Annotated in this window: 53 protein-coding genes, 1 tRNA gene and 1 pseudogene (2 of these 55 cut by a window edge); 41 read left to right on the top strand and 14 right to left on the bottom strand. The window is 69.4% G+C overall.

The window, feature by feature from the left end:
- The 9 genes and pseudogenes from trpC to BKA24_RS09970 form a co-directional block, all read left to right on the top strand.
- Nucleotides 1-6: the final stretch of an indole-3-glycerol phosphate synthase TrpC gene (gene trpC, locus BKA24_RS10010; protein WP_184217636.1), read on the top strand. The gene continues 771 nt to the left of window position 1, outside the view; 6 of the gene's 777 nt are visible here — the last part of the coding sequence; the start codon falls outside the window, past its left edge; it ends in the stop codon at nt 4-6.
- Nucleotides 3-1,262 (top strand): tryptophan synthase subunit beta, encoded by a 1,260-nt coding sequence (trpB, locus tag BKA24_RS10005; protein ID WP_184217634.1) that lies wholly within the window; start codon nt 3-5, stop codon nt 1,260-1,262. Before trpC ends, trpB begins: the two co-directional genes overlap by 4 nt.
- Nucleotides 1,259-2,053, top strand: a complete 795-nt coding sequence (trpA, locus tag BKA24_RS10000) for a tryptophan synthase subunit alpha (protein WP_184217632.1) — start codon at nt 1,259-1,261, stop codon at nt 2,051-2,053. Before trpB ends, trpA begins: the two co-directional genes overlap by 4 nt.
- 10 nt (nt 2,054-2,063) lie before the next feature.
- On the top strand, nt 2,064-3,035 hold the full coding sequence (gene lgt, locus BKA24_RS09995) for a prolipoprotein diacylglyceryl transferase (RefSeq protein WP_184217630.1): 972 nt from the start codon (nt 2,064-2,066) through the stop codon (nt 3,033-3,035).
- 53 nt (nt 3,036-3,088) lie between these two features.
- The gene (gene gltB, locus BKA24_RS09990; RefSeq protein ID WP_184217628.1) at nt 3,089-7,690 is read left to right on the top strand and encodes a glutamate synthase large subunit; all 4,602 of its coding nucleotides are present in this window, start codon (nt 3,089-3,091) and stop codon (nt 7,688-7,690) included.
- The gene (locus tag BKA24_RS09985) at nt 7,683-9,149 is read left to right on the top strand and encodes a glutamate synthase small subunit (RefSeq protein ID WP_184217626.1); all 1,467 of its coding nucleotides are present in this window, start codon (nt 7,683-7,685) and stop codon (nt 9,147-9,149) included. Before gltB ends, BKA24_RS09985 begins: the two co-directional genes overlap by 8 nt.
- 50 nt (nt 9,150-9,199) lie before the next feature.
- Complete coding sequence (pyk, locus tag BKA24_RS09980; RefSeq protein ID WP_184217624.1) at nt 9,200-10,648, top strand: pyruvate kinase; 1,449 nt, start codon at nt 9,200-9,202, stop codon at nt 10,646-10,648.
- A 68-nt stretch (nt 10,649-10,716) separates the two neighbouring features.
- On the top strand, nt 10,717-10,956 hold the full coding sequence (locus BKA24_RS09975; protein ID WP_184220682.1) for a GlsB/YeaQ/YmgE family stress response membrane protein: 240 nt from the start codon (nt 10,717-10,719) through the stop codon (nt 10,954-10,956).
- Nucleotides 10,957-11,056: 100 nt separating this feature from the next.
- Nucleotides 11,057-11,611: pseudogene (locus BKA24_RS09970) on the top strand (SDR family NAD(P)-dependent oxidoreductase); the annotation flags it as partial.
- Between the two features lie 338 nt (nt 11,612-11,949).
- Here BKA24_RS09970 and BKA24_RS09965 read toward each other — a convergent pair.
- A tRNA-Leu gene (locus tag BKA24_RS09965) sits at nt 11,950-12,032 on the bottom strand.
- Nucleotides 12,033-12,081: 49 nt separating this feature from the next.
- Here BKA24_RS09965 and BKA24_RS09960 point away from each other — a divergent pair.
- Entirely contained in the window at nt 12,082-12,714 is a 633-nt protein-coding gene (locus BKA24_RS09960; RefSeq protein WP_184217623.1) for an ANTAR domain-containing response regulator, read from the top strand.
- Nucleotides 12,715-12,783: 69 nt separating this feature from the next.
- On the opposite strand, the gene BKA24_RS09955 is transcribed toward BKA24_RS09960, so the two are convergent.
- Entirely contained in the window at nt 12,784-13,215 is a 432-nt protein-coding gene (locus tag BKA24_RS09955; RefSeq protein WP_184217621.1) for a PaaI family thioesterase, read from the bottom strand.
- A 72-nt stretch (nt 13,216-13,287) separates the two neighbouring features.
- Between BKA24_RS09955 and polA the strand changes: the two genes are divergently transcribed.
- The 6 genes from polA (at nt 13,288) to BKA24_RS09925 (ending at nt 21,288) form a co-directional block, all read left to right on the top strand.
- Complete coding sequence (gene polA, locus BKA24_RS09950) at nt 13,288-15,915, top strand: DNA polymerase I (protein ID WP_184217619.1); 2,628 nt, start codon at nt 13,288-13,290, stop codon at nt 15,913-15,915.
- Between the two features lie 25 nt (nt 15,916-15,940).
- Entirely contained in the window at nt 15,941-17,617 is a 1,677-nt protein-coding gene (locus BKA24_RS09945) for a DUF885 domain-containing protein (RefSeq protein WP_184217617.1), read from the top strand.
- A 79-nt stretch (nt 17,618-17,696) separates the two neighbouring features.
- Entirely contained in the window at nt 17,697-18,728 is a 1,032-nt protein-coding gene (locus BKA24_RS09940) for an LLM class flavin-dependent oxidoreductase (protein WP_184217615.1), read from the top strand.
- Between the two features lie 44 nt (nt 18,729-18,772).
- Nucleotides 18,773-20,128, top strand: coding sequence for an MFS transporter (locus BKA24_RS09935; RefSeq protein ID WP_184217613.1), 1,356 nt, complete (start codon nt 18,773-18,775; stop codon nt 20,126-20,128).
- Between the two features lie 32 nt (nt 20,129-20,160).
- Nucleotides 20,161-20,916 (top strand): SGNH/GDSL hydrolase family protein, encoded by a 756-nt coding sequence (locus BKA24_RS09930; protein ID WP_184217611.1) that lies wholly within the window; start codon nt 20,161-20,163, stop codon nt 20,914-20,916.
- Between the two features lie 114 nt (nt 20,917-21,030).
- Complete coding sequence (locus tag BKA24_RS09925; protein WP_184217609.1) at nt 21,031-21,288, top strand: DUF6458 family protein; 258 nt, start codon at nt 21,031-21,033, stop codon at nt 21,286-21,288.
- A gap of 49 nt (nt 21,289-21,337) precedes the next feature.
- Here BKA24_RS09925 and BKA24_RS09920 read toward each other — a convergent pair whose 3' ends face one another.
- Genes BKA24_RS09920 through BKA24_RS09910 form a run of 3 tightly spaced genes read right to left on the bottom strand, consistent with a single transcriptional unit; the run spans nt 21,338 to nt 23,773 of the window.
- Nucleotides 21,338-22,672: an MFS transporter gene (locus BKA24_RS09920; protein WP_343066064.1), complete on the bottom strand. Its 1,335-nt coding sequence runs from the start codon at nt 22,670-22,672 to the stop codon at nt 21,338-21,340.
- Between the two features lie 50 nt (nt 22,673-22,722).
- On the bottom strand, nt 22,723-23,349 hold the full coding sequence (locus BKA24_RS09915; RefSeq protein ID WP_184217607.1) for a TetR/AcrR family transcriptional regulator: 627 nt from the start codon (nt 23,347-23,349) through the stop codon (nt 22,723-22,725).
- 28 nt (nt 23,350-23,377) lie between these two features.
- Nucleotides 23,378-23,773 (bottom strand): PaaI family thioesterase, encoded by a 396-nt coding sequence (locus BKA24_RS09910; RefSeq protein WP_184217605.1) that lies wholly within the window; start codon nt 23,771-23,773, stop codon nt 23,378-23,380.
- 112 nt (nt 23,774-23,885) lie between these two features.
- Between BKA24_RS09910 and BKA24_RS09905 the strand changes: the two genes are divergently transcribed.
- From BKA24_RS09905 to BKA24_RS09845, 13 genes are all read left to right on the top strand, one after another.
- Nucleotides 23,886-25,076 carry a thiolase family protein gene (locus BKA24_RS09905; RefSeq protein WP_184217604.1) on the top strand — a complete coding sequence of 397 codons (1,191 nt, stop codon included), beginning with the start codon at nt 23,886-23,888 and terminating at the stop codon, nt 25,074-25,076.
- Entirely contained in the window at nt 25,069-25,809 is a 741-nt protein-coding gene (locus tag BKA24_RS09900) for an enoyl-CoA hydratase/isomerase family protein (protein ID WP_184217601.1), read from the top strand. Before BKA24_RS09905 ends, BKA24_RS09900 begins: the two co-directional genes overlap by 8 nt.
- Nucleotides 25,806-26,669 (top strand): 3-hydroxyacyl-CoA dehydrogenase family protein, encoded by an 864-nt coding sequence (locus tag BKA24_RS09895; protein ID WP_184217599.1) that lies wholly within the window; start codon nt 25,806-25,808, stop codon nt 26,667-26,669. Before BKA24_RS09900 ends, BKA24_RS09895 begins: the two co-directional genes overlap by 4 nt.
- A complete protein-coding gene (gene paaZ, locus BKA24_RS09890) occupies nt 26,666-28,762 on the top strand; it encodes a phenylacetic acid degradation bifunctional protein PaaZ (protein WP_184217597.1) in 2,097 nt (698 codons plus the stop codon). Before BKA24_RS09895 ends, paaZ begins: the two co-directional genes overlap by 4 nt.
- Nucleotides 28,759-29,160, top strand: coding sequence for a hydroxyphenylacetyl-CoA thioesterase PaaI (gene paaI, locus BKA24_RS09885; RefSeq protein WP_343066063.1), 402 nt, complete (start codon nt 28,759-28,761; stop codon nt 29,158-29,160). The genes paaZ and paaI overlap by 4 nt, the downstream gene beginning before the upstream one ends.
- Nucleotides 29,161-29,177: 17 nt before the next feature.
- Entirely contained in the window at nt 29,178-30,497 is a 1,320-nt protein-coding gene (paaK, locus tag BKA24_RS09880; RefSeq protein ID WP_184217595.1) for a phenylacetate--CoA ligase PaaK, read from the top strand.
- A gap of 64 nt (nt 30,498-30,561) precedes the next feature.
- On the top strand, nt 30,562-31,536 hold the full coding sequence (paaA, locus tag BKA24_RS09875) for a 1,2-phenylacetyl-CoA epoxidase subunit PaaA (RefSeq protein ID WP_184217593.1): 975 nt from the start codon (nt 30,562-30,564) through the stop codon (nt 31,534-31,536).
- On the top strand, nt 31,536-31,841 hold the full coding sequence (gene paaB / locus BKA24_RS09870; RefSeq protein WP_184217591.1) for a 1,2-phenylacetyl-CoA epoxidase subunit PaaB: 306 nt from the start codon (nt 31,536-31,538) through the stop codon (nt 31,839-31,841). The genes paaA and paaB overlap by 1 nt, the downstream gene beginning before the upstream one ends.
- Nucleotides 31,841-32,665, top strand: coding sequence for a 1,2-phenylacetyl-CoA epoxidase subunit PaaC (paaC, locus tag BKA24_RS09865; protein ID WP_184217590.1), 825 nt, complete (start codon nt 31,841-31,843; stop codon nt 32,663-32,665). Before paaB ends, paaC begins: the two co-directional genes overlap by 1 nt.
- The gene (gene paaD / locus BKA24_RS09860) at nt 32,659-33,147 is read left to right on the top strand and encodes a 1,2-phenylacetyl-CoA epoxidase subunit PaaD (RefSeq protein ID WP_184217588.1); all 489 of its coding nucleotides are present in this window, start codon (nt 32,659-32,661) and stop codon (nt 33,145-33,147) included. Before paaC ends, paaD begins: the two co-directional genes overlap by 7 nt.
- A gap of 37 nt (nt 33,148-33,184) precedes the next feature.
- Nucleotides 33,185-34,312, top strand: a complete 1,128-nt coding sequence (gene paaE, locus BKA24_RS09855) for a 1,2-phenylacetyl-CoA epoxidase subunit PaaE (RefSeq protein ID WP_425488718.1) — start codon at nt 33,185-33,187, stop codon at nt 34,310-34,312.
- A 7-nt stretch (nt 34,313-34,319) separates the two neighbouring features.
- Nucleotides 34,320-35,090 (top strand): enoyl-CoA hydratase/isomerase family protein, encoded by a 771-nt coding sequence (locus BKA24_RS09850; protein ID WP_184217584.1) that lies wholly within the window; start codon nt 34,320-34,322, stop codon nt 35,088-35,090.
- A gap of 63 nt (nt 35,091-35,153) precedes the next feature.
- On the top strand, nt 35,154-36,476 hold the full coding sequence (locus BKA24_RS09845; protein WP_184217582.1) for an MFS transporter: 1,323 nt from the start codon (nt 35,154-35,156) through the stop codon (nt 36,474-36,476).
- A gap of 138 nt (nt 36,477-36,614) precedes the next feature.
- On the opposite strand, the gene BKA24_RS09840 is transcribed toward BKA24_RS09845, so the two are convergent.
- Nucleotides 36,615-37,283, bottom strand: a complete 669-nt coding sequence (locus BKA24_RS09840) for a hypothetical protein (RefSeq protein ID WP_184217580.1) — start codon at nt 37,281-37,283, stop codon at nt 36,615-36,617.
- Nucleotides 37,284-37,384: 101 nt separating this feature from the next.
- Here BKA24_RS09840 and BKA24_RS09835 point away from each other — a divergent pair, with 101 nt between their 5' ends.
- Nucleotides 37,385-38,317, top strand: a complete 933-nt coding sequence (locus BKA24_RS09835; protein WP_184217578.1) for an AEC family transporter — start codon at nt 37,385-37,387, stop codon at nt 38,315-38,317.
- 3 nt (nt 38,318-38,320) lie between these two features.
- Here BKA24_RS09835 and BKA24_RS09830 read toward each other — a convergent pair whose 3' ends face one another.
- Nucleotides 38,321-40,303, bottom strand: coding sequence for a prolyl oligopeptidase family serine peptidase (locus BKA24_RS09830; protein WP_184217576.1), 1,983 nt, complete (start codon nt 40,301-40,303; stop codon nt 38,321-38,323).
- 2 nt (nt 40,304-40,305) lie between these two features.
- Entirely contained in the window at nt 40,306-41,067 is a 762-nt protein-coding gene (locus BKA24_RS09825) for an SDR family oxidoreductase (protein WP_184217574.1), read from the bottom strand.
- Between the two features lie 136 nt (nt 41,068-41,203).
- Between BKA24_RS09825 and BKA24_RS09820 the strand changes: the two genes are divergently transcribed.
- The 4 genes from BKA24_RS09820 (at nt 41,204) to BKA24_RS09805 (ending at nt 43,859) form a co-directional block, all read left to right on the top strand.
- Nucleotides 41,204-41,674 (top strand): NfeD family protein, encoded by a 471-nt coding sequence (locus tag BKA24_RS09820; RefSeq protein ID WP_184217572.1) that lies wholly within the window; start codon nt 41,204-41,206, stop codon nt 41,672-41,674.
- Nucleotides 41,671-42,606, top strand: a complete 936-nt coding sequence (locus tag BKA24_RS09815; protein ID WP_184217570.1) for an SPFH domain-containing protein — start codon at nt 41,671-41,673, stop codon at nt 42,604-42,606. Before BKA24_RS09820 ends, BKA24_RS09815 begins: the two co-directional genes overlap by 4 nt.
- Nucleotides 42,603-43,415, top strand: coding sequence for a glycerophosphodiester phosphodiesterase family protein (locus tag BKA24_RS09810; RefSeq protein WP_184217568.1), 813 nt, complete (start codon nt 42,603-42,605; stop codon nt 43,413-43,415). The genes BKA24_RS09815 and BKA24_RS09810 overlap by 4 nt, the downstream gene beginning before the upstream one ends.
- Before the next feature lie 81 nt (nt 43,416-43,496).
- Nucleotides 43,497-43,859, top strand: coding sequence for an RNA polymerase-binding protein RbpA (locus tag BKA24_RS09805; protein WP_184217566.1), 363 nt, complete (start codon nt 43,497-43,499; stop codon nt 43,857-43,859).
- A 4-nt stretch (nt 43,860-43,863) separates the two neighbouring features.
- Here the strand turns inward: BKA24_RS09805 and lnt are convergent, their stop codons facing one another.
- The 6 genes from lnt to BKA24_RS09775 are packed head-to-tail and all read right to left on the bottom strand — an operon-like array spanning nt 43,864 to nt 49,769.
- Nucleotides 43,864-45,429: an apolipoprotein N-acyltransferase gene (lnt, locus tag BKA24_RS09800; protein ID WP_184217564.1), complete on the bottom strand. Its 1,566-nt coding sequence runs from the start codon at nt 45,427-45,429 to the stop codon at nt 43,864-43,866.
- Between the two features lie 23 nt (nt 45,430-45,452).
- Nucleotides 45,453-46,004, bottom strand: coding sequence for a gamma carbonic anhydrase family protein (locus BKA24_RS09795; protein ID WP_184217562.1), 552 nt, complete (start codon nt 46,002-46,004; stop codon nt 45,453-45,455).
- Nucleotides 46,005-46,038: 34 nt separating this feature from the next.
- The gene (locus BKA24_RS09790; protein WP_184217560.1) at nt 46,039-47,541 is read right to left on the bottom strand and encodes an amidohydrolase; all 1,503 of its coding nucleotides are present in this window, start codon (nt 47,539-47,541) and stop codon (nt 46,039-46,041) included.
- Nucleotides 47,538-48,191: an FMN-binding negative transcriptional regulator gene (locus tag BKA24_RS09785; RefSeq protein ID WP_184217558.1), complete on the bottom strand. Its 654-nt coding sequence runs from the start codon at nt 48,189-48,191 to the stop codon at nt 47,538-47,540. Before BKA24_RS09785 ends, BKA24_RS09790 begins: the two co-directional genes overlap by 4 nt.
- A 52-nt stretch (nt 48,192-48,243) precedes the next feature.
- Complete coding sequence (locus BKA24_RS09780; protein ID WP_184217556.1) at nt 48,244-49,233, bottom strand: Fpg/Nei family DNA glycosylase; 990 nt, start codon at nt 49,231-49,233, stop codon at nt 48,244-48,246.
- A complete protein-coding gene (locus BKA24_RS09775) occupies nt 49,233-49,769 on the bottom strand; it encodes a ribose-5-phosphate isomerase (RefSeq protein ID WP_184217554.1) in 537 nt (178 codons plus the stop codon). Before BKA24_RS09775 ends, BKA24_RS09780 begins: the two co-directional genes overlap by 1 nt.
- Nucleotides 49,770-49,893: 124 nt before the next feature.
- Here BKA24_RS09775 and pepN point away from each other — a divergent pair, with 124 nt between their 5' ends.
- The 7 genes from pepN to BKA24_RS09740 form a co-directional block, all read left to right on the top strand.
- Nucleotides 49,894-52,440, top strand: a complete 2,547-nt coding sequence (gene pepN / locus BKA24_RS09770) for an aminopeptidase N (protein ID WP_184217553.1) — start codon at nt 49,894-49,896, stop codon at nt 52,438-52,440.
- Nucleotides 52,441-52,556: 116 nt separating this feature from the next.
- Entirely contained in the window at nt 52,557-53,471 is a 915-nt protein-coding gene (locus BKA24_RS09765; RefSeq protein WP_184217551.1) for an ABC transporter ATP-binding protein, read from the top strand.
- Nucleotides 53,468-54,298 carry an ABC transporter permease subunit gene (locus BKA24_RS09760; protein ID WP_184217549.1) on the top strand — a complete coding sequence of 277 codons (831 nt, stop codon included), beginning with the start codon at nt 53,468-53,470 and terminating at the stop codon, nt 54,296-54,298. The genes BKA24_RS09765 and BKA24_RS09760 overlap by 4 nt, the downstream gene beginning before the upstream one ends.
- Nucleotides 54,299-54,307: 9 nt before the next feature.
- Nucleotides 54,308-55,558: a sensor histidine kinase gene (locus tag BKA24_RS09755; RefSeq protein ID WP_343066060.1), complete on the top strand. Its 1,251-nt coding sequence runs from the start codon at nt 54,308-54,310 to the stop codon at nt 55,556-55,558.
- Nucleotides 55,559-55,560: 2 nt separating this feature from the next.
- Entirely contained in the window at nt 55,561-56,244 is a 684-nt protein-coding gene (locus tag BKA24_RS09750; protein ID WP_184217547.1) for a response regulator transcription factor, read from the top strand.
- A 70-nt stretch (nt 56,245-56,314) separates the two neighbouring features.
- Nucleotides 56,315-57,403, top strand: a complete 1,089-nt coding sequence (locus BKA24_RS09745; RefSeq protein WP_184217545.1) for a mechanosensitive ion channel family protein — start codon at nt 56,315-56,317, stop codon at nt 57,401-57,403.
- On the top strand, nt 57,400-57,671 hold the 5' portion of the coding sequence (locus tag BKA24_RS09740; RefSeq protein ID WP_343066059.1) for a globin. Its footprint extends 178 nt past the window's final position; the window shows 272 of its 450 coding nt (coding positions 1-272); the start codon lies at nt 57,400-57,402; its stop codon lies off the right edge, out of view. Before BKA24_RS09745 ends, BKA24_RS09740 begins: the two co-directional genes overlap by 4 nt.

The following is a 57,671-nucleotide window of genomic DNA, read 5'->3' as shown; positions in this document are numbered from 1 at the left end:
GCATGAGTCTTCGAGATGCCGCCGGCCCCTTCTTCGGGGACTTCGGCGGACGCTTCATGCCCGAATCGCTGATCGCGGCGATCGATGAGCTGACCGCCGAGTACGAGGCCGCCAAAGCCGACCCCGCCTTCGCCGCCGAGCTCCACCGCCTGCTGAACGTCTACGCCGGGCGTCCGTCGGCTCTGACCGAGGTCGCACGTTTCGCCGAGCACGCGGGCGGGGCGCGCGTCTTCCTCAAGCGCGAAGACCTGAACCACACCGGCTCGCACAAGATCAACAACGTCATCGGCCAGGCGCTGCTCACGAAGCGCCTCGGCAAGACCCGGGTCATCGCCGAGACCGGAGCCGGCCAGCACGGCGTCGCGACGGCGACGGCCGCCGCCCTGTTCGGCTTCGACTGCACGATCTACATGGGCGAGGTCGACACCGAGCGGCAGGCCCTCAACGTCGCGAGGATGCGCTTGCTGGGCGCCGAGGTCATCCCCGTCACGACGGGCTCTCGGACGCTGAAGGATGCCATCAACGAGGCCTACCGTGACTGGGTCGCATCCGTCGAGACGACCAACTACATCTTCGGCACCGCGGCGGGCCCGCACCCGTTCCCGGCGATGGTGCGCGACTTCCAGAAGGTGATCTCCGAGGAGGCGCGTCAGCAGCTCCTCGACGAGATCGGCCGTCTGCCGGATGCCGTCGTCGCGTGCGTCGGCGGCGGGTCGAACGCGATCGGCATGTTCGACGCGTTCCTCGACGACGAGGGCGTGAAGCTCTACGGTGTCGAGGCCGCCGGAGACGGCGTCGACACGCCCAAGCACGCGGCATCCATCGAACGGGGCCGTCCCGGCGTGCTGCACGGTGCCAAGACGTACGTGCTCCAAGACGAGGACGGGCAGACGGTGGAGTCGCACTCGATCTCGGCCGGACTCGACTACCCGGGCGTCGGCCCCGAGCACGCCTGGCTCGCCGACATCGGGCGCGCCGAGTACATCCCGGCGACCGACGGGGAGGCGATGGACGCGCTCCGCCTCCTCAGCCGCACCGAAGGCATCATCCCCGCGATCGAGTCCGCGCACGCCCTCGCCGGCGCCCTGCGGATCGGTCGTGAACTCGGCCCCGATGCCGTCATCGCCGTCAGCCTCTCGGGCCGCGGCGACAAGGACATGGACACCGCAGCGCGCTGGTTCGGTCTCTACGACGAAGGCGCGGAGCCCGTCGATGTCCCCGCCGACCCCGAACCCGGCAGCGGGGAAGGGGTGGAGCTGTGACCTCCCGCGTCGCCGCCGCCATCGCCGCGGCGAAGGAATCGGGTCGGGGGGCATTCGTCGGCTACCTGCCGATCGGGTACCCCGACCTGCAGACGAGCGTCGAGGCGGCCGTCACGCTCGCCGAAGCGGGCGCCGATGTCCTCGAGCTCGGACCGCCGTACTCCGACCCGGTGATGGACGGACTCGTCATCCAGGAGGCGACGCAGGCGGCCCTCGCGGCGGGTTTCCGTCTTCGTGACACCTTCACGGCGGTGAAGGCGATCACCGATCGCGTCGACGTGCCCGTCGTCGTGATGACCTACTGGAACCCGGTGATGCAGTACGGCGTCGACAGGTTCGCCGACGACCTGGTCGCCGCCGGCGGAGCGGGTCTGATCACGCCGGACATCACCCCGGATGCCGCGGCCGACTGGATCGCCGCATCGGAGCGGACCGGGCTCGACCGCATCTTCCTGGCCGCACCGACCTCGACCGATGAGCGGCTCGCGATGATCGCCGAAGCCTCGACGGGATTCGTGTACACGGTCTCGACGATGGGGATCACCGGTGAGCGTGCCGAACTGGATGCCGCCGCGCGCCACCTCGTGGACCGCCTGCGCGGCCACGGCGTGGAGAACGCGTGCGTCGGAATCGGCATCTCGACGCCCGATCAGGTCTCCGGCGTCCTCGACTATGCGGACGGCGCGATCGTGGGGACGGCCCTCGTCCGGGCTCTGCGCGACGGGGGACTCGACGGTCTCGCGGCGACCGCGGGTGAGCTCGCGGACGGCGCGCACCGTCCGGCGAAGTAGACTCGCCGTCGTGACTTCCGCCGCACTCTCCGTCTTCGCGAGCATCCCGAGCCCCGACGTCAGCTCCATCTCGCTGGGCCCGCTGACGATCTACTTCTACGCCCTGTGCATCCTCCTGGGGATCGTCGTGGCCACGCTCTGGACCAACCAGCGGCTCACGCGACGCGGCGCGGAGCCCTGGGTCGTCATCGACATCGCGCTCATCGCGGTACCCCTCGCGATCATCGGCGCCCGCATCTTCCACGTCGTGACCCACCCGGGGTTCTACTTCGGTGAGGACAAGGACTTCTGGGCGATCTTCCGGATCTGGGAGGGCGGGATCGCAATCTTCGGCGCCCTGATCGGCGGCGCGATCGGCGCGTGGCTCGGCTGCAAGTGGACCGGCATCCGGTTCTGGAGCTTCGCCGACGCGCTCGCACCGGGCCTCCTGCTCGCGCAGGCGCTCGGCCGCTTCGGGAACTGGTTCAACCAGGAGCTCTACGGTCTGCCGACCGACCTGCCGTGGGGCCTCGAGATCGACTACCCGAACGCCGCGTGGCCCGCGGGTCTGCCCGAGGGCACGCTGTTCCACCCGACGTTCCTCTACGAAGTCATCTGGAACGTGATGGGCGTGTGCGTCCTCGTATGGGCGGGTCGGCGCTTCGGGCTGCAGTGGGGCCGCCTGTTCGGCCTGTACCTCGCGTGGTACAGCGCGGGGCGCATCGTCTGGGAGTCGATCCGCATCGATCCGAGCGAGGTCTTCTTTGGTCTGCGCACCAACGTGTGGGCCGCGGTGTTCGGCGTCGTCGTGGGTCTGGCCATCTTCTTCGTGCAGCGGCGCCGTCACCTGGGAGCCGAACCGTCGCCGTATCAGCGCGGTCGCGAATGGAGCGCTCCGGGCGCTGTACAATCGCAAGAAGCCGATGACTTCGTCGACGTGAGCGCACCCCCCACGTCCGAGGCATCCTCCGACCAGGCCACAAGCTCAGTCACCACCCGATAGCACCGCAGGGCCGACGTCGTCCCAGGTTGAGCACCCATGTGAGGACGGTCCGCATGCCCTCGAGCTCGCGTCACGAATCCACCCGGACGATCGCACCCGCCGCGACTGGCGGCGCCTTCCCGCAGAAGCAGGGGATGTACAACCCTGCCTTCGAGAAGGACGCCTGTGGTCTGGCGATGGTCGCCACCCTCCGCGGCGAAGCCGGCCACGACATCGTCGACCTCGCCCTGACGGCACTCCGCAATCTCGAGCACCGAGGCGCCATCGGGTCGGACGCCGGCACCGGTGACGGCGCCGGCATCCTCACCCAGATGCCCGACGCCTTCCTGCGCGAGGTCGTGGAGTTCGACCTTCCGGCCGCGGGGGAGTACGCCGTCGGCCTCGCCTTCCTCCCGATCGAGCGCGACGAGCGCGACGCGCAGAAGGCCGCCATCGTGCGCATCGCGGAGTCGGAGGGGCTCACCGTCCTCGGATGGCGCGACGTCCCCACCGCGGACGACAACCTGGGCAAGCTCGCGTTCGACGCGCGCCCTGCTTTCGAGCAGCTCTTCGTCTCGCGGCCCGCCGTGGGCGATTCCCCCGCACTGTCCGGGATCCAGCTCGATCGGCGGGCCTACCGCCTGCGCAAGCGCGCCCAGCACGAGCTCGGCGCGTACTTCGTCTCGCTGTCCAGCCGCACACTCGGATACAAGGGCATGGTCACGACCCTTCAGCTCGAGCCGTTCTACCCCGACCTGCAGGACGAGCGCTTCACGACCGAGCTCGCTGTCGTCCACTCGCGGTACTCGACCAACACCTTTCCCTCCTGGCCGCTCGCGCAGCCGCTGCGCATGCTCGCCCACAACGGCGAGATCAACACCGTCAACGGCAACCGCAACTGGATGCGCGCCCGCCAGTCCCAGCTCGAATCCGAGCTCCTGGGCGACATCCGGCCGCTGCTGCCGATCTGCGTCGATGGACAGAGCGACTCGGCGTCGTTCGACGAGGTCCTCGAGCTCCTCAGCCTCACGGGCCGGAGCCTTCCGCACGCCATCATGATGATGGTGCCGGAGGCGTACGAGAAGCAGACCGACATGCCCGACGACCTGCGTGCCTTCTACGAGTACCACTCGATGCAGATGGAGCCGTGGGACGGTCCCGCCGCCCTCATCTTCACCGACGGCACCCTCGTCGGCGCAACCCTCGACCGCAACGGGCTCCGTCCCGGGCGGTGGACCGAGACCACCGACGGCATCGTGGTGATCGGCAGCGAGACCGGCGTGCTCGACTTCGAGCCCGAGCGCATCAAGCGCCGCGGGCGCCTGCGTCCCGGCCGCATGTTCCTGGTCGACACGGCCGCCGGCCGCATCGTCGAGGACGAGGAGATCAAGCGCGACCTCGCGACCATGTCGCCGTGGCAGGAATGGCTCGACGAGGGCCGCGTCCGGCTGCGGGATCTGCCCGAGCGTGAGCACATCGTGCACCCGATCGCTTCCATCACGCGCCGTCAGCGCACGTTCGGCTACACCGAGGAGGAGGTGCGCATCCTCCTGACCCCGATGGGGCAGGTGGGCGCGGAGCCGCTCGGCGCGATGGGGTCCGACACCCCGATCGCCGTCCTCAGCGAGCGCCCGCGCCTGCTGTTCGACTACTTCGTGCAGCAGTTCGCGCAGGTCACCAACCCGCCGCTGGACTCCATCCGCGAAGAGGTCGTCACGTCCCTCGGACTCGGGCTCGGCCCCGAGCGGAACCTCCTGGACTCGGGTCGCGACCACACTCGCGTCATCACCCTCGACTTCCCGGTCATCGACAACGACGAGCTCGCGAAGCTCCAGAACATCGACCGCGCTCTGCCTGGACGTCGGTCGGTGACCATCCGGGGTCTGTACCGGGCGGATGCCGGTGCCGACACGCTCCGGGACCGTCTGGACGAGATCTGCGCCGAGGTCGACGCGGCGATCGCCGACGGCGTCGAGTTCATCATCCTCAGTGACCGCGATTCCACGAAGGATCTCGTCCCGATCCCGTCGCTGCTGACGCTCTCGGCCGTCCACCACCACCTCATCCGTCGCGAGAACCGGATGAAGGTCGGCCTCGTGGTCGAGGCGGGCGACGTGCGCGAAGTGCACCACGTCGCGACGCTGATCGGCTATGGAGCATCGGCCGTCAACCCGTACCTCGCGATGGAGACGGCCGAGTACCTCGTCCGGGCCGGCTACATCACCGGCATCTCCCAGGAGAAAGCGGTGCGGAACCTGATCTACGCGCTCGGCAAGGGCGTGCTGAAGATCATGTCCAAGATGGGCATCTCCACGGTCTCGTCGTACGCGGGCGCCCAGGTGTTCGAGGCCGTGGGTCTGTCGCAGGAGTTCGTCGACACGTACTTCACGGGTACCGAGACGAAGCTCGGCGGCATCGGCATCGAGGAGATCGCCCGCGAGAACCGCGCCCGCCACGACTTCGCGTATCCCGAGGACCAGGCTGTGCGCGCGCACGAACGGCTGTGGACCGGTGGCGAGTACCAGTGGCGCCGTGACGGCGCACCGCACCTGTTCAACCCGGAGACGGTGTTCCGTCTCCAGCACGCGACGCGGACCCGCCGGTACGACATCTTCCGCGAGTACACGCAGATGGTCGACGAGCAGGCCTCCGACCTCAAGACCCTGCGCGGTCTCTTCCGCCTCAAGCAGGGCACCCGTCCGGCGGTCCCGATCGACGAGGTCGAGCCTGTCTCGTCGATCGTCAAGCGGTTCTCGACGGGTGCGATGAGCTACGGATCGATCTCGAAGGAAGCGCACGAGACGCTCGCGATCGCGATGAACCGACTGGGCGCCAAGTCGAACACCGGCGAGGGTGGCGAAGACGTGGAGCGTCTTCTCGACCCCGAGCGCCGCAGCGCGATCAAGCAGGTGGCCTCAGGCCGCTTCGGCGTGACGAGCATGTACCTCACCCACGCCGAGGACATCCAGATCAAGCTCGCGCAGGGTGCCAAGCCGGGGGAGGGCGGTCAGCTTCCCCCGGGGAAGGTCTACCCCTGGATCGCGCGCACCCGCGGGGGGACCCCGGGAGTGGGCCTGATCTCGCCGCCGCCGCACCACGACATCTACTCGATCGAGGACCTGAAGCAGCTGATCTTCGACGTGAAGCGTGCCAACCCGGCCGCGCGCGTGCACGTCAAGCTCGTCAGCCAGTCCGGCATCGGAGCGGTCGCTGCGGGCACCGCAAAGGCCCTCGCCGACGTGATCCTCGTCTCGGGGCACGACGGGGGAACGGGTGCCAGCCCGCTCAACTCGCTGAAGCACGCCGGAACGCCGTGGGAGCTCGGCCTCGCCGAGACCCAGCAGACGCTCATGATGAACGACATGCGCGGTCGCGTGGTCGTGCAGGCCGACGGTCAGCTCAAGACCGGACGTGACGTGCTCATCGCCGCACTTCTGGGCGCCGAGGAGTTCGGCTTCGCCACGAGCGCGCTCGTCGTGGAGGGCTGCATCATGATGCGTGTCTGCCACCTCGATACGTGCCCCGTGGGCGTCGCGACGCAGAACCCGGAGCTGCGCAAGCGCTTCACCGGCAAGCCGGAGTTCGTCGTCAACTTCATGGAGTTCATCGCCCAGGAGGTTCGCGAGTACCTCGCTGAGCTGGGCTTCCGGTCGATCGACGAGGCCGTGGGCCACACCGAGGTCCTCGACGTGCAGCCCGCGGTCGACCACTGGAAGGCGCACGGACTCGACCTGTCCCCGATCCTCGAAGGACCGGCGTTCGGCGAGGACGCACCGCGTCGTCACGTCCGTGACCAGGATCACGAGCTCGGCGAGCACTTCGACGTGGCGCTGCTCGAGCGTGCCCGCGACGTCGTGGAACACGGCGGTCACATCTCGATCGACCTGCCGGTGCGCAACACCGAGCGAGCCGTGGGCACCCTGCTCGGGCATCACGTCACGAAGGCGCACGGCGCGAACGGTCTGCCTGCCGGCACGATCGAGGTCAACCTGACCGGCTCGGCCGGCCAGTCCTTCGGCGCGTTCCTCCCCTCCGGCATCACCCTGCGTCTCGAAGGCGACTCGAACGACTATGTGGGCAAGGGTCTGTCCGGCGGCGAGATCGTCGTTCGGCCGCCCCGCGGCGCCGGGTTCGACGCGTCCGAGAACGTCATCGCAGGAAACGTCATCGGCTACGGCGCCACGCAGGGCTCGATGTTCCTCCGTGGAGTCGTCGGCGAGCGCTTCCTCGTCCGCAACTCCGGCGCGACCGCGGTCGTGGAGGGAGTGGGCGACCACGCCCTCGAGTACATGACGGGCGGTCTCGCCGTGATCCTGGGGCGGACCGGGCGGAACCTCGGCGCCGGCATGTCCGGTGGCAGCGCGTACGTCTACCGTCTCGACGAGAGCCTCATCAACCGCGAGGCGGTCGCGAGCGGCGAGCTCGTCCTCGAGGGCCTCGGCGCGGGCGATGTGGAGATCCTCCGCGATCTGCTCGAGCGCCACGTCGCCGAGACCGGCTCCGATCTGGCCGAGCGGCTCCTCGCCGATCTCGACACCGAAGCGGCGAACTTCACGCGGATCCTTCCGCGCGACTACGCCGCCGTTCTGAAAACCCGCCAGGAGGCGGTCGCGGAGGGGCTCGACCCCGACGGCGACGTCGTCTGGACACGCATCCTGGAGGTGACCGGTGGCTGATCCCAAGGGCTTCCTCAAAGTCACCGAGCGCGAGCTCCCGCCGCGCCGGCCCGTTCCCGTCCGCATCCTGGACTGGAAGGAGGTGTACGAGGCCGGAGATCAGGCCGTTCTGCGTCGGCAAGCCGGGCGCTGCATGGACTGCGGCATCCCGTTCTGCCACCAGGGCTGCCCGCTCGGGAACCTCATCCCGGAGTGGAACGACCTCACGTGGCGCGGCGAAGGCCGCGCGGCGATCGAGCGCCTTCACGCGACGAACAACTTCCCGGAGTTCACGGGGCGGCTCTGCCCTGCACCGTGCGAGAGCTCCTGCGTGCTCGGGATCAACCAGCCCGCGGTGACGATCAAGCAGATCGAGGTCTCCACGATCGACGAGGCGTTCGCGCACGGCTGGGTGGAGGCCGAACCTCCGGGCCGCCTCACCGGCAAGACCGTCGCCGTGGTCGGCTCCGGCCCCGCCGGGCTCGCCGCCGCACAGCAGCTGACGCGCGCGGGTCACACGGTCGCCGTCTACGAGCGCGACGACCGCATCGGCGGGCTCCTGCGCTACGGCATCCCCGATTTCAAGATGGAGAAGCGCCACCTCGAGTCGCGACTTCGCCAGATGCGCGACGAGGGCACTCGCTTCCGCGCCGGCGTGGAGATCGGCAAGGACCTGTCGTGGGCCGACCTGCGCGCGCGGTACGACGCCGTCGTCATCGCGACGGGCTCGACCGTTCCGCGTGACCTCGCCATCCCGGGCCGCGACCTGGACGGCGTGCACTTCGCGATGGAGTACCTCGTCGAGTCGAACAAGGCGGTCGCGGGCGACCAGGTGCCGCACCAGATCCACGCGGAAGGCAAGCACGTCGTCGTGATCGGCGGCGGCGACACCGGTGCCGACTGCATCGGCACCGCTCACCGCCAGGGCGCCATGAGCGTCACCAACCTGGCCATCGGCGCCCAGCCTCCGTCGGGTCGACCCGACCACCAGCCGTGGCCGATGGCGCCGACGCTGTTCGAGGTGCAGTCCGCACACGAAGAGGGCGGCGAGCGATCCTTCCTCGCCTCCACTGTCGAGTTCCTCGGCAACGAGGCAGGCGAGGTCCGAGCCCTGCGAGTGGCCGAGACCGAGTTCGTCGACGGCCGCCGCGTGCCCAAGAGCGGAACGGAGCGGGAGATCCCCGCCGACCTCGTCCTCATCGCGATGGGCTTCACCGGGCCCGAGCGTTCGACCCTCGAGCAGCAGCTCGGAGCGGTTTTCACGTCCCGCGGGAACGTGGAGCGCGCCGACGACTGGCAGTCCACCTCGGCGGGCGTGTTCGTGGCGGGCGACGCCGGCCGCGGACAGTCCCTCATCGTCTGGGCGATCGCGGAAGGTCGTGCGGCCGCCTCGGCGGTCGACGAGTACCTGATGGGATCGACCAACCTCCCGGCGCCGGTCCGACCGACCGACGTCGCGATCGGACTCCAGCACGCCTAGGCTGGGACCGTACACAGCCCCCCTCTAAGAAACCCGACGGAGCTACTTCTGTGAGACGCGCGAAGATCGTCGCCACTCTGGGTCCGGCCACCGAAAGCTATGAGATGGTCCGTGCGATCATCGACGCTGGTGTGGACGTCACCCGATTCAACCTCAGCCACGGCGATTACGCCGATCACGACGCCAGACTCGCCAACGTGCGCAAGGCGTCGGAGGATGCCGGCCGTGCCGTCGCCGTCCTCGTCGACCTGCAGGGACCCAAGATCCGCCTCGGGCGCTTCGCGGAAGGCCCGCACCAGCTGGCCGTCGGTGACGTCTTCAAGATCACGACCGAAGACATCCAGGGCACCAAGGAGATCGTCTCCACGACCTTCAAGGGGCTGCCGGCCGACGTCAAGCCGGGCGACTACCTGCTCATTGACGACGGCAAGGTCCGCGTGCAGGTCACCTCCGTCGACGGCCCCGTCGTCACGACCGAGGTGATCGTCGCCGGTCCCGTCTCGAACAACAAGGGCATCAACCTGCCGGGCGTCGCGGTGAACGTGCCCGCGCTGTCCGACAAGGACGAGGCCGACCTGCGGTGGGGTCTGCGCGCAGGCGCCGACATCATCGCGCTGTCGTTCGTGCGCAACGCAGCCGACGTCACCCGCGTGCACGAGATCATGGCTGAGGAGGGCCGCAAGGTTCCGGTCATCGCCAAGATCGAGAAGCCGCAGGCGGTGGACGCGCTCGAGGAGATCATCGACGCGTTCGACGGCATCATGGTCGCCCGCGGCGACCTCGGCGTCGAGCTTCCCCTCGAAGCGGTGCCGATCGTCCAGAAGCGCGCGGTGGAGCTGTGCCGCCGGATGGCGAAGCCCGTCATCGTCGCGACGCAGATGCTCGAGACGATGATCGACAACCCGGTGCCGACGCGCGCCGAGACCAGTGACGTCGCCAACGCCGTGCTCGATGGCGCGGATGCCGTGATGCTTTCCGGCGAGACCAGCGTGGGCAAGCACCCGGTCGGCGTCGTGGAGACGATGGCTCGGATCATCGACTCGACCGAAACCCACGGCCTGGAGCGCATCGCGCCGCTCACGACGAAGCCCCGCACGCAGGGCGGCGCCATCACCCTTGCCGCGCGCGAGGTGGCTGAGTTCGTCGAGGCGAAGTACGTCGCGATGTTCACCGAGTCTGGCGACACCGCCCGTCGGATGTCGCGACTGCGCTCCGAGATCCCCATGATCGCCTTCGCGACCGACCCGGCGATCCGTCGCCGGATGGCGCTGACCTGGGGCATCCAGTCGGCGCTCGTCGAGCCCGTCGAGCACACCGACCTCATGTTCCGCCAGGTCGACGACTTCTTCCTCGGAGCAGGACTGGCCGAGGTCGGCGACAAGGTCGTCGTGATCTCCGGGTCCCCTCCCGGAATCGAAGGGTCGACCAACGACATCCGCATCCACAAGATCGGCGACGCTGTCCATGGCAAGGCGCCGATCTACAAGGTCGAGCAGTAAGGCCGGAGCGGGCTTGAGGCGGGCATCCCCACGCGGGGTGCCCGCCTCTACCATGTGCGGGGCGCGGTCTGATCGCAGGCGCCATCGCCAAGCTGATCCTCCCCGGCAAGCAGGGCGGCGGCTGGTTCGTCACACTGATCCTCGGTGTGGTCGGCGCGCTCCTCGGAGGCTGGCTCGGCAGTGTCCTGTTCAACGCGAAGCTCGAAGAGTTCTTCAGCATCCAGACCTGGCTGCTCGCGATCGGCGGCTCGCTCATCGTGCTGCTGATCTACGGGCTCATCACCGGGCGCAACAAGCGCACCACCTGAGTCCACATCTCGAACGACGGAACGGCGTCCCAACTGGGGCGCCGTTCCGTTGTGCACGGGACAGCGTATCGTCGGACCCAGTGACATCGAGGAGCGCCCCATGAACGCACGCGACCCCATTCGGGATTCCCGGGTCCTCATCACTGGAGCCGCCCGCGGGATGGGGGAGCTGTATGCCCGGCGCGCAGTCGCCGTCGGCGCGAGAGCCGTCGCGCTGTGGGACATCACGGATGCCGCAGCTCTCGCCGCTGAGCTATCGGGCTCGGGGGTCGACGTGCGGGCGTACCGCGTCGACATCGCGGACCGTGAGGACATCGCCCGTGCCGCCACCGAGGTCCGGATCGACTTGGGCGGTGTCGACGTCCTGATCAACAACGCCGGCATCGTCCGGGGCGCGCCGTTCTGGGAGCATGACCCTGAGCGCGACATCGAGGCGACGATGCGGGTGAACACGCTTGCCGCGATGTGGCTCACGCGGGAGTTCCTGCCCGAGATGATCGCGGACGCGACGCGACCGGCGCGCATCCTCAACATCGCGTCCGCCGCCGGGACGCTCGCCAATCCGAGGATGAGCGTCTACGCCGCCTCGAAGTGGGCGCTGATCGGCTGGAGTGAATCGGTGCGCCTCGAGCTGGAGGCGCACGGGCACCGGCACATCGCGGTCACGACCTTCTGCCCGAGCTATGTTTCGACCGGCATGTTCGCCGGTGCACGCGGTCCTCTGCTGACTCCCATCCTGACGGCCCCGCCAGGCGACGCAGGCGGCGTGGCGGGGGATGGTGCGCGGGACGCCAATGGTGATCCGCCCGTGGACGGTCAAGCTGGCGATGGCGCTGCGCGGCGTGCTGCCGACCAGGTCTTAGGACGCCCTGGCGCGCCGCGTGTTCAAGGTGTACTCGTCGATGGACGCATTCACCGGTCGCGGAGGCTGACCACGTCGGAAGACTTCCCGCACGCCGAGCCGAGGGTCGAGGTGCGGGAAGTCCCGAGACGTGCCGGTGGTGGGAGTCGAACCCACACGCCCTTTCGGGCAACCGAGTTTGAGTCGGTCGCGTCTGCCATTCCGCCACACCGGCGCACGCCTCAACGACGATACCGCAGGAAGGCGGTACCGCCTGCCCTAGGATGGACGACGTGACTGAGCAGGAACCCACCCCGGCACCCCAGGCCGCCCCCACCCCGCGTCGCGTCGTCGTCGCAGAGGACGAGTCGCTGATCCGACTCGACATCGTCGAGATCCTGCGCGACAGCGGCTTCGACGTCGTCGGTGAAGCGGGTGACGGCGAGACCGCCGTGCAGCTCGCCACCGAGCTTCGTCCCGACCTCGTGATCATGGACGTCAAGATGCCCGTCCTCGACGGCATCAGCGCTGCCGAGAAGCTCAGCAAGAACCACGTCGCCCCCGTCGTGCTGCTGACCGCCTTCAGCCAGAAGGAACTCGTCGAGCGTGCGAGCGAGGCCGGTGCGCTCGCGTATGTCGTGAAGCCCTTCACCCCGAACGACCTGCTGCCGGCGATCGAGATCGCCCTCGCCCGTTACGAGCAGATCATCACGCTCGAGGCCGAGGTCGCGGACATGGTCGAGCGTTTCGAGACGCGCAAGCTCGTCGACCGGGCCAAGGGCCTGCTCAACGAGAAGATGGGCTTGTCTGAGCCCGACGCCTTCCGGTGGATCCAGAAGGCATCGATGGATCGCCGGCTCACGATGCAGGACGTCGCCAAGGCGATCATCGAGCAGCTGGCTCCCAAGAAGGGCTGACGCGACACAGGTCGTTCAGATTTCTCCGGATGCCGGGTGGTTCGTCACCCGGCATCCGTTGTCTCCGGGTCAGGATGCCGGCACGTCGCGGACCATGTTCGTGATGCGCACCGTCGAGCAGCGTCGGCCGGCGTCGTCGGTCACGACGATCTCGTGCACCGTCAGGCTTCGCCCGAGGTGGATCGGCGTGCAGACGCCGGTGACCCACCCCTCCGTCGCCGAGCGGGTGTGGGTGGCGTTGATGTCGATTCCGACGGCCAGGCGTCCGGGCCCTGCGTGGAAGTTGGCGTGCATGGAGCCGAGCGATTCGCCGAGCACGACGTAGGCGCCGCCGTGTAGGAGTCCGACGGGCTGGGTGTTGCCCTCGACCGGCATCCGTGCGACCGCCCGATCGGCGGTGAACTCGACCCACTCGATGCCCATCTTCTCGGCGAGGGCGCCCATGCCGCGGCCGGTGGCCCAGGCGAGCGCGTCATCGGGGGAGTGGACGTCCGTGGGCATGGCTCACCTTGCTTCGATGCGGGAGGGATTCGCTGCGCTGTCGGTGTCCGATGCGCGAACTAGGCTGGCTGGGTGACCGACTCCGGAAAGCCTACTCTGCTCGTCGTCGACGGCCACTCGCTGGCCTATCGGGCGTTCTACGCCCTTCCCGTCGACAACTTCTCGACGAAGGACGGCCAGCACACCAACGGCATCTACGGCTTCCTGTCGATGTTCGTGAACCTCGTGAAGGCCGAGCGGCCGACGCACCTGGCGGTGGCCTTCGACACCTCGCGGCAGTCGTTCCGCACGCGCGTATACGAGGAGTACAAGGCGAACCGGTCTGAGTCCCCCGCGGAGTTCAAAGGTCAGATCCCCCTCCTGCAGGACTGCCTCGCCGCGATGGGCGTGCCCGTGCTCACGAAGGAGGACTTCGAAGCCGATGACATCTTGGCGACCCTCGCTACGCAGGGCGTCGAGAGCGGCTACCAGGTGCTCGTCTGCTCGGGCGACCGCGACACGATCCAGCTCGTGACCGACGACGTCACCCTCCTCTACCCGAGCGTGCAGGGCGTCTCGCAGCTCAAGCGCTACACCCCCGATGCTGTCGTGGAGAAGTACGGGCTGCCGCCGGTGAACTATCCCGATATCGCCGCTCTCGTGGGGGAGACGAGCGACAATCTGCCGGGCGTCCCGAAGGTCGGCGAGAAGACGGCCGTCAAATGGATCACCCAGTTCGGCACCCTCGACGCGCTGCTCGAACGCGCGGACGAGATCAAGGGCGTCGTCGGCGGCAACCTCCGTGAGCACCTCGACGACGTCCGCCGCAACCGGCAGCTGAACCGCCTGCTGCGCGACGTCGAGCTCGAATACGCGCCCGAAGACCTCGCCCTCCGTCCGCTCGACACGCAGGCGGTCCGCGACATCTTCGCGCGGCTCGAGTTCCGCACGCTCCTGCCACGAGTATTCGAGGCCTTCGATGTCATCGATGAACCGGCCGCCCCCGAGGTGGCCGCTCCCGAGCCGGTGCAGACGGATGCCGCGGCTCTCGCGGGCTGGCTGGCGGAGCAGACCGGCGAGCTGGCTCTGACGGTCACGGTGGCGGGCGGCACGCCCACCAGGATCGGCGTCGCGACGAACGACGCCGTCCGCGAGGCTGACTGGGACGACACGGCACGCGTCGCCCTCGCCGACTGGCTCGAGGGGGACACGCCGAAGATCCTGACTGACGCGAAGCCGCAGGTGAAGGCGCTCCGGCGGGCCGGCATCCGCCTCGGCGGTCTCGCCTTCGACACCATCCTCGCCGGGTGGCTGCTGCGTCCGAGCCTCCCGGACAAGTCGCTCGCCGATCTCGTGGACCGCTATCTCGACGAGAAGCTTCCCGAGGCCGATCCGTCGCAGCTCGTCCCCGAGACCGAGGGAGCCACTCCCGGTCAGCTGGCGTGGTTCGCGCTGCGTGTCGTGAGCGCCCAGCGCGACGAGATGCCCGACTCCGTGGCATCCGTCCTCACGGACATCGAACTCCCGACACTCGACGCCCTCGCCGACATGGAGTTGGCGGGCGTGGCGGTCTCGCGTGAGAAGCTCGCCGGGTTCTCCGGCGAACTCGCCGCACGGGCGGAGAGCATCGCACAGGAGGCCTACGCGATCATCGGACGCGAGGTGAACCTCGGCTCCCCGAAACAGCTGCAGGAGGTGCTGTTCGAGCAGCTCGAGCTTCCCAAGACCCGCAAGACGAAGACCGGGTATTCCACGGATGCCGCCGTGCTGGCCGACCTGCAGGAGTCGAACCCCCATCCGTTCCTCGGGCTGCTGCTGCAGTTCCGTGAGGCCACGAAGCTGCGGCAGATCATCGAGTCTCTGACGGTCGGCATCGCCGAGGACGCGCGGATCCACACGACCTACGTGCAGACCGGCAGCCAGACCGGCCGGCTCTCGAGCACGGATCCGAACCTGCAGAACATCCCCATCCGCAACGAGGAGTCCCGTCGCATCCGCGCCGCGTTCGAGGTGGGCGAGGGCTACGAGACGCTCCTCACCGCGGACTACTCCCAGATCGAGATGCGGATCATGGCGCACCTGTCGGGCGACCCGGGCCTCATCGAGGCGTTCAACTCGGGGGAGGACCTCCACCGTTTCGTCGGCGCCCGTGTCTTCGGCGTCGAGCCTGCCGAGGTGACGGCGCCGATGCGCACGAAGGTGAAGGCCATGTCGTACGGCCTCGTCTACGGCCTGAGCGCGTTCGGGCTGTCCAAGCAGCTGCGCATCGAGCAGTCCGAAGCGAAGCAGCTGATGCTGGAGTACTTCGCCCGCTTCGGTGCGGTGCGCGACTACCTGCGCTCCTCTGTGGAGCAGGCGAGGATCGACGGCTACACCGAGACGATTTTCGGGCGTCGGCGGCCGTTCCCCGACCTGACGAGCCCGAATCGGGTCTTGCGGGAGAACGCGGAGCGCGCCGCGCTCAACGCGCCCATCCAGGGCAGCGCGGCTGACATCATGAAGATCGCCCTCAACGAGATCCATGATGATCTCGCCGCTCGCGACCTGCACTCGCGGGTGCTCCTGCAGATCCACGACGAACTCGTGGTGGAGGTCGCCCCGGGTGAGTGGGACGACGTCGCGGGAATCGTCCGGACACGGATGGGGGATGCCGCAGACCTCTCCGTGCCGCTGGACGTCCAGATCGGGCGAGGCGCCGATTGGGACGAAGCCGCGCACTGACCTCGCTCGTCGGTACGCTCGAGGCATGACCGACGCACAACGCACGCCCACGCCGATCGACACGATCGCAGACGCCTGGGTGGACACTCTGGCCGACCTCTCGCCGAGCCTGGCGACCTACATCGGGCGCTTCGAGCACAACGGCCGTCTCGACGACCTGTCGCCCGCGGGCGCGGAGCGAGCCGTGAGCGCGGCTCGTGAGACGCTGAGCGCACTCACCGCTGCGGCGCCCGTCGATGACGTCGACGAGGTCACGAAGGCGGACCTTTCGGCCGAGCTCACCCTCCAGATCGAGCTCCACGAGGCGAAGTCGCATCTGCGGGACGTGAATGTGATCGCGTCGCCGGCGCAGGACATCCGCAGCGTGTTCGACCTGATGCCGACCGACACCGTCGAGGACTGGACGGTCGTGGCGGCGCGCCTGAACGCCATCCCCGACGCGCTGACCGGCTACGTCGAGACTCTGCGGGAGGGAATCGCCCAGGGCGTCGTGCCGGCGCGGCGTCAGGTCACCGAGGTCGTGACGCAGATCGCCCGGTACACCGCCGACGGCGGGTTCTTCGACGCCTTCACGGGTTCCGCCTCACCGCAGGAGGGCGAGCTGCCCGCCTCGCTCACGCGAGACCTCGCCGCCGGAGCGGACGCCGCACGGGCGGCGTACGACCGGCTGGCGACCTTCCTGGGCGACGAGCTCGCCCCCCGCAGCTCGGAGACCGACGCCGTCGGCCGGGAGCTCTACGCATTGCACTCGCGACGATTCCTGGGCGCGACCATCGACCTCGACGAGACCTACGAGTGGGGCGTCGAGGAGCTTGCTCGGATGGTCGCCGAGCAGGAGTCGATCGCGAACGAGATCCTCCCGGGCGCGACCGTCGAAGAGGCCGTCGCCTTCCTCGAGAAGGATCCCTCGCGCAAGCTCCACGGCACCGAGGCGCTGCAGCGCTGGATGCAGGAGACGAGCGACCGGGCCGTCGAGGAGCTGGGCCGGACCCACTTCGACATTCCCGAGCCGATCCGCCGCCTGGAGTGCATGATCGCCCCCACGAACGAGGGCGGCATTTACTACACCGGTCCGACCGACGACTTCTCGCGGCCCGGACGCATGTGGTGGTCGGTGCCCGAGGGCGTCGATTCCTTCGACACCTGGCGTGAGCTGACGACGGTGTACCACGAGGGCGTTCCCGGACACCACCTCCAGATCGCGCAGGCGGTGTACAACCGGGCTGAGCTGAACTCGTGGCGCCGGCTGCTCGCGGGCTCCAGCGGTCACGCCGAGGGGTGGGCCCTCTACGCCGAGCGCCTCATGGAGCAGCTCGGCTACCTCGACGATCCCGCCGACAAGCTGGGGATGCTCGACGGTCAGCGCATGCGTGCCGCGCGCGTCGTGCTCGACATCGGTGTGCACCTCGGCAAGCCCCGTCCGGACGGCCAGGGAACCTGGGATGCCGAGTATGCGCTCGAGTTCATGCGTCGCAACGTGAACATGTCGGACGAGTTCATCCAGTTCGAGGTGAACCGTTACCTCGGATGGCCCGGTCAGGCGCCGTCATACAAGGTCGGCCAGCGCATCTGGGAGCAGATCCGCGACGACGCGCAGCAGCGCGGAGGGGCGGACTTCGACATCAAGCAGTTCCACATGAAGGCGCTGCGCGTGGGCGGCGTGGGACTGGACACGCTCCGGATGGCGTTGGCGAACGGCTGAGACGCGGAGAGTCGGCGGGAGTCCCGGGAATGCTCGGGGCGCCCGCCGACTTGTATCCGTGTGAATGAAAGGGGCGGACATGACCGCAGTGGAGCTGGGACTCGACACCTTCGGAGACATCACCCTCGATGAGGCCGGCCAGCGCGTGACCGACGCGCAGGCGATCCGCAACCTCGTCGACCAGGCGACCCTCGCAGATGAGGTCGGTGTCGACTTCATCGGCGTGGGCGAGCACCATCGCCCCGACTTCGCGGTCTCCAGCCCCGAGATCGTGCTCGCCGCGATCGCCTCGCGGACCGAGCGCATCCGCCTCGGCACCGCGGTCACCGTGCTCTCCAGCGACGATCCGGTGCGGGTGTACGAACGGTTCGCCACGCTCGACGCCGTCTCGAACGGCCGTGCCGAGGTCATCCTCGGGCGTGGATCCTTCATCGAATCCTTCCCGTTGTTCGGATACGACCTGGGGCACTACGAAGCGCTCTTCGAGGAAAAGCTCGAGCTGTTCTCCCTCCTGCGCGAGGAGAAGCCGGTGACGTGGCAGGGGACCATGCGCGCGTCCCTCACGGATGCCGATGTCTACCCGAAGACCGCCGGCGGGATCCGGGCGTGGGTCGGTGTCGGCGGCTCGCCGGAGTCGGTGGTGCGCACCGCCCGCTATGGCTACGGCCTGATGCTCGCCATCATCGGCGGCCCGGCTGCACGGTTCCGGCCCTACGTGGACCTCTACCACCGCGCCGTGGGTGAGCTCGGGATGCCGGCGCAGCCGATCGGGATGCACTCGCCCGGTCACGTCGCCGACACCGACGAGCAGGCGTGGGAGGAGGCCTACCCGGGCTTCGAGCGCCAGAACAACACGATCGGACGCGAGCGCGGATGGCCGCCGTACAGCCGGCTCCGCTTCCAGCAGGAGGCGGGACCGGAGGGGTCGATCTACGTGGGCTCCCCGGAGACCGTGGCGAAGAAGATCGTCGCCTCGATCCGCGCCCTCGGCGTGCAGCGCTTCGACATGAAGTATGCCAACGGCACCTTAGGCCACGACAAGCTCATGCGATCGGTGGAGCTGTACGGCACGCGGGTGATCCCGCTCGTGAGGGAGATGCTCGCGGAGTGATGGTGCGCGACCTCGGGTCGCGCGACTGCTCGTAGCATTCAAGGATGACCGATACGTCGACCGCCGAGACGGTCGCCCCCAGGCTCGACCGTCTCCCGTTCACCCGGACGCACTTGAAGGTGTTGACGGGTTCGGGCGCCGGATGGGCGCTCGATGCCATGGACGTCGGGCTCATCTCGTTCGTGATCGCCGCGCTGGTCGCCCAGTGGGACCTCACGACCGAGGCCACTTCCTGGATCGCATCGGCGGGGTTCGCGGGAATGGCCATCGGTGCGACGCTCGGCGGGCTGCTCGCGGACCGGATCGGCCGCCGCTCGGTGTTCGCCCTGACGCTCCTCGTCTACGGCCTCGCCACCGGCGCGAGCGCCCTGGCAGGCGGCATCGCGGCGCTGATCGCGCTCCGGTTCGTCGTCGGGCTCGGACTCGGCGCCGAGCTGCCGGTGGCGAGCACCTACGTGAGCGAGTTCGCTCCCGCCCGGATGCGAGGACGTCTCATCGTCATCCTGGAAGCGTTCTGGGCGGTGGGGTGGACGGCATCCGCGCTCATCGGGTTCTTCGTCATCCCGAACGTCCCGGAGGGGTGGCGCTGGGCCCTGGCGCTCGGGGCGGTGCCCGCCCTGTACGCGCTGGTGATCCGATGGGGCCTTCCGGAGTCACCGCGCTGGCTCGCGCGCCGCGGGCGGCAGGAAGAAGCCGAGAAGGTCGTCGGCTCGCTCGAGGCGTCGCCACCGCTGTTCGGCTCTCGAGCCGTCCGGCCCCCGGTCGCCGCCGCGCAGCCCGCGCCGACGAGCGGGCTCGGTGTGGGGGAGCGGCTCCGCGCGCTCTGGGCGCCGGCGCTGCGCCGCCGGACGGTCGCCCTGTGGGTCGTGTGGTTCTGCGTGAACTTCGCCTACTACGGCGCTTTCATCTGGATTCCGACGCTGCTGTTCTCGCAGGGCTTCGACCTCGTAAAGTCGTTCGGGTTCACCCTGATCATCACGCTCGCGCAGCTCCCGGGTTACGCCGTCGCCGCGTGGCTGATCGAGGTGTGGGGCAGGCGCGCCACCCTGTCGGTGTTCCTGCTGGGGTCGGGAGTGTCCGCCGTCCTGTTCGGCCAGTCATCCGCGGAATGGGCGATCCTCGCCACGGGCATGGCACTGTCGTTCTTCAACCTCGGCGCGTGGGGTGCGCTGTACGCGGCGACACCGGAGATGTACCCGACCTCGCTCCGCGCGACCGGTGCGGGGTGGGCTGCCGGTGTCGGACGCATCGCCTCGATCGCCGCGCCGCCGAGCGTGCCGCTGATGATCGGCGTCGGCGGGATCGGGCTCGTCTTCTTCGTGTTCGCCGTCTTCTTCGTCGTGGCCGCGGTCGCCGCCTGGGGCCTCGTCGAGGGCCGCGGGTCGGCCCTGGCCGACTGATCCTCACCGACTGATCCGCGTAGGCTGGACCGATGGTGCAGGTGCGGTACGTCGCGATCGGCGATTCGTTCACCGAAGGGGTCGGCGACGAGGTCGAGGGAGTCCCGCGCGGCTGGGCGGATCTCGTCGCGCAGGGCTGGGCGGACTCCCGCGGTGAGCAGGTGGCCTACGCGAACCTGGCGATCCGTGGCAAGCTCGTGCAGCCGATCGTCGTTGAGCAGCTCGAACGCGCCCTCGCCCTCGGACCCACGCACCTCTCGTTCAACGGCGGTGGGAACGACATGCTGCGTCCGCGAACTCCGATCTCCCGAATCGCCGATGCCTTCTCGCACGTTCGGCGCCGGTGCCAGGAGGAAGGGGTGACGTTGATCCTCCTCTCCGGAGCGAACCCGTCGGCGCAGCTCCCGCTGCCCGCCCTGATCCAGCGCCGCGGCGACGCCCTCTCCGCTGCCGTGGAGGAGCGGATCGCCGGCGATGACGACATCGTCACGGCATTCAATTGGCCTGACACGGAGCTCTCCGACCCATCGTATTGGTCCGCCGACCGCCTGCACATGAACACCCGAGGTCATCACCGCGTGGCCGCCCGTGTGCTCGACGCCCTCGCTGAGGACGTCCCCGAGGACTGGTGGTCGCTGAGCGAGCCCGACCGTACGGTGCGGCTGGACCGATCGCGGTACTTCCGTGAACACCTGGGACCCTGGCTCAAGCGCCGCTTGACCGGCACCTCCTCGGGGGATGGACGCGAGCCGAAGTACGCCGAGTGGCTCCCCGTCGATCCCCGCTGAGCATCGCCGCTCTCTGAGCGGGATGCACAGCGGAGGAGCGCGTGTCAAGAGACTGCACGGCGCCCGCGGCATCCGTCATCATCGGAGGGCACAGCTCAGAAAGGGAGTGTTCTCATGAGCATCGGAACCGGAATCGTCCTCTTCGTGATCGGCGCCATCCTCGCCTTCGCGATCAATGTGGACGTCGACTTCGTGAATCTCGACCTGATCGGCTACATCCTGATGGGGGCCGGTGTCGTCGTGTTCCTCATCGGCATCGTGCTCCTGATGAAGCGCCGCTCCACCGAATCGACCGTCCGCACGGTCGACCCGGTCGCCGGCGAGCGCGTCACCCGTTCGGAGACCCGCTCCTCGGGCGACGGCACGATCTGACGCATCCGCACGAACGGCCCGGCCCCCTGGGGACCGGGCCGTTCGTCTGTCACCGGGGCGGGCGGCGCGGCTCGTCCATCCCGAGGTGGACACGCGTGCGTCGACGCTCGACCGAGATGAAGATCGCGCCGAGCAGCCACAGCGGGATCTGTGCGAGGAAGGCCACGCGGAAGGCGTCGAGGCGGTAGGTGTCGGGCGTCCCCGCCCCTTGGAGATCGAGGGCGACGCCGATCACGAAGATGGCGATCAGGGCGGCGAGGAATCCGCCGGCGTTCGTCAGACCGGTTGCCGTACTGAGGCGGTGAGAGGGATTGTGGGTCCGGGCGTGGTCGAAGGCGATCATCGAGGCCGGACCGCCCAGTGACAGCGCGACCACGAGCACGGTGAGCAGCCAGAGCGGAGCGGGCCCCGGCCAGAGGATCACCGTCAGCCACGCGCCGAGTTGCACGGCGACGGCCGGAAGGACGAGTGCGCGGGAGCGACGGTGGGGGATGCGGCGCGACAGTTCCCCCAGCACGGGGCCGAACGCCATGCCGGCGAACACGAAGATGGTCAGCAGGCCCGTCGCCTCGCCGAGCGTGCGACCCTCTCCGGCGGTGAGGAAGGGGACGCCCCACAGGAGCATGAACGCCGTCCCCGCGAACGGCGTCGCGAAGTGCGACCAGAAGGCCAGTCGGGTGCCGGGGTGAGCCCACGCGGCGCGGATGCCGACGCCCGTGTCGACGCTCGAGGTGACGATGCGGATCGCGCCGGTGTCGGTGTCGACGCTGATGTCGCGGTCGACCTCCGGCGGGTGGTTGCGGATCACCGCGAACACGAGGACGGCGAAGAGCACGCCGAGTCCCGCGATCGCGCCGAAGGTCACCGACCAGCTGGTCGCGTGGAGCACGGCGGCGATCGGGATGACGGCGACGAGCTGGCCTGCCTGACCCAGGATGCCGGTGAGTTGCACCATCACCGGTGCGCGTTGGGCCGGGAACCACGTCGCGACGAGGCGCAGGACTGCGGGGAAGACGGCCGCATCGCCGGCACCGAGGAGCATGCGCGCGACGATCGCGATCCCGACGCTCGGCGAGAGGGCCATCGTCAGCTGACCGACGGCCATCAGGATCATGCCGATCGTGATGATCGGGCGCGAGCCGTACCGGTCGAGCAGGACGCCGACCGGGATCTGCATACCGCCGTACACCGCCAGCTGGACGACGGCGAAGAGGGAAAGGGTCGCGGCATCCGCCTGGAATCGCTCCGCGGCATCCACGCCGACCGCAGAGAGCGACGTCCGGTTGGTGATGGCGAGGATGTATGCGGCGACGCCGGTCGACCAGACGATCCATGCGCGGATCCCCGGGCCGCCGGTGTGCGCCGCGGCGCGAACCCGACTCACGCCCCGCGTCCCCGGAGGAGAGCGGATGCCGACGGAGTCACCCGTCCACGCTACTCCTGCGTGCGCGGGGCTCCGGCCGGACGGAGGCCGTCGAGGGCCAGGGTGACGACGTCGTGTCCGAGCCGGGAGCCGTCGATGGCGCCACCCGGCCTGTACCACTCGACGAGCGAGTTGATCATGCCGAAGATGAGTCGGGCGACGACCGACGCGTCGACGTCGTCGCGGATGTCGCCGTCGCCCTGCGCCTGGGCGACGAGCGCGGTGACGCGCTGGTCGAAGGTCCGTCGGCGGGCGAGGGCTGCCTGCTCGGCCGGTCCGTTGCCGCGCACCCGCAGAAGCAGGGTGACGTAGGGCAGGTTGGTCACGAGTGCGTCGGTGGCACCGCGGAAGACGTCACGCAGTGCGGCCGACGCGCTGCGGCCGTCACGGGGCTGGTCGAGCGCGGCTTCGAGGCTGTCGAGGGCTCGTCCGAGGGCGAGTTCGAGGACGGCTTCCTTGGAGGAGAAGTGGTGGTAAAGCGCGGACTTGGTGACACCGAGTCGGCCCGCGACGTCGGCGACCGATGTCGCGTCGTACCCGCGCTCGTTGAAGAGCGCGACGGCGGCGTCGAGGACGGCCTCGCGGTCATGACCGGGGCGGCCTCGACGCGTCGGGGTGTCGGCGTGCGCTGTGTCCATCGGCTCAGTCTGTCATCGACGCCGCCGCTCACGCATCGACGATCAGGTTCGTGATGCGGGCCGTCGCGACGAGGTGCCCCTCCGCGTCCTGGATGCGCACTTCGTAGGTCGCAGTGCGCCGACCTCGGTGCAGCGGGGTGGCCGTCGCGGTCACGGTCTCACCCCGCGGGCCGCGGTGGTGGGTGATGTTGAGATCCACGCCGACGCAGACCCTGCCCATTGTGCTCGCGTGGATCATCGCGGCCCATGACCCCGTGGCCTCGGCGAGCGCCGCGGTGGCACCGCCGTGCAGTCGCCCGAGCGATTGCGTGTTGCCGGCCACCGGCATCCGTGTCACGACCTCGTCCGCCGATTGCGCGAGCACCTCGATGCGGAGCTTGTCGTCGAGGGCACCGGGGGAGATGGTCCACACGTCATCGGTCATGCTTCATCCTCTGCTCGGGTTGTTCTCCACGTCCACGTCTGACACTATTACTGAACGAACGGTCTGCAAATAGCCTGCGGTCCGAGAGCACTGGCGCTCATGGAGGATGACGATGTCCGAGGCATACCTGGTGGGAGGCGCCCGCACCCCGGTGGGACGCTACGGCGGCACCCTCGCCGACGTGCGTCCCGACGACCTCGCCGCGCTCGTCGTCCGAGAAGCGGTGACCCGTTCGGGCCTCCCCGACGAAGCGTTCGACGAGGTCTACCTCGGCGCGGCGAACCAGGCGGGGGAGGACAACCGCAACGTCGCCCGGATGGCCGTGCTCCTGGCGGGGCTTCCCGATGCGGTGCCCGGCCTCACCGTCAACCGACTCTGCGCGTCGGGGATGTCCGCGATCGCGCTCGCCTCCCAGGCGATCCGTGCGGGCGATGCCGATGCGATCGTCGCCGGCGGTGTCGAGTCGATGACGCGGGCGCCGTGGGTGCAGGCGAAATCCGCACGGGCCTGGGCGAAGCCGGGGGAATCGTTCGACACCTCCATCGGGTGGCGATTCACGAATCCACGGCTGTGGGAGCGCGAGAAGGCGACGTTCTCGATGCCGGAGACGGCGGAGGAGGTCGCGCAGGTCGACGGGATCTCGCGCGAGGACGCCGACGAGTTCGCCCTCCGCAGTCATCGGCAGGCGATCGCGGCGATCGACGCGGGCCGCTTCGCAGCGGAGATCGTCGCCGTTCCGACCGGCCGAGGCGTCGTCGAGGTCGACGAGGGACCGCGCCGTGACACGTCGGCTGACCTGCTCGCCGGTCTGCGCCCGGTCGTCCCGGGCGGCACCGTCGTGACGGCGGGGAACTCCAGCTCCCTCAACGACGGCGCGTCCGCGGTGGTCGTCGCGAGCACCGCAGCGCTCGAGCGGCACGGACTGCGCGCCCGCGCGCGGATCGTCGCGTCGGCCAGTGCCGCCCTCGCGCCGGAGATCATGGGGCTCGGACCCGTGCCGGCGACGGAGAAGGCACTCGCCAAGGCGGGGCTCACCGTCCGCGACCTCGACGCCGTCGAAGTCAACGAAGCGTTCGCCTCGCAGTCCTTGGCGTGCATCCGACGGCTGGGGCTGGACCCCGAGATCGTGAACGCCGACGGCGGCGCGATCGCGCTCGGGCACCCGCTCGGCTCGAGCGGGTCTCGTCTCCTCGTCACCCTGCTCGGACGCCTCGAACGCACCGGCGGTCGCTACGGCCTCGCAACGATGTGCGTCGGCGTGGGACAGGGGACAGCCATGATCGTGGAGCGGCTCGATGGCTGACGCGCTGAGGGTCGAATCCGCGGACGATCGGATGATCGTGACGCTCACCCGCCCGGAGAAGAAGAACGCCATCGACCAGCGGATGATCGATGACCTGCACGCGGTCTGCGACGACCTCGAGGCGACCCCCCGGACACTGATCATCAGCGGCTCGGGTGGTGTGTTCGCCGCCGGTGCCGACATCGCCCAGCTGCGGGCGCGGCGGGCGGATGATGCGCGGCGCGGCATCAACACGCAGGCCTTCCGGCGTGTGCGTGCCTTGCCGATGCCGGTCATCGCGGCCATCGACGGCTGGGCTCTCGGCGGCGGAGCGGAGCTCGCCTACGCAGCCGACATCCGCATCGGCACGCCGTCCCTGCGCATCGGGAACCCGGAGACGGGGCTCGGGATCATCGCGGCTGCCGGTGCCACCTGGCGGCTGCCCGAGATCGTCGGCCACGCCCGAGCCACCGAGATGCTCCTCACCGGGCGGATCTTGGAAGCGGAGGAGGCGCTGGCCTGGGGCCTCGTGGCGTCGCTGCACGAACCGGAGGATCTCCTCGCCGCAGCGCACGCGATCGCGGACCGGATCGCCGCGAACGACGCGCTCGCGACGCGGCACACCAAGACCGCGTTGCGCGCGAGCGCCGACGAACACCCCCACGTCGAGCTCGAGCTGCAGGCCGAGCTCTTCGAAAGCCCCGAGAAGGAGCGACGGATGACCGCATTCCTCGCACGGAAGTCGACCCGATGAGCGCCGCGGGCACGCCCGAGGTCGTCGGCGTCATCGGCGGCGGACGCATGGGGGCCGGCATCGCCCACGCGTTCGTCCTCGCGGGATCCCGCATCGTCGTCCTCGAGCGGGACCGCGACGCAGCGGACGCCGCGGGCGCCCGCATCGAGCGGAGCCTCGGTGCATCCGTCGACCGCGGCGCCACCGCAGTGCCGTTGCGCGACCTGCGCGCGTCCGTCTCCACGGCCTCCGACTCAGCCTCGCTGGCGGACGCCGACCTGGTGATCGAGGCGGTCCCCGAAGACCGCGCGCTCAAGATCGACGCGCTCCGCCGCGCGGCATCCGTCATCGGATCCGGCGCGACGCTCGCCACGAACACGTCATCGATCTCGATCGATGACCTCGCCGAGTCGCTCGACCGGCCTGAGGACTTCCTCGGCCTCCACTTCTTCAATCCCGTGCCCGCGTCGAGCCTGGTCGAGGTGGTGATCGGCACGCGCACCGCGCCGTCGCTGCGGGAGGCCGCTGCCAGCTGGGTCCGCGCGCTCGGCAAGACTCCTGTACTCGTCCGCGACTCGCCGGGGTTCGCGTCGAGCCGCCTGGGTGTCGCGCTCGCTCTGGAGGCGATCCGCATGGTCGAGGAGGGGGTGGCGGATGCCGCGGCGATCGATGCGGCGATGGAGCTCGGGTACCGGCATCCGACCGGCCCGCTGCGGACGACGGACATCGTCGGGCTCGACGTCCGCCTCGGGATCGCGGAGGAGCTCGCGGCGGCGCTGGGCCCCCGTTTCGACCCGCCCCCGTTGCTGCGGCAGATGGTCGCGGAGGGCCGACTGGGCCGCAAGAGCGGTTCCGGATTCTACGAATGGAGTGACTCGTGAGCGGCATCCTTCCCAGCTACCTCCGCGATACCTGGTGGACGCCGGACGCGTCCGACGAGGTCACGGAGGTGCGAGACGCCTCGACCGGTGAGATCGTGGCCCGCGTCGGCACGGCGGGCATCGACGTCGCCGGCGTTCTCGAGCACGCCCGCACGGTCGGGCAGCGCTCGCTCGGTGCGCTGACCTTCCACGAGCGAGCCGTGCTCCTCAAGCAGTTCGCCCTCGCGCTGTCCGAGCGGAAGGAGGAGCTCTACGACCTCTCGATGCGCAGCGGCTCGACCCGACGCGACTCCCTGAGCGACATCGACGGCGGGATCGGGGTGCTCTTCACGTACTCGTCGAAGGGACGCCGGGAGCTGCCCAACGCGAAGGTCATGGTCGACGGCCCCATCGAACCGCTCTCGAAGGACGGCTCATTCCTCGGTGAGCACGTGTTCACCCGCCTCCCGGGCGTCGCGGTGCAGATCAACGCGTTCAACTTCCCGATGTGGGGCTCACTCGAGAAGTTCGCCCCGGCCTTCCTGGCCGGCGTTCCCACCGTCGTCAAACCCGCGACCCCGACCGCGTATGTCGCCGAGGCGTGGGTGCGCATCCTCGTGGAGGCGGACCTGCTGCCGGAGGGGTCGCTGCAGCTGGTCAGCGGACGCCTGCCGGGAGTGCTCGACCACCTCAGGTTGGGTGACCTCGTGGGCTTCACGGGGAGCGCATCGACGGCTTCCCACCTCCGAACGCACCCGGGGGTCGAGTCGGGCGATGTCCGGTTCACGAGCGAGACGGATTCGATCAACGCCTCCGTCCTCGGTCCCGATGCGCGACCCGGCACCCCGGAGTTCGACGCCTACATCAGCCAGCTGATGGTCGAGATGACGACGAAGGCGGGGCAGAAGTGCACGGCGATCCGCCGCGCGATCGTCCCCCGCGGGCTGTCTCGCGACGTCGCCGAGGCGCTGGAGGCGAAGATCGCCGCGCGCGTGGTCATCGGCGACCCGAGGGCCGAAGGCGTCACGATGGGTCCCGTCGTCTCCCTCTCGCAGCGCGACGACGTGCGGGCACAGGTCGCGCGTCTGCAGGACGCCGGGGGAGAGCTCCTCGTCGGCTCGACCGACGCGCCGCAGGTCGTCCGGGCCGACGGAACGGTGGGCGAAGCGGCAGACGGTGCCTTCCTTTCGCCGATGCTCCTTGCGTTCGCCGATCCGACGACGCCCGAGGCGCACCAGCTCGAGGCCTTCGGCCCGGTGGCGAGCCTCCTCGAGTACGACTCGATAGCGGATGCCGCGGACCTCGTCGCCCGCGGGGGCGGCTCGCTCGTCACGAGCGTCGTGACGCACGACCAGGACGTCGCCGTCGAGCTGCTCACCCGCATCGGTGCGTACAACGGTCGCGTGCTCTTCCTGAGCCGCGAGAACGCCCGCACCTCCACCGGCCACGGCGCCCCCGTGCCGCACCTCGTCCACGGCGGACCCGGTCGCGCGGGCGGGGGAGAGGAGCTCGGCGGCATCCGGTCCGTTCTGCACCACATGCAGCGCACCGCCGTCCAGGGTTCCCCCGACGTCCTCACGGCGATCTCCGGTGTCTGGCACGCAGGGGCCGCGCACCGCGCGGAGGGGGCGCATCCGTTCCGGAAGTCGCTGGCAGACCTTCGCATCGGCGACGCCGTCGAATCCGCCTCGCGCACGGTGACGCTCGGCGACATCGAGACGTTCGCCGAGTTCACCGGTGACACGTTCTACGCGCACATGGACGAGGAGTCGGCCGCCGCGAACCCGTTCTTCCCCGGCCGCGTGGCGCACGGGTACCTGCTCGTGTCCTGGGCGGCGGGCCTCTTCGTCGATCCCGACCCGGGGCCCGTCTTGGCCAACTACGGTCTCGAGAACCTCCGGTTCGTCACGCCGGTGTCGCCGGGTGACGAGATCCGTGTCGCGCTGACGGCGAAGCAGATCACCCCTCGCGAGACCGACGACTACGGCGAGGTCCGCTGGGACGCCGTGATCCGGAACCAGGACGACGCGATCGTCGCGACGTACGACGTCCTGACGCTCGTTGCCAAGACGACCGGCGCGTCGGCTGTCTCCGAGATGGTGGGCGCGCGGTGAGCGGGGTGGAACTGCGGGAGATGATGCAGCACGACCTCGCCTCGGCCGCATTCGGCATGATTATCGAGCGCGACGATCCCGGCGAATCCGTGGTCTCGATGACCGTCCGGGAGGACATGACCAACGGCTTCCGGATCACGCACGGGGGCGTTGTCTTCACGCTGGCCGACACGGCGTTCGCGCTGGCCTGCAACGAAGACGACGAGGTCACCGTCGCCGCCGGCGCCGACATCGTGTTCGTGAAGTCCACGCGCGTCGGTGCGATCCTCACGGCGCATGCGACTCGGCGTTCCCGCGCGGGGCGCGCCGGCGTCTACGACGTCACCGTGACCGACGAGACCGGCGACACCGTCGCCGAGTTCCGTGGCCGTTCCCTCACCACCCGCCGCCCGCACTGACCACTCAAGGAGAAGCGATGTCGAAGACGACCACCGCCGCACCCGCCGCCCACACCGCGGGCCCGTCGACCCCGCCCGACGAGATATCCTCGGCGCAGCTGCAGGCTCTGCAGCTCGAACGCCTCCAGTGGACCGTCCGTCATGCATGGGAGAACGTGCCGCTGTACCGCAGGAAGTTCGCGGAGGTCGGCGTCACCCCCGCCGATATCCGCAGCCTCGACGACGTGCGCCGGCTGCCGTTCACGACCAAGGAGGATCTGCGCGAGACGTACCCGTTCGGGATGTTCGCGGTCGCTCCCGAGCAGGTTCGGCGCATCCACGCCTCGTCGGGGACGACGGGTCGTCCCACGGTCGTCGGCTACACCGAAGGCGATCTCGAGCGATGGGCCACACTCGTCGCTCGCTCCCTCCGGGCGGCGGGCATCACCTCCGGGATGCGCGTGCACAACGCCTACGGGTACGGGCTGTTCACGGGCGGACTCGGAGCGCACGCCGGCATCGAGGCGCTCGGTGCCACCGTGATCCCGATGTCCGGCGGACAGACCGCCCGGCAGGTCCAGCTGATCCGCGACTTCGAACCCGCCGCCATCCTGTGCACGCCGAGCTACCTCCTGACGATCGCCGATGCGATGGAGGCCGCCGGTATCGATCCCCGGTCGACGTCGCTGCGCGTGGCGGTCCTCGGCGCAGAGCCGTGGACGAATGAGATGAGAGCCGAGATCGAGCGGCGCCTGGCGATCGACGCGGTCGACATCTACGGGCTCAGCGAGGTGATGGGGCCGGGAGTCGCGAGCGAGAGCGTGCTCACGAAGGACGGACCGCACATCTGGGAGGACCATTTCCTCCCCGAGACGATCGACGGGGAGACGGGGGAGCGGGTCGCCGACGGCGAGCTCGGGGAACTCGTCTTCACCTCGCTCACAAAGGAGGCGTTCCCCGTCATCCGTTACCGGACGCGCGACCTCACCAGGCTGCTCCCGGGTACGGCATACCCCGCCATGCGGCGGATCGAGAAGATCACCGGGCGCAACGACGACATGATCATCCTCCGCGGCGTGAACCTCTTCCCGACGCAGATCGAGGAGTTGGTGATGGGAATCGAGACGCTGACTCCCCACTTCATCCTCGAGCTGACCAAGCAGGACCGGATGGACACGATGACGGTGCGGATCGAGCGGCATCCCGCACTCGACAGAGAAGTGTGCGAGGCCGCCGCGAAAGTGCTGCAGCAGCGGATCAAGGTGCACATCGGAACGACCGTCGACGTCGTGCTGGAGGAACCCGGCGTACTGCCGCGCAGCGAGGGCAAGTACAAGCGCGTCTACGACAATCGCTGACCCATTGCCGTGGTGAGCGCCCGCGGCTAGACTTACTGAACGATCGTTCTGGAAAGGATCGACGATGACTCCTTCGCCCGACCTCAGCCTCGTGACCGACGAAGCCGACGAGCAGTCGCACTTCGACGAGCTCATCGCCGCAGAGCAGCGGATCGAACCGCGCGACTGGATGCCGGCCGCCTACCGGAGGACCCTGATCCGTCAGATCTCGCAGCACGGGCACTCCGAGATCATCGGCATGCAGCCGGAGGGCAACTGGATCACCCGCGCGCCCAGTCTCAAGCGCAAGGCCATCCTGATGGCGAAGGTGCAAGACGAAGCCGGGCACGGCCTCTACCTCTACTCCGCCGCGCAGACGCTCGGAATCACCCGGGATGAGATGACCCAGCAGCTCATCGACGGCACGGCGAAGTACTCGTCGATCTTCAACTATCCGACGCCGACGTGGGTGGACATGGGCGCCATCGGCTGGCTCGTGGACGGAGCGGCGATCGCGAATCAGGTGCCGCTGTGCCGCGCGTCGTACGGCCCGTATGGCAGGGCGATGGTTCGGATCTGCAAGGAGGAGTCGTTCCACCAGCGGCAGGGATTCGAGATCCTCTTGACCATCATGCGGGGGACGGATGCGCAGCGCGAGATGGCTCAGGATGCGGTCGATCGCTGGTACTGGCCGAGTCTCATGATGTTCGGCCCGCCCGACGACCAGTCGCCGAACTCCGCGCAGTCGATGGCATGGAAGATCAAGCGCTTCTCCAACGACGACCTGCGTCAGCGCTTCATCGGAATGGTGGTGCCGCAGGCTGAGATCCTCGGCGTCACCCTCCCCGATCCGGAGCTCCACTACGACGCGGATGCCGGTCGCTGGAACACGAGCGAGATCGACTGGACAGAGTTCCATGAGATCCTCGCCGGCCGCGGGCCGATGAATGCCGTCCGACTGCAGAACCGGCGGGCGGCACATGAGGACGGCGCCTGGGTCCGGGATGCCGCGGCGGAATACACCCGCAAGCATGCGGCGCGGACGGCGGAGGTGGCCTGATGGCGACGCCAGGATCGCAGACCGGGGAGACCTGGGCGCTGTGGGAGGTGTTCGTCCGCGCCGGCCGGGGTCTCAGCCACGTCCACGTCGGATCGCTCCACGCACCCGATGCCGCTCTCGCACTCCGCAACGCGCGCGACCTCTACACCCGCCGGAACGAAGGGGTGTCGATCTGGGTGGTGCCCTCCGACGCGGTCACGACGAGCGACCCCGACGCGAAGGGCGCCTTCTTCGAGAGCCCCGCAGGCAAGAACTACCGGCACGCCGTCTACTACACGGCCTCCGAGGGGGTGCCGCACCTGTGATGACAACGGATGACCTGCACGGCGACGTCACGGTCGACGCGCTCGAGCTGGCGGCCGAACTGAGTGGCGCCGAGGGGCACGCGGCATCCGCCGATCTGGCGGAGTACGCGCTCCGCCTGGGAGACGACGCCCTCGTGCTGTCGCAGCAGCTCGCCGGGTGGATCGCCCGAGCGCCCGAGCTCGAGGAGGACGTGGCCCTGGCCAACATCGCCCTCGACCTGCTCGGACACGCACGGTCCCTGCTGCGATTCGCGGGCACCTGGGACGGCCGAAGCGAGGATGATCTCGCTTACTTCCGAGACGAGTCGGAGTACCGCTCCGCGTGGCTCTTCGAGCAGCCGAACGGCGACTTCGCGCACACGATCGCGCGCCAGCTCGTCGCCTCGGTCTACATGTTCGAGCTCTACAGCGCACTCGCCTCTTCGAGCGACCCGACACTGGCCGCCATCGCGGCCAAGGCGGTCAAGGAAGTCGACTACCACCGCGACCACGCCGTGCAGTGGACGCTCCGACTGGGGGACGGCACCGAGGAGTCCCAGCGACGCATGACGGTGGCGCTGCGCGATGTGTGGCCCTACGTGGGGGAGCTGTTCGTGGATGACGAGCTGATGGACCGGCTCGGCGACGCTGCGGTCAGGTCGTCTCAGCTGCGCTCCCGCTTCGACGACGTGATCGCCGAGGTGCTCCGCGAGGCCACGCTGACGGTCCCCGACGTCCCCGCAGCGATGGGCGCGGGCCGCTCGGGCGGTCACTTCCCGACGCTCGGCTACCTCCTCGCGGAGATGCAGGTGCTCGCACGCCAGCACCCGGGGGCGACATGGTGACCACGGCTGCCGATGCATGGCGCGTGGCTGCGTCAGTCCACGATCCCGAGGTGCCGGTTCTCACGATCGAGGATCTCGGCATCCTCCGCGACGTGCGGGAGGACGCCGGTCGGGTCACCGTGACGATCACTCCGACGTACTCGGGGTGCCCGGCGATGGACACGATCACCCAGGACCTGGAGCTGGCGTATTCGGCGGCCGGCTACGACCGCGTCGACGTGGTGACGGTGCTGGCTCCCGCCTGGACGACGGACTGGATGACCCCCGAGGGCAAGCGCAAGCTCGAGGCCTTCGGCATCGCGCCCCCGACGGGGCGGGGGGCCGTCCCCGCAGGACCGATCCGGGTGGCCCTCGCGGTGCGGTGCCCGCGCTGCGGGTCGCTGCGCACACGTGAGGTGTCCCGTTTCGGCTCCACCTCGTGCAAGGCGCTGTTCGAATGCCTCGGATGCCTCGAGCCCTTCGACCACTTCAAGGTGCATTGACATGGCGGAGGCTCAGGCGATGACGGACTCTGCGGCTATGGCGGATGTGCTCGTGGCGAATGCGGTCGGAGGTGAGGGATCCCGTCGCACGCGAGCCCGCTTCCACGCGCTGACCGTGAGCGCGGTCCGCCCGCTGACAGCGGATGCCGTGGAGGTGTCGTTCGCGATCCCCGAGGAGCTCGCCGCGGTTTACCGCTTCCTTCCCGGTCAGTATGTGGCGCTGCGCACGACGCTCGAGGGTGAGGAGGTCCGGCGCTCCTATTCGCTGTGCCGACCGCCGAACCGGGAGTCGATCAGCGTCGCGATCAAGCGGGACCACGGCGGTCGCTTCTCGACGTGGGCGCAGGACGGTCTGCGTCCGGGTGACGTCCTCGACGTCATGAGCCCGCAGGGCGGATTCACGTCCACTCTCGACGACCTCGAGGGCGTCCACGTCGCGGGCATCGCCGCCGGCTCGGGGATCACCCCGATGATGGCGCTCGCGACGACCGTGCTCGCGCGGTCGTCGACGTCGCGGTTCACGCTCGTCTACACGAATCGGTCCACGAAGGACGTCATGTTCGTGGAAGAGCTCGCCGACCTGAAGGACCGGTATCCGTCACGGCTCGCACTGCATCACGTGCTGTCGCGGGAGCAGCGCGCGGCCCCGGTGCTGTCGGGGCGCATCGACGAGGAGCGGCTCGGACGGATCCTCGACGGGCTCGTGCGACCCGAGACCGTCGACGAGTGGTTCCTCTGCGGTCCGCTCGAGCTCGTGAGTCTCTGCCGGGACGGTCTCGGCGCGCGCGGAGTGAGCTCCGATCGGGTGCGGTTCGAGCTCTTCTCGACCGGGGAGGAGAAGCGCGGACCGAGGCGGCCTGTCGTCGTGCGCGACGACGCCCCCACCGTCACGATCGAATTCACCCTCGACGGGCAATCCGCGACGGTGGAGAGCCCCGTCGACGCCAACGAGTCGATTCTGGATGCCGCGCTCCGGGTCCGTCCCGACGTGCCCTTCGCCTGCGCCGGGGGAGTGTGCGGCACCTGTCGCGCCCGGGTGATCACCGGGTCGGTGAACATGACCGACAACTATGCGCTGGAGCCCGACGAGCTCGAGCGGGGGTACGTGCTGACGTGCCAGTCGCATCCGACCACCGACCGTGTCACGGTCGACTACGACAGCTGAGGCCCCGATGATCGATCTCCAGGTGCGGGGCGATGTCGCACACGTCCGCCTCGACAACCCCGCGAAGCTGAACGCGCTCGACGAGCAGGCGGTGCGGGATCTGCACGACGCCTATCTCGAGGCGGAGCGGGCGGGAGTGCGCGCGCTCACGCTGACAGGGGAGGGGCGGGCGTTCTGCGCCGGTCGCGACATCAGCGACGTGGATCCGCGTGACGACGACGTCCTCGGGTTCCTCGACGGTCTCGTCTCGCCCCTGCTCCGCACCATGGCGCAGTTCCCGGCTCCGACCTTCGCGGCCGTCCAGGGGGCGGCGCTCGGCGTCGGTCTCGGGCTCCTCATCGCGACGGACGTCGTCTACGTCGCGGACGATGCGAAGATCGGCTCGCCGTTCGCCGCACTCGGGGCGACGCTCGACTCGGGCGGGCACGCGCTCTTCTTCGAGCGGCTGGGGGCGCATCGGGCCCTCGACCTGATCTACACCGGCCGGCTCATGTCCGGCGCGGAGGCGGTCCTCGCGGGCCTGTTCTCCCGGTCGTATCCGGCTGCGGATCTCTCTTTCGCCGTGCAGGATGCCGCGGTCGCCGCGTCTGCGGGAGCGACGCAGGCGTTCCTCGCCAGCAAGCGACTCATCGCGCAGCTGCGCGACGAGCGGGTGGGCCTGTGGGACGCCCTCGCGGCGGAGACGCGCGCGCAGGCGGCGCTGTGCGACACCGCTGACTATCGCGAGGGCTTCGCCGCGTTCCAGGAGAAGCGTCGCCCCGGATTCCAGGGTCGCTGACCCGTTCCCTGTCCCCGCGGGAGGGCTCGTCCCGCACCTCGCACCATGAACGATGGAGTTCCCATGGCAACAGTTGCATCCGCTCGACCCCGCGTCCGTTCGGCCACGACCAGAGAGGAGCGGAGGGTCCTCGCGGGCACCCTCGTCGGCACCTCGATCGAGTGGTACGACTTCTTCATCTACGCACAGGCGGCCGGCCTCGTGCTGGCGCCCCTGTTCCTCGCGCCCCTGGCGGAGGCGAACAGGGGAGCGGCGCAGGTGCTCTCGTTCGCGACCATCGGCATCTCCTTCCTGTTCCGTCCGCTCGGCGCGGTCGTCGCGGGGTGGCTGGGGGACCGGATCGGCCGGAAGAAGCTGCTGGTGTTCACCCTCGTCATGATGGGCGTCTCCACGTCGCTGATCGGCGTCCTTCCGACTTATGAGGCGATCGGCGTCGCCGCTCCGATCCTGCTCATCACCCTCCGCATTCTGCAGGGCTTCTCCGCGGGAGGGGAGTGGGGTGGCGCTGCGCTCCTCTCGGTCGAACACGCGCCGGCGGGACGACGCGGATTCTTCGGCGCCTTCCCGCAGATCGGCGTACCGGTCGGCATGATCCTGGCCACCGCCACCCTGTGGATCCTGACGTCGTCCATGACGCCGGAGGCGTTCCTGGAGTGGGGCTGGCGCGTGCCGTTCCTGCTGTCGATCGTGCTCATCGTGGTGGGATACGTGATCCGCCGCGCGGTGGAGGAGAGCCCGGTCTTCGAGGATCTCCTGCGTCGACGCAAGGAATCCGCTGCACCGCTCGGTCAGCTCTTCCGGGGAAACTGGCGTCAGGTCGTCCTGACGGCGGTGGTCTTCATCGGCAACAACGCCGCCGGATACCTGCTGATCGCGTTCTTCTCCACGTACGCGGTGGCCTCACTCGGCATGGATCGACCCACGGTTCTCCTGGCGACCGCGCTCGCATCGTTCGGATGGCTGGGCTTCACACTGTGGGGCGGTCGGATCTCCGATCGGCTGGGTCGAGTGCGCACCTTCCAGATCGGCTACCTGGTGCTCGCCGTCTGGGCCGTGCCGATGTGGTTCCTGATCGACACGGGGGAGATCGCCTGGTACTTCGTCGCCCTGTTCGTGATGACCTTCGGGCTCGGGCTGTCGTACGGCCCGCAGGCGGCGTTGTACGCCGAGATGTTCCCGGCGAACGTCCGATACTCGGGCGTCTCCATCGGCTACGCGCTGGGGGCGATTCTGGGCGGCGCGTTCGCGCCGATGATCGCGGAGGCGCTGTTGAACGCGACGAAGGCGTCGTGGACGATCGGTGTCTACATCGCGATCGTGTCGGTGATCTCGCTGATCGGCGTCAGCCTCATCAAGGAACCCAAGGGCGTCGACCTGCACGCATGAGGGGAGGTGCGGTGCTCGCGGAGCTTCTGCGAGCACCGCACCGACGGGGAGTCGCTCCACGGTTGCCCGTCGTCCGAGTTGACATAATGTGCATTATCGGAGGCCCGGAAAGACCGGCGCGAAAGCGTTCGTCGTCTCTCAGAGCGGTTTGACGACGAAGCGAGCAGTCACCTGGGATACCGCAGGGTCGACCGCGATCTCGGCACTGACCCGTGCGCCGTGGTACTCACGCTCCGCGAGTGCTGCGCGGTACGGCATCCCGTCGGCTGACCGCGATCGCGCCGTGAGGTCGTCGCGCAGCGCATCGAGGTCGTCTGGTGTGAAGCCCCACTCCGACGTCACGTCGGCGACCTCGGCGTACGCGGCGGTCCAGGCGCCGTCGTTGTCGGTCAGCAGCTCTACCGCCGCGACCCGATCGTCTTCGCTGACGACGGTCACCGAGCGGACGAGGTCGAGGTCGATCACGCCGTCCGCGCCGAGCATGATCGCGTTGATCGGCACGATCGGCTCGAAGGTGCGCGATCCGTCGGAGTCCAGGCCCAGCGACCGCGCCGACTCCGACGCATCGCGGAGTTCCACCTTCATGTACCCGTCGCGAGTGAGGTAGTCGATGCCCGTTCCGGTGAAGACAGACATGCCCTTCGCGGAGTGCTGATCGGCGGCCGCGGTGGGTTCGGGCGCACTCCACCAGGAGTCCTGCATGACGTTCGCCGCAACGACGAATCCCGCGCAGATGACCGCCACCACGGTGATGGGGACCCACGAGAGGATGCGCCGGCGTATCCGGCGCCGGTCGGCGGTGCTCACCCCTCCATCATCCCTCACGGCGTGGTGGCGGTCCCGACAGCGTGCACCGAGGGCTCCTCCCCCGGTCTCCTGCGCTGCGGCGGTCGGCTTAGGCTCGAAGGGTGCTCGAAGTGCTGACCGGATTCGTCGTGGTCGGCGTCGCGATCACCGTCGGGTGGGTGATCGGCCGCATCGACCTGCTCGGTCCCACCGGCGGCCAGGTCCTCGGGCGCCTGACGTTCTTCGTCCTCAGTCCATTCCTGCTGTTCGTGGTGCTGTCCGAAGCGGATGTGAGAACCCTCTTCTCGGCGTTGCTCCCCGTGTCTGCCCTCACCGCCGTCATCGTGTTCCTGCTCTATGCGCCGATCGCGCGATTCTTGTGGCGACGCAGCGCCGGCGAGACCCTCATCGGCGCGCTCTCCGCCGGACAGGTGAACTCCAACAACATCGGCATCCCGCTCTCGTTGTACGTGCTCGGGAGCGCGGCTTTCCCGGCGCCCGTCATCCTCTTCCAACTCCTCGTGCTGACCCCAATCACGATGGCCATCTTCGAGGCCGTGACCTCCAGCAGCTCTCGGCGCCCATGGCCCATCATCAGGCGAACCATCACGAACCCGATCGTCGTGGGGTCGGCGCTGGGAACGCTCGCCGCCGCGCTCGAGCTGCGCCTGCCCGCGATCGTGATGGATCCGCTCCATCTCGTGGCGAACGCCGCCGTGCCGGTCCTGCTGATCAGCTACGGCATCTCCCTGCACGGCCAGCGCGTGCTCGGGCCCTCCGGTCGGCGGCGCGACATCCTCGCGGCGACGGCGCTGAAGCTGATCGCCATGCCGGTGGTCGCGTGGGCCCTCGCGACATTCGCGTTCGGACTGTCGGCGCAGGAGGTGCTCGTGGTCACCGTGCTCGCCGCGCTGCCGACGGCACAGAACGTCTTCAACTACGCGCAGCGGTACCGGGTCGGCGAGACCATCGCGCGCGACACCGTCTTCCTGACGACGATCGGGTGCGTGCCCGTGCTGTTCCTCGTCGTCGTCCTCCTCGGGCCCGCGACCTGACGATCAGTCGGCGGCGCTGAGCGTGACGGGCAGATACCGCGCCCACCACTCCAGGACGGCATCGAAACGCTCCACACGGTGGCGGGGCTGGCCGGAACGGGTCAGTTCGTGGTTTTCACCCGGGAAGATCAGCATCTCTGCGGGCGTCCCCTGGCGGCGCAGGGCGGAGTAGTAGCGCGTCGCCTGCTCGAGCGGGCAGCGGAAATCGAGCTCTGCGTGCACGACGAAGGTCGGGGTCGTCACCTGGTCGACGACGGCCATCGGGCTCTGGGCCGCCATCTGCGCCGGCTCCTCCCCCACGTACTCGTGGCCGAAGAACGACCCGATGTCGCTCGTCCCCGCGAAGGAGACCGGATCGAGGAATCCGCGCTCGACGATGGCACCCGCGAAGCGGTGATCGTGCGCGATGGTCCACGCGGTGAGGTAGCCGCCGTAGGAACCACCCATGATCCCGACGCGCGCACCGTCGAGGCTGTCGTCTGCGTGAACGGCTGCGTCCAGAAAGTCCAGCACGTCGTGCATGTCGAGCGTCCCCATGCGGTGACGGATGCTGCGCCCGTGAGCCCGTCCGTAGCCGGCGCTGCCGCGCGGGTTGCAGTAGACGACCGCGTACCCCGCCGTGACCAGCGTCTGAACCTCGTCGAACAGGTGTATGCCGTATTGGGCATACGGGCCACCATGGATCATCAGGATGACCGGATGCGGACCTTCGCCCTGCGGCGTCGCGACCCATCCGTGCACCGGGTATCCGTCGCGCCCGCTGATCTCCGCCTCGACCGGGGTCACGACGTCCGTCGCGCGGGCGCTGGCGCCGAAGTCGGTCAGAGACCCACTCCCGACGAGCTCCAGCTCGCCCAGCGAGCCCGGGCGGGAGACGGCGACCACGATGCGATCGCCTCCCACCGCATGACCGTTCACCTCGACGTCACCGTCCACGACCACCTGACGGGAGCCGTCCCGACCGAGACGCTCGAGATGCACGCGCCCACGGGCGCGGCGGTGAACGAGGAAGTCGTCCCCGATGGCGGTGACGTGCGATCCGACCTCGCCGAGGTCGACGCTCTCCGCGTCGGTCACAGGGGCGGGGCCGTCGGGGCCGAGGAGCCACAGGCCGACCCCCGGGGCGACGAAGTCCGTGCCGGAAGGGCCCACGTCGGATGCGAGCAGCGCGACCGTGCCGTCAGCGGCGATCGCCACCTCCGACACCGAGAGGCGTGCAGCTGTCGACAGCACGTCACGGACGGCGCCGCTGTCCACGGAAACCGCGATCACGTGGGAGGCCAGGTCGCGGGCGTCGAGTTCGATCTCCTCCGTGACGGTCAGCACCTCGGCGCCGTCCGGCGTGAAGACAACCCCACTGTGGGAAGCCGTCCCCGACGTGAGGGCACGGGCCTGCGCCCGGACGGCCCCTGCGTCGGGGCGGATGCCGACCGCGGCGGCGGGCTCGTAGAGAGGCTCCCCCGCGATGTCGGGCACGTCGATCACGAAGAGGTGCGCGGGCCGATCGGCGATGTAGCCGAGGCCGTTGGCGTGCCAGCGAACGCCGGTCACCCGCCGCGGGGATTCCGCCGTGGCATCCAGCCCGTCGATCGAACCGTATCGGCCCTCCTCGACGACGCGAGAGAGGTATGCGAAGCGGGTGCCGTCGGGTGACCAGGCGTAGTCGGACACGCCACCGGGCGCGTCGGTCGCTTGAACCGGCTCGCCACCGGCGACCGGCAGAACGTGGATCTGCGGCTTGCCCTTCGCGTCCGCGCGCAGGAAGGCCACGACGGCGCCGTCGGGGCTGAAGCGCGGAGCGGCGTCGGCCACACCCTGCGTGAGTCGCCGGGGCGTCCCGCCCGGGAGGTCGACCCGCCACAGCTGACCGACGTTCCGGTTCGCGGCGACGTCGGGCCGGGAGGTGGCGAAGACGGCGACGGTGCCCGCGGGGTCGACGGTCGGGCGTCCGACCGTGACGAGGGTCTGGATGTCGAGGGGCCGCACGATCAGGCGCCGAACGAGCTGACGTCGCCGATGAGCCGCGTGTTATCTGCCGGGACCGGCTCGACGGCGGCGAGGGCGACCTCGGCCGCGAACTCCGAGACGTTGTAGAGCTTGCCTGCCGATTCGCGGCGTGCCTCGATGGCGCCGGGGTTGGCACGCTCGAGGAGGGTGGCAGTGATCGTGCCCTCGATCATGTCACCGGAAACGACGACGAACTCGATGCCCGCCTCGGTCAGCGCGGGGATCCGCTCGCGGAGGGCGTCTTCGCCGGCCCGCTTCGAGCGCGCGACCGGCTCGTACTCGGGCATGGTCGGCGTGGTCTCGATGAAGTGCGCCTGGTGGCTGGTCACGAAGACGACCCGTCCGCCCGCAGGGATCAGCGGGGTGGCCGCCTCGAGGACGCCCACCTGCGCGTCGCGGTTCAGTGTCAGCGCGTAGTCCGCAGCCATGCCACCCTCCATCCCGCCGGAGGCGTTCAGGACGAGCACGTCGAGAGCGCCGAAGCGCTCTTCGACGGCGCGGAACATCTCAGCCACGGATGCCGCATCGGTCAGATCCGCTCCCACGGTGAGCACCTCGACGCCGAGTTCACGCAGCTCCGCAGCGAGCTTCTCGGCCCGCGGAGCCTTGTTGCGGAAGTTGATGACGACGTTCGCCCCGGCCTGAGCGAGGTAGCGCGCGGTGTCGGCGCCGATGCCTCGCGAGGACCCCGTGACCAGAGCGGTCTTCCCTGCAAGCGAGCCGGACGGAAGCGGGTGGGACATGAGATCTCCTGCGGGTGGGGACGGGCGACGCGAGCCGGGGCACGCTCGATTCGACCCTATCAATCGGGCCCGTTCCCCCTCCGCCCGGGGAGCCGTTGGTAGGGTGCGAGGACACGCCCCCGGGGAAGGAGCCGCCGTGTTGCCGGATCTCGTCCAGTACCTGTGGATCGGCTGGTTGGTGCTGGCCGTCGTCTTCGTCATCATCGAGCTGCTGACCCTCGAGTTCACTTTCCTGATGCTCGCCGCGGGAACGCTGATCGGGGGCCTCGGCGTGAACCTGCTCGGCGGCGAATGGTGGCTCCAGGTTCTCGCGGCCGCAGGTGTCGCGGCACTGCTCCTGTTCACGATCCGGCCGCTTCTGCTGCGAGCGCTTCACCGCTCGAGCCAGCACATACCCACGAACGTCGACGCGCTCACCGGGATGTCGGCGCGCGTCGTCGGCGCCTTCACCGACGGCGACGGAGCGGTGAAGCTCGACAACGGTGAGACCTGGACCGCCCGCCTCGCCGACGCCTCCGCATCCGTCGCACCAGGTCAACGCGTGACCGTCACCGCCGTCCGCGGCGCCACCGTTGTGGTCGCGCCCGAAGAAGGGACCCCCGCATGACCCTCCCCCTCAGCGTGAACGTCGGCGCCTTCGTCGGCCAGATCTTCATCGTCGTCCTGCTGGTCGTCATCGCGATCTTCGTCGTGGTGGTGCTGTTCCGCTCGATCCGGATCATCCCCCAGGCCTACTCGGGGGTCGTGGAACGGCTCGGCCGCTACCAGCGCACACTCTCCCCCGGCCTGAACATCCTGATCCCGTTCATCGACCGCCTGCTGCCGCTCGTCGACATGCGCGAGCAGGTGGTGTCGTTCCCGCCGCAGCCGGTCATCACCGAAGACAACCTCGTCGTCTCGATCGACACCGTCGTCTACTTCCAGGTCACCGATGCCCGCGCGGCAACGTACGAGATCAACAACTACCTCGGTGCCGTCGAGCAGCTCACCACCACCACGCTCCGCAACGTCGTCGGCGGCCTCAACCTCGAAGAGGCGCTGACCAGTCGCGACAACATCAACACGCAGCTCCGCGTGGTGCTCGATGAAGCGACCGGCAAGTGGGGCATCCGCGTCTCGCGCGTCGAGCTGAAGGCCATCGACCCGCCCGTGTCGATCCAGGACTCGATGGAGAAGCAGATGCGCGCCGAGCGGGACCGCCGCGCCGCGATCCTCACCGCGGAGGGCTCCAAGCAGTCGCAGATCCTCGAGGCCGAAGGTCGCCGCCAGGCGGAGATCCTCCGCGCGGAGGGTGACAAGCAGGCCGCTGTCCTGCGTGCCCAGGGCGAGGCGGAAGCGATCCAGTCAGTGTTCGACGCCATCCACAAGGGCAACCCCGACGAGAAGCTGCTGGCCTACCAGTACCTCCAGACGCTGCCGAAGATCAGCGAGAGCTCGTCGAGCAAGCTCTGGATCATCCCCAGCGAGTTCACCGACGCGCTGAAGTCCTTCAGCACGGCATTCGGCGGCAAGACGCCTCCCCCCGCACCGCCGGCATGAGCCATCCGTGGTTCGCCGGGCAGACCCTCCCCCGCGTCCTCGCCCACCGCGGGTTCGTCCCGCATGATTCTGAGAACGTCGCCGAGAATTCCGTGGCCGCGCTGGCGGCAGCTCGCGCCGCGGGCACGGTCTACCTCGAATCCGATTGCCACCTGACGTCAGACGGTGTCGTCGTCCTCTTTCACGACGACGATCTGAGTCGCGTCACGGGTGATCCGCGACCGGTCGCCGACGTGACCTCCCGCGAGCTGTCGGAGATCATGTCGACGCGGGGCGGCCTGGCGACGCTGAGCGACGCCCTCGATGCCTTCCCCGACGCCCGCTTCAATCTGGATGTGAAGGCTGCGGCCGCCGCCACGGAGGTCGGACGCCTCGTCGCGCGGCATGCCGACAGGGTGCTCGTGACGAGCTTCTCCGACGATCGTCGCCGCGCGGCCCTCGAGGCGGCGCGTGCGAAGGGTGGGGATCCGGCGACATCGGCCGGTTCCGCCACGCTCGCCCGCGTCCTCCTCGGCGCGAGGACGGGGCTGCGGACACTCGCGCGATCCGCACTCGACTCGGTGGATGCTCTCCAGGTGCCGGTGCGACATCGCGGCATCCGTATCGTCACGCCGCGCCTGATCGCCGCAGCGCACGAGGCGGGAGTCGAAGTCCACGTCTGGACGGTCAATGACCCCGAGGAGATGGTTCGCCTCGTCGCCCTCGGGGTCGATGGAATCGTGTCCGACGACGCGGCGCTCGCGGTGCACACCCTCGTGCGCGGGAGAGGAACCGATTCACTACCCGGAAGTCCTGAACATCGGCTGTGAAAACGGCGGCCGGAGCCGGTCGTTCGGATGAACTCCACAGGTGAGTTCGTTATACCTGAAGGTTGACGAGAGGACCACACAATGGCAGATCGCAGCCTTCGCGGCATGCGTCTCGGCGCTTCGAGCCTACAGAGCGAAGAGGGCGTCGTATTCGTAGAGCGCACCAACCACACGTACGTCTGCACGCAGTGCGAGCGTGACACGGTCATGACCTTCGCGGCCGATGCCGAGGTCCCCGAGGCCTGGGAGTGCCGCACGTGCGGCGCCGAAGCGCTTCGTCGTATCGGCGACACCGTCGCCGAGGTCGACCACTCCGGCGACAAGGCCGCCCGTACCCACTGGGACATGCTGCTCGAGCGCCGCACCGTCCCCGAGCTCGAAGAGCTCCTCGAGGAGCGCCTCGCGCTTCTTCGGGAACGTCGTGGCGAGCGCCTGAGCGCCTGACCCTTCACACCTGAGCGGCGCCGTCCTTCGCGGGCGGCGCCGCTTTCGTGTGCCGTCTGGCCCGCACGAGGATGCCGCACAGCGCCAGGGTCGGCAGGGCGAGCCAGCCCAGGAGCCACTGCACGGCCGGGCCGAGGACGACGCCGGCGGTGAGGCCTGAGCGCAACGGCACGTCGACGAGGAGCGCACCGCTCGTGTCCGCCGCCAGCGCGTCGATCACGGAGCCGTCGGGCGCGATCACCTGACTGGTGCCCACCGTCGAGATGTTGACGACCGACCTCCCGGTCTCGATGGCACGCATCCGTGCGAAGCCGAGCTGCTGGAGGTTCTCGTCGGTGCCACGGAAGTCCGCGTTGTTGGTCTGGAACATGTACACCTGGGCGCCCTCGTTCGCGCCGTCCCAGATCACGTCGTCGTAGATGACGTCGAAGCAGATCGCGAGACCGACGCCGACGCCGTCGACGTCGAAGAACGGGGCGTTCGTGCCGGGGGTGTACTCGCGCTGGATGCGCCCGATGAGGTCGGGCGCGAGCGCCTCGAAGAACCACCGGTCGGGGACGTACTCCCCCATCGGCACGGGGTTCGCCTTGTCGTGGATGGCGAGCGGTCCGTCGGCCCCGGCGCGCCACAGCAGCGACGTGTTGTAGATGTGCTCGCCCCGCTCCGTCGCACCGTTCACGATGAGGGGCGCGTCCAGCTCCTCCGACAGATCATCGAGCGCGCGTCCGACCGAGCGATTGCCGATCGGGTCGGCATCGATGCCGCCCTCAGGCCACAGCAGCACGTCGAGATCCTCGCCGATCAGCGGCGCGGTGCCGTCGAGCTGCGCCTGGAAGACGGCGTAGGGCTCGCGTTCGTCGAAGTAGCCCGAGGGTCCGTTGCCCTGCACCGCTCCGACGCGCATCGACCCGGCATCCACCGTCGGGAACTGCGGGATCAGCACGAGCACCAGCGCACCGATGACGGCGGGGAGGGCGAGCGTCGCGTGCCGCCACACCCGCATCCGGACGGCCTCAATGCCCGCGGCGGTCACGAACACCATCGCGAAGGAGAGTCCACTGACCCCCAGCCACGAGCTGAGCTCCGCCAGCGGGCTCTCCGACTGGCTCATCCCGAGGCGCCCCCAGGGAAAGCCCGTGTACGGCCACGAGCCGAGAAACTGCTCCCGCGCGGTCCAGGCGGCCGCGACCAGCGCCGGAAGGGCCAGCACCCGTCCCCAGGCACCCGGGAGCAGCTGCGGCAGCCAGCGATACGCGAGCGTGAGGAACGCCGCGGCGACCGCACTCAGCACGGTCTCGACACCGGCGAGGGCGAACCACGGCACGGGACCGAGGTAGCGGGTGATCCACTCGATGTGGAGCAGGTAGAAGGATGCCGCGAAGGCGGCCCCCACGAGCATCGATCCCCCGATCGACCGGCCGATGAGGGTGAGAAGCGACAGGGCGACGCCGACGAACGCCAGCGGCCAGAGGCCGACGTCGGGGAAGGCGAGATCGAGCACGGCTCCGCCGGCGACCGCGACCGGAATCGCCCACCACATCGACAGCAGCGGACGGACGGGCTCGGGCATCCTCCGAGCATCCCCCAGTCGTCTTATGAATCAGCTGGACACGAGTCGGTCGCCTCGGAGTGCGCGGTCACGTGCGCGAGGTACACGGCCGCGTTGCGGAGCAGCCCCGCGCGCTCGTCGTCCGTGAGGGCCCGGCGCACCTTCGCCGGCACGCCGGCGACGAGCGAACCGTCGGGCACGACGGTGCCCTCGAGGACCACCGCTCCCCCGGCGATGAGGCATCCGGCGCCGATGACCGCGCCGGAGAGCACGACGCTGCCCATCCCGATCAGCGATCCGTCGCCGATGCGGCATCCGTGCACGACGGCGTTGTGACCGACCGACACGTCGTCGCCGATGTCCACCGGGTGCGCGGCGTCGACGTGCAGAGACACGTTGTCCTGGAGGTTGCTGCGCGCGCCGACGCGGATGGGCGCGCTGTCGCCCCGCAGGACCGCGTTGTACCAGACGCTCGCCTGCTCGCCCAGTTCGACCGCCCCCACGAGGCGCGCGCCGGATGCGACGAACGCCGAGTTCGGGATCCGGGGGCGCGCTCCGGCGACGGTGAGGACGGCGGCATCCGTGGCGATGGTCATGGGGCGAACCTCTCTGTCGGGTGTCGAGGGGCGATCAGGCGTCGAGGTGGGTCAGTCGTCCGGCCAGCAGTGTCGCGTGGGCGCGGGTCGCTCGGAGGCGTGCGTCGTCGGAGGCGAGCGGATCGCGGTCGATCAGCGCCAGGTCGGCCACCATGCCCGGCTCGAGGGCGCTGCCCGTCGAGGTGCCGCCGGCGGTCGAAGCCGCCAAGGCCGTCGCCGCATCGAGGGCCTGGTGCGGCTGCCAGGGCGCACGGCCGCCGCGGGTACGGTGGACGGCCGCGGCCATGGCGGCCCACGGATCCAGGGGTGATACCGGCGCGTCCGAGCCGAAGAGGAGCGTCGCCCCGGAATCGGCCAGCGCGCGCAGTGGAAAGGGCTGCGCCGTCTGGTCCGCCCAGATGGTGTCGGTCAGGTCGCGGTCGTCCACCGCGTGCTCGGGCTGCACGCTCGCGGCCACGCCGAGGCGGGCGAATCGGGGGATGTCGGCGTGAGCGACCAGCTGCGCGTGCTCGATGCTGCCCGACGCGCCGGTCAGCGCGAAGGCGTCGAGGGCGTGCGAGTTGGCGACGTCGCCGATCGCGTGGATCGCGCAGTGGATCCCCGCTCCCGTGGCGCGGGTCATCAGCTCGACCAGTTCGTCCGGGGGCACCGTCATCACACCGAAGTTCGAAGGATCGCCGGGATAGTGATGGGAGCAGGCGGCCGTGCGGGTGCCGAGTGAACCGTCGGTGATCGCCTTGAACGACCCCATCCGGACGAGGCCGGCCGGGTCCAGGGCGTCCCCGGTGGCGAGGCCCTCCGCGATGGCCCGTTCGAGCAGGGCGGGGTACACGCCGAACGACACGCGCGTCGTGTCGAAACCCGCATCGATTCGGCGTGACCACGCCTCCGCGTTCCAGGCCATGTCGAGGTCGACGACGCCGGTCACGCCACGGGATGCCGCGGTCTGCAGGGCGTCTCGCACGAGCCCGTCCGCCACGGCGGTGTCGATCAGATTGAGACGGCGCGAGATCTCGAACGCCGGCTCCTCACGGACGACGCCGTCGTCCTGGATCTCGAAGCCCTCCCGGCGGAAGGCGGCGGAGTTCATCCACACGCTGTGCACATCGGCATTGATCAGGTAGGTCGGCACGTCCCCGGTCGCCCTGTCGAGCAGGTCCGCCGAGGGGGCGTCGGGCCAGAGCGCGTCGCGGAATCCGGTCCCGACGCGTCGCCCGTCGTCGAGGATGCGCGCCCGGCCCATCACGGCCGCCGCCTCCGCGGCGCTCGCGACCTCGCCGAGGGCGACGCGCTGCGCCACGAGAGCCCACTGCACCGTGTGGATGTGGTGGTCCCACAGTCCCGGGACGAGCCAGCCTCCGGTGCCGTCGAGCACACGGCCGCGCCGGGGAAGTCCCCCGGTGGGTGCGATGTCGACGATCACTCCCCCGCTCAGATGCACGTCCACGGGGTCGTCGCCGAACGGGTCGATCCGGTCCGCACCGGTCAGCCTGACCCCCGAGATGACATCGACCCCGTCGCCGCGGTCGAGGCTCATGCCTGCTCCGCCCGGGCGGTGCGCATCGCGTCGTGCGCGCGTCGCATCTCTGCGGGAAGCCGGGGGTCCGCGTACGGACTGCGGGACGACTCGAGCTGTTCGATGATGGTGTCCACCACCTCGTCCGATTTGTTCTGGCTGAGCTTGCGCTTCGCGACCACGCGGGTCGGCGTCAGCCGGAACCCGATCGTGCCCCGTTCGAGCTTGTGAACGAAGTCCGGGTCATTGGGTGCGGTCCACATGCCTCGTGGCGACGGCATGGCGCTCTCGAACCGATCGACGAGGCGTTCCAGCACGACGAGATTCTCCTCCGGGCTCAGGATCTCGGGAACGCCGCTCAGATGGATCGAGACGAAGTTCCACGTCGGCACCGACGCGACGTCGCCGTACCACCCCGGTGAGATGTACCCGTGGGGCCCCTGCACGACCAACAGCAGCTCTCGGGTACCGAGGCCGTGGATCATGTCGTCGGGGCGACCGACATGCCCGACGACGGTGAGATCATCGCGGTCCGCGTCCAGGAGCACGGCGTAGTGCGAGGCGACCAGTCCGTCGTCGGTGCTGCTCACGAGCGTCATCCACGGGTTCGCGTCGATCACTCGGCGAAGCTCCGCGGTATCCGTGAAGGCGAAGCTCGGATTCTGTCTCATTGCGGCATCCTCGGGTCGGGTCGTCAGCGCGGGTCGGGTCGGAGGGCCGGGCTCAGGCCTGGCATCGCGGGCACCAGTACAGCTTGCGGGCGGCCATCTCCTCGAGGACGATCGCCGTGCCGCAGACGCGGCACGGGAGTCCCGCGCGCCGGTATACCCAGTGGCGATCGTCGCGGCTGGCCATCGCCCGCCGGTACGACTCGGCGTCGAGTCCGTCCATCGTCATCATCTGGCCGGTGTCGACACCGATGGGCAGGAGCACCACCCAGTCGCGCCAGAGCGAGCGCAAGACGTCCTCCGGAACCTCGCGTCCAGGGGTGTGCGGATTCAGTCGGGCACGGAAGAGCATCTCCGCGCGGTAGACGTTGCCGATCCCGCTGACGACCTTCTGGTCCATGAGCAGCTGCCCGATCGCGGTCGGCTTGCGCCTCGCGGCGGCGAGGAAGCGCTCCTCCCCCGCGGCCGGGTCGTCGACGAGCGGATCGGGTCCGAGGCTCGCCACGGTCGCGAGCATCTCGTCGGGCGTCTGAAGCTGGCAAGCGGTGGGACCACGCAGGTCGGCGCACATGGTCTCGGTGAGCAGGCGGAGTCGCACCTGGCCGACCACGGCGGGCGGCCACTCCTCGAGGTCCTCGTCCAGACCGCGCGTCTGCTCGCTCATCCGCACCGCACCTCGGGCGCGGCGAGGGGCGCCGATGGAGGCGAGGGAGTTCTCACCGGCATCGTCGAACACGGCGTCCGTCCCGCGCTGGCCGGTCTGCCCCATGCGCCCGTTGGCAGACGCGATCGTCGGATCGAGCAAGATCTCACCGGCGAAGTCCCAGGCCCCGTAGATCCCCAGATGCACCCGGAGCCACACGTCGGAGTCGAACTCGAGGAACATCTGCTTGCCGACGGCGCGCACCCGGGTGGGGGTGCGCCCGGTGAGGACGGCCGCGCCCCCGGCGAAGCGACCCTGCGGACTCGAGGCCGTCACCACTCGGCCGACGAAGTTCCGGTCGAACTGCCGGGCGATCCGGTGGACGGAGTGCCCCTCCGGCATCAGCCCGCTTCCGGGTCGAAGCTGTCGGAGGCGTCGAGCACGTCGGGGGTCGCCGCGCGCGGGTCCGGTTCGAGCGCGCCGTCGGCCTCGAACGCGGCGAGCTGCCCGATGCGGCGAGCGTGCCGCTCCTCGCCCGAGAAGGGAGTCGCGATGAAGCGGTCGATGAATCCGGCGGCCTCGTCGAAGGTGTGCTGACGCGCACCGATCGCGATGACGTTGGCGTCGTTGTGCTCGCGGGCCAACTCAGCCGTCGACAGGTTCCAGACGAGCGCTGCACGGATGCCGCGGACCTTGTTCGCCGCGATCTGTTCGCCGTTCCCACTCCCCCCGAAGACCACGCCCAGCGCGTCGACACCGGCCGCTTGGTCGCGGACGACCGCCTGGGCCGCACGGATGCAGAACGACGGGTAGTCGTCGGCCGGGTCGTATTCGATCGGGCCGTGGTCGACGACGTCGTGACCGGCGGAGGCGAGGTGCTGCCGGAGGCGGGCGGAGAACTCCATCCCGGCGTGATCGGTGGCGATGTGGATGCGCATGTGACGATTCTAGGGACGCGGCTCCCGCGGCCAGGCCGCGCGTCGGCGTAGGCTGTGACGGTTGCCGTCGGCGCCAGCAGCGCCCGTCCACGGCATCCCACCCTCACCCCTGGGAGACACGCACGTGCCTGGAGAGAATCTCACCCGCATCGAGGCGCAGGAGCGCCGAGCTGTCGTCGACACGCAGTCCTACGAGATCGCGCTCGATCTGACCGCCGGCGACGAGGTGTTCACCTCGCGCAGCACGGTCCGCTTCACCGCGACCGACGGCGCCTCGACCTTCATCGACCTGATCGCGCGCGACGTGCGCGAGATCACGCTGAACGGCCGCACGCTCGACCCCGCCACCGTCTTCTCCGACTCGCGCATCGCACTGGAGGGCCTCGCGGCCGAGAACGAGCTCACCGTGCTCGCCGACTGCGAATACACCAACACCGGCGAGGGGCTCCACCGCTTCGTCGACCCCGTCGATGGCGAGGTCTATCTCTACTCGCAGTTCGAGGTTCCCGACTCCCGCCGTGTCTTCGCGGTCTTCGAGCAGCCCGACCTCAAGGCCACGTTCCGTTTCACGGTCACCGCCCCGGCCGCATGGAAGGTCGTGTCCAACTCCCCCACGCCCGAGCCCGAACCCGCCGGCGAGGACTCGGCGACGTGGTCGTTCGAGCCGACCCCGCGGATCTCCTCGTACATCACCGCGCTCGTCGCGGGCCCCTACGAGCAGACGTTCTCCGAGCTGACGAGCGCCGACGGCCGCGTCATCCCGCTCGGCGTCTACGCCCGCAAGAGCCTGTGGCAGCACCTCGACGCCGACTACGTGTTCGAGAAGACGCGGCAGGGCTTCGCCTACTTCGAGGACAAGTTCGGCGTGCCGTACCCGTTCGCGAAGTACGACCAGCTGTTCGTCCCCGAGTTCAACGCGGGCGCCATGGAGAACGCGGGTGCGGTGACGTTCACCGAGACGTACGTCTTCCGCTCGAAGGTGACCGACGCCGTCAAGGAACGCCGAGTCGTCACGATCCTCCACGAGCTCGCACACATGTGGTTCGGCGACCTCGTCACCATGAAGTGGTGGAACGACCTGTGGCTCAACGAGTCCTTCGCCGAGTGGGCCTCCACGATCGCGACGGCCGAGGCGACGGAGTGGACCGAGGCGTGGACGACGTTCAACGCCATGGAGAAGACCTGGGCGTACCGCCAGGACCAGCTTCCTTCGACGCACCCCGTCTTCGCCGAGATCAACGATCTCGAGGACGTGCAGGTGAACTTCGACGGCATCACCTACGCCAAGGGCGGCTCCGTCCTGAAGCAGCTCGCCGCGTGGGTGGGGATCGAGGCGTTCTTCGCCGGGGTCTCGGCGTACTTCCACAAGAACGCCTGGGGCAACACCGAGCTGAGCGATCTCCTCGTCGAGCTGGAGGCGACCAGTGGCCGCGAGCTGACGACGTGGTCGAAGAAGTGGCTCGAGACCGCGGGCGTGAACACGCTGGCTCCCGAGATCCGCGTCGACGGCGACGGCGTGATCACGCGCTTCGCCATCGTGCAGACGGCCCCCGCCGACTACCCGACGATCCGTCCGCACCGCCTCGGCGTGGGCTTCTACTCGCTCCAGGACGGCGCGCTCGTGCGCACGCACTACAGCGAGCTGGACGTCGACGGGGACCTCACCGAGGTCGCCGAGCTGAAGGGGCTGTCGCAGCCCGACCTCGTCCTGCTCAACGACAACGACCTCGCGTACGCCAAGATCCGTCTCGACGAGCGGTCGCTGCAGACGGCGATCGCCCACCTCGGGAAGATCAGCGACCCGCTCGCCCGATCGCTCGTGTGGGGCGCGGCGTGGGATCAGACCCGCGACGCGGAGGCGTCGGCCACCGACTACATCGACCTCGTCCTGCGCAACATCGCCGGCGAGACCGAGTCCACCACGGTGCGGACCACGCTCGCCCAGCTCCAGCTGGCCGCGAACTCCTACGTCGCCCCCGAGACGCGTGAGGCGGCACGGGAGCGGGTCGCCGAGGGCCTCTGGCAACTGGCGCAGGACGCGGATGCCGGAAGCGACAGCCAGCTGCAGTTCGTCACGGCTTTCGCGTCGGCGGCGTCTACCCCCGACCAGTGGCGACGGGTGGCTGCGGTCCGCTCCGGCGAGACCGCGCTGGCGGGCCTCGAGGTGGACGCGGACCTGTCGTGGGCGCTGCTGGTGTCCCTCGCGGCCGGCGGAGCCGTGGACGCTGCGGAGATCGACGCGGCCCTCGCCGAGGACAACACCGCGAAGGGCGGCGAGTTCGCCGCGCAGGCTCGGGCCGCGCTGCCGGATGCCGCGTCGAAGCGAGTGGCATGGTCGGCGCTGGTCGAGAACACGGACCTCCCCAACACGGTCGTCCGGTCCGCCGCGCTGGGCTTCGTCCACCCCGCCGGCGTGGAGGCACTCGCGGGCTTCGTCACCGACTACTTCGACATGCTCCTGCCGGTGTGGGAATCGCGTACCTACCAGATCGCCCAGTACCTGATCGTGGGCCTCTACCCCGCCTCGCTGGCTGACACAACGCTGCGCGACGCGACGCGGTCGTGGCTGGCTGAGCACACCGACGCCCCGGCGGCGCTGCGGCGACTCGTCGCGGAGAACCTCGCCGGCGTCGAACGCGCGCTGTCGGTGCAGGAGCGCGACGCGCAGTAGTCCGACCCTTGCCTTCGACGGGCATCCTCCTGCGGGGGGATGCCCGTCGTCGTGAGGGGACGATGATCCCACTGAGGGGGGACGCGCCGTGTCCCCGGCATCCGTAGCGTGAAGGCATGATCGTTGCAGAAGGCCTCACCAAGAGGTACGGAGACAAGACCGCCGTCGATGACGTGAGCTTCACCGTCCGATCCGGCGCGGTGACGGGATTCCTGGGGCCCAATGGCGCCGGCAAGTCCACCACCATGCGGATGATCGTGGGGCTCGACCGTCCCACCTCGGGACGGGTCACCCTCGACGGACGCGACTACCGGTCGCTGCGCTCGCCGCTGACGGAGGTGGGGATCCTCCTCGACGCGAAGGCTGTGCACACCGGCCGCAGCGCCCGCAATCACCTGCTCGCCATGGCAACGACGCACGGCATGCCGCGTTCGCGGGTGGACGAGGTCATCGAGGTCACCGGACTCCAGAGCGTCGCGAAGCGCCGCGCCGGGAAGTTCTCGCTCGGTATGGGGCAGCGCCTCGGCATCGCGGCGGCACTCCTCGGCGACCCGCAGACCCTGATCCTGGATGAGCCGGTGAACGGTCTCGATCCCGAGGGCGTGCGGTGGGTGCGTCAGTTCGTGCGCGCGCAGGCCGCATCCGGGAGGACGGTGCTCCTGTCCAGCCATCTGATGAGTGAGATGTCCCTCACCGCAGATCACGTGATCGTTCTCGGGCGAGGGCGCGTCCTCGCCGATGCGAGCATCAGCGATCTCGTGAACGCCTGGACCCGAAGCGCCGTCACCGTACGGTCGCCGCGCGCGGCCGACCTCGCGCAACTGGTCGCCGGCGCCGACGTCACCGTCACGTCGTCCGAATCGGGTGTCCTCGACATCACGGGGATCACGGCCGCCGCCGTCGGCGACCTCGCCGCGCAGCACGGCATCGCGCTCCACGAACTGACACCGCGCAGCGGCTCCCTCGAGGACGCCTACCTCGCGCTCACCGAAGGCTCCGTCGAGTACCGCACCCAGGGGGCAGCATCATGACCACCACGATCGACACCCGCGCCGCGGCGCGCTCCAGTGCGCCCTCGGCGCCCTATCGCGTGAACTTCATCCGGGTTGTCCGGAGCGAGGCGATCAAGCTGTTCTCGCTGCGCTCGACATGGTGGTCCCTGGGTGTCACGGTCCTCCTGGCCGTGGGCATCTCCTTCCTCGTCGCGGTGCTGACCAACAGCGTGCCCGAGGAGTTCCGTGGGCAGGTGCCCGTGAACCCGATGAGCGCGGTCACCGCTCCGCTGCAGTTCACCATGCTCGTCGCCGGCATCCTCGGCGCGATGGCGATCACGGGCGAGTACTCGACCGGCATGATTCGATCGAGCCTCACCGCGGAGCCGCGCCGCGGCGCCGTCCTCCTCGCGAAGGCGCTCGTGGTCGCCGTCACCCTGATGGCGGTGACCGTGGTCACCTCGCTCCTCTCGATCCTCGTGGTGACACCCCTGTACGGCGGGGACGGCTTCGCGTGGGACGACGCGGAACTCACCTGGATCCCGCTCGCCTTCACGATCATCGCCATGGCGACCTTCGCGCTCCTAGGGCTGGGGTGGGGCTTCCTGATCCGGAACGGGGCGGGCGCGATCGCGGCGACCGTCGGCATCCTTTTCGTGCTGCCGATCGTCATGAGCCTGTTCGCGATCGGCGGCGAGTCCTGGCAGTGGCTGATCGATCTGTACGACTACCTGCCCTCGTCGGCGGCCGCCGGCCTGACGACAGACCCGAGCGCCGACACGCTCCGGAACGTCATCGTCCTCCTCGCCTGGCCCGTGGCCGCCCTTCTCGGCGGCTGGACCGTCCTGCGCGCGCGTGACGCGTAAGGTCTTGGCGTGACGAACCGAAGCCGCAGCTCCTCCGCTGAGGGGGAGCTGCGGCTTCCGCGTCCGCCCGGCCTCCTGCGGCGATACTGGGCGCGGCATCCGCGCTTCGCCGATATCCTCATCGCGGCCGTGTGCCTGATCATCTCGTCGGTGCCGTTCATCGCGGTCTCGGTGCTGCCGGACGACATCGGACCCCGATCCGGCGACGGGCGGGGAGTGCTGCCCACCCTCGGAGTCGTCGTCGCCCTCGGATGCCTGGCTCTGCTCGTGCGACGCCGACATCCTCTCCTCGTTCTCGCGACGTCCTACGTCGTCGCCCTCGCGTATCTCTTCGCGCCCGCACCGCTCAGCGGTCCTCTCCTGCTCGTCGCCACGTACACGGTCGCCGTGTACGTCAGTTCTCGTGCCGCCTTGATCGGCGTCGGGATCGGGATGGCGGTGCTCGCCGGCACCGGTGTGATCCTGTCCTCCGCGGGGGTGATCTCGACCACCCTCCTTTGGGGTGCGCTCGTCAATGAGGGGGTGAATGCGGTGATCGGCGGTCTCATCGGCGCGAACGTCGGTTCGCGGGCGCGATACGTCGCCGCGCTCATCGATCACTCCGAGCGTCTCGTCGTCGAACGCGACCAGCAGGCCCAGCTCGCCGCCTCCGCCGAGCGCGAGCGCATCGCGCGCGAGATCCACGACGTCGTCGCGCATTCGCTGACAGTGATGGTCGCCCTCGCCGAGGGTGTCGCCGCGGCCGGCGACGCGGAGCGGTCGCGTCCCGGCGTCGAGGCCATCGCGGCGACGGGAAGGGAGGCGCTGCGAGACATGCGGGCGACCCTCGGCATCCTGCGCGACTCCGACACGGCCCCGCTCGCCCCCCTCGCCCGCGACACGACGGCGGACACGGTCTCGTCCGCACGCGCCGCCGGATTCGACACGCGACTCGTCGTCTCGGGCGACCCCGGCGATCTCGATTCCCGCACGCGACTCGCGGTGTCACGGATCGTGCAGGAGGGAGTCACCAACGTTCTGCGGCACGCGTCAGCGGCGACCCGCATCGACGTCGCGATCTCGTACGACGCGAGCGGAGTCGCGGTCAGTGTGACGGACGACGGCCTGCCGGCGGCCGCCGACGGGGAATCGGCCGGCTTCGGGCTGCGAGGGCTGCGCGAGCGCGTCGGCCTCGCGGGCGGAACGGTCACCGCGGGGCCACGCCAGCCGCACGGCTGGTCCGTCGCCGCCCACCTTCCCCGACAGGAGTACAGCGCGTGAGCATGCCCCCTCCCCCCGCTCCGGTCCGGGTGCTGATCGCCGACGACCAGTCGCTCATCAGGCTCGGCTTCCGCATGGTGCTCGACGCCGCGGACGGCATCGAGGTCGTCGGTGAAGCCGGCGACGGTGCCGAAGCCATCGCTGCGACGGAGCGCCTGCGTCCTGATGTCGTGCTGATGGACGTGCGGATGCCGGGGGTCGACGGAATCGCGGCGACCGCGAGGATCGCGCGGGATCATCCGGAAGTGCGGGTCCTCGTCCTCACGACCTTCGATCTCGACGAGTACGCGTTCGGTGCGCTCCGCGCCGGAGCAGGTGGCTTCCTCCTGAAGGATGCCGGACGAGAAGAGCTCGTCGCCGCGGTGCGAGCGGTCGCGGCGGGCGAGGCGACTCTCGCCCCTCGCATCGTCCGACGGATGATCGAACTCGTCACGGCGTCAGGCGGTGCGGACCCTGCCGCCTCGCCGGAGACGGCGGCACGCGCGCACGACGTCCTGACCGCCCGGGAGCGGGATGTGCTGGACTCGATGGCGCGGGGCCTCACGAACTCCGAGATCGCCGATGAGCTCTACCTCGGGGAATCGACCGTGAAGACGCACGTCGGGCGCATCCTCGCCAAGCTCCCCGCCCGCGATCGGGTCCACGCCGTGCTCATCGCGCATGGGTTGGCGGAGCCTTCGGCCTGACCCTGGCGCGCGAATTTGACGCAGTCCGCCACTCAGGCCGCGCAGGGGGCCACTCGGTAGGATCGAGGCGATGATCGCGCCCGCCACCACCTCGCCCGCCGTCGACTGGAACTCGATCCGCGACGGCTTCCTGGTCTTCCTCGTGGAAGCGGGCTGGAACATCCTTTGGGTCGCCGTCACGGTCTTCGCCGCACTGCTGCTGTCGTGGATCATGCGACGCCTCATCGGCCGTGTCGTGGACCGAATCGTCCGCGGGGCGAAGAGCCGCGCCGACGCGGAGGACACCCGCGCGATCGACATGTCGCCGCTCGCGCAGGTGCGCATCGTGCAGCGCACGCGGACCCTGGGCTCGATCCTCACGAACATCGTGAACGTGACGATCGCGATCGTCGCCGTCCTCCTCATCGTCTTCATCCTGAACGAGAACGTCCTCGCCTCCTTCACCCTCCTTTCCGCGGCCATCGGCGCCGGCCTGGGCTTCGGTGCGCAGAACATCGTCAAGGACGTGCTGAACGGGATCTTCATCGTCGCCGAGGACCAGATCGGCATCGGCGACGTCGTCGACCTGGGCCTGGCGACCGGCATCGTCGAGTACGTCAGTGTCCGGGTCACCCATGTCCGCGACGTGAACGGCACGCTCTGGTTCGTGCGCAACGGCGAGATCACCCGGATCGGCAACATGTCGCAGGGATGGTCGCGCGTGATCATCGACCTCGGCGTCCCCGTCGACGCCGATCTCGATCTGGTCGAGGAAGCGATGCTCGGCGCCGCGAAGGATCTCGTCCGCGAACCCAAGTGGCGCACGCGTATCATCGACAAGCCCGAGATCTGGGGGCTCGAGTCCGTGTCCGGCGAGGCGCTGATCGTGCGGCTGGTCGTGAAGACGCGCCCGAATGCGAAGGACGACGTGGCGCGGGCGCTACGGGTCCGCCTCCGCGAGGCCGTGCTGGGCCTCGGCCTGACCGTGCCGCAGCTGGGAGCGACCGTGCTGACCGGCTTCGACGCCGCCCAGAGCATCCGCGGAGCGAATCCGCCCAAGACGAAGCCACAGCCGGTGACACCGGCCGCTCCGGCGCCGTCCGCGCGACCCAAATGGCGCCCGCGGCGCACCGGGCGCGACGCGCCCTCCGACACCGACGAGGGGGGAACCCGCCCGTGACCGACCCGGCATCCTTCTACGAACAGGTCGGTGGCCGGCCCACCTTCCGCCGCCTCGTCGACGCGTTCTACCGCGGCGTCGCCTCAGACGACGTCCTCGCGCCGATGTACCCCGAGGAGGACCTGGGACCTGCGGCCGAGCGATTGCTGCTGTTCCTGGAGCAGTACTGGGGGGGACCGACGACGTACAGCGAGACACGGGGGCATCCCCGCCTGCGCATGCGGCACATGCCCTTCCACGTGAATCCCGATGCCCGCGATCGCTGGCT

Origin of the sequence: Microbacterium marinum (genome assembly GCF_014204835.1) — a bacterium.
Lineage (GTDB): Bacteria > Actinomycetota > Actinomycetes > Actinomycetales > Microbacteriaceae > Microbacterium > Microbacterium marinum.
Note: the sequence above shows the minus strand (reverse complement) of the source record. Positions and strands in the feature narration are given on the sequence as shown.

Bases quoted from the DNA above. Each gene is read 5' to 3' on its own strand.
- trpB (WP_184217634.1), top strand. From the start codon at position 3: ATGAGTCTTCGAGATGCCGCCGGCCCCTTCTTCGGGGACTTCGGCGGA.
- gltB (WP_184217628.1), top strand. From the start codon at position 3,089: ATGCCCTCGAGCTCGCGTCACGAATCCACCCGGACGATCGCACCCGCC.
- BKA24_RS09960 (WP_184217623.1), top strand. From the start codon at position 12,082: ATGGACGACGTGACTGAGCAGGAACCCACCCCGGCACCCCAGGCCGCC.
- BKA24_RS09955 (WP_184217621.1), bottom strand. From the start codon at position 13,215: ATGCCCACGGACGTCCACTCCCCCGATGACGCGCTCGCCTGGGCCACC.
- BKA24_RS09945 (WP_184217617.1), top strand. From the start codon at position 15,941: ATGACCGACGCACAACGCACGCCCACGCCGATCGACACGATCGCAGAC.
- BKA24_RS09940 (WP_184217615.1), top strand. From the start codon at position 17,697: ATGACCGCAGTGGAGCTGGGACTCGACACCTTCGGAGACATCACCCTC.
- BKA24_RS09935 (WP_184217613.1), top strand. From the start codon at position 18,773: ATGACCGATACGTCGACCGCCGAGACGGTCGCCCCCAGGCTCGACCGT.
- BKA24_RS09930 (WP_184217611.1), top strand. From the start codon at position 20,161: ATGGTGCAGGTGCGGTACGTCGCGATCGGCGATTCGTTCACCGAAGGG.
- BKA24_RS09925 (WP_184217609.1), top strand. From the start codon at position 21,031: ATGAGCATCGGAACCGGAATCGTCCTCTTCGTGATCGGCGCCATCCTC.
- BKA24_RS09915 (WP_184217607.1), bottom strand. From the start codon at position 23,349: ATGGACACAGCGCACGCCGACACCCCGACGCGTCGAGGCCGCCCCGGT.
- BKA24_RS09910 (WP_184217605.1), bottom strand. From the start codon at position 23,773: ATGACCGATGACGTGTGGACCATCTCCCCCGGTGCCCTCGACGACAAG.
- BKA24_RS09905 (WP_184217604.1), top strand. From the start codon at position 23,886: ATGTCCGAGGCATACCTGGTGGGAGGCGCCCGCACCCCGGTGGGACGC.
- BKA24_RS09900 (WP_184217601.1), top strand. From the start codon at position 25,069: ATGGCTGACGCGCTGAGGGTCGAATCCGCGGACGATCGGATGATCGTG.
- BKA24_RS09895 (WP_184217599.1), top strand. From the start codon at position 25,806: ATGAGCGCCGCGGGCACGCCCGAGGTCGTCGGCGTCATCGGCGGCGGA.
- paaK (WP_184217595.1), top strand. From the start codon at position 29,178: ATGTCGAAGACGACCACCGCCGCACCCGCCGCCCACACCGCGGGCCCG.
- paaA (WP_184217593.1), top strand. From the start codon at position 30,562: ATGACTCCTTCGCCCGACCTCAGCCTCGTGACCGACGAAGCCGACGAG.
- paaB (WP_184217591.1), top strand. From the start codon at position 31,536: ATGGCGACGCCAGGATCGCAGACCGGGGAGACCTGGGCGCTGTGGGAG.
- paaC (WP_184217590.1), top strand. From the start codon at position 31,841: ATGACAACGGATGACCTGCACGGCGACGTCACGGTCGACGCGCTCGAG.
- paaD (WP_184217588.1), top strand. From the start codon at position 32,659: ATGGTGACCACGGCTGCCGATGCATGGCGCGTGGCTGCGTCAGTCCAC.
- paaE (WP_425488718.1), top strand. From the start codon at position 33,185: ATGGCGGATGTGCTCGTGGCGAATGCGGTCGGAGGTGAGGGATCCCGT.
- BKA24_RS09850 (WP_184217584.1), top strand. From the start codon at position 34,320: ATGATCGATCTCCAGGTGCGGGGCGATGTCGCACACGTCCGCCTCGAC.
- BKA24_RS09845 (WP_184217582.1), top strand. From the start codon at position 35,154: ATGGCAACAGTTGCATCCGCTCGACCCCGCGTCCGTTCGGCCACGACC.
- BKA24_RS09825 (WP_184217574.1), bottom strand. From the start codon at position 41,067: ATGTCCCACCCGCTTCCGTCCGGCTCGCTTGCAGGGAAGACCGCTCTG.
- BKA24_RS09815 (WP_184217570.1), top strand. From the start codon at position 41,671: ATGACCCTCCCCCTCAGCGTGAACGTCGGCGCCTTCGTCGGCCAGATC.
- BKA24_RS09810 (WP_184217568.1), top strand. From the start codon at position 42,603: ATGAGCCATCCGTGGTTCGCCGGGCAGACCCTCCCCCGCGTCCTCGCC.
- BKA24_RS09805 (WP_184217566.1), top strand. From the start codon at position 43,497: ATGGCAGATCGCAGCCTTCGCGGCATGCGTCTCGGCGCTTCGAGCCTA.
- lnt (WP_184217564.1), bottom strand. From the start codon at position 45,429: ATGCCCGAGCCCGTCCGTCCGCTGCTGTCGATGTGGTGGGCGATTCCG.
- BKA24_RS09795 (WP_184217562.1), bottom strand. From the start codon at position 46,004: ATGACCATCGCCACGGATGCCGCCGTCCTCACCGTCGCCGGAGCGCGC.
- BKA24_RS09790 (WP_184217560.1), bottom strand. From the start codon at position 47,541: ATGAGCCTCGACCGCGGCGACGGGGTCGATGTCATCTCGGGGGTCAGG.
- BKA24_RS09785 (WP_184217558.1), bottom strand. From the start codon at position 48,191: ATGAGACAGAATCCGAGCTTCGCCTTCACGGATACCGCGGAGCTTCGC.
- BKA24_RS09780 (WP_184217556.1), bottom strand. From the start codon at position 49,233: ATGCCGGAGGGGCACTCCGTCCACCGGATCGCCCGGCAGTTCGACCGG.
- BKA24_RS09775 (WP_184217554.1), bottom strand. From the start codon at position 49,769: ATGCGCATCCACATCGCCACCGATCACGCCGGGATGGAGTTCTCCGCC.
- BKA24_RS09765 (WP_184217551.1), top strand. From the start codon at position 52,557: ATGATCGTTGCAGAAGGCCTCACCAAGAGGTACGGAGACAAGACCGCC.
- BKA24_RS09760 (WP_184217549.1), top strand. From the start codon at position 53,468: ATGACCACCACGATCGACACCCGCGCCGCGGCGCGCTCCAGTGCGCCC.
- BKA24_RS09750 (WP_184217547.1), top strand. From the start codon at position 55,561: ATGCCCCCTCCCCCCGCTCCGGTCCGGGTGCTGATCGCCGACGACCAG.
- BKA24_RS09745 (WP_184217545.1), top strand. From the start codon at position 56,315: ATGATCGCGCCCGCCACCACCTCGCCCGCCGTCGACTGGAACTCGATC.